The 57,671-nt window shown below is 42.0% G+C and carries 57 protein-coding genes (1 of these 57 cut by a window edge); 25 read left to right on the top strand and 32 right to left on the bottom strand.

Annotation, left to right across the window (positions count from 1 at the left end):
* Positions 1-516: 516 nt before the first annotated feature.
* The 5 genes from GWK08_RS12720 to purN form a co-directional block, all read right to left on the bottom strand.
* The gene (locus tag GWK08_RS12720) at positions 517-2,418 is read right to left on the bottom strand and encodes an amidophosphoribosyltransferase (RefSeq protein WP_163607599.1); all 1,902 of its coding nucleotides are present in this window, start codon (positions 2,416-2,418) and stop codon (positions 517-519) included.
* Between the two features lie 51 nt (positions 2,419-2,469).
* Positions 2,470-3,396, bottom strand: coding sequence for a PfkB family carbohydrate kinase (locus tag GWK08_RS12725; protein WP_163607600.1), 927 nt, complete (start codon positions 3,394-3,396; stop codon positions 2,470-2,472).
* 29 nt (positions 3,397-3,425) lie between these two features.
* On the bottom strand, positions 3,426-4,022 hold the full coding sequence (locus GWK08_RS12730; RefSeq protein ID WP_239524918.1) for an START domain-containing protein: 597 nt from the start codon (positions 4,020-4,022) through the stop codon (positions 3,426-3,428).
* Between the two features lie 70 nt (positions 4,023-4,092).
* Positions 4,093-4,563, bottom strand: coding sequence for a ribonuclease HI (rnhA, locus tag GWK08_RS12735; RefSeq protein ID WP_163607601.1), 471 nt, complete (start codon positions 4,561-4,563; stop codon positions 4,093-4,095).
* Entirely contained in the window at positions 4,556-5,122 is a 567-nt protein-coding gene (gene purN, locus GWK08_RS12740) for a phosphoribosylglycinamide formyltransferase (protein ID WP_163607602.1), read from the bottom strand. Before purN ends, rnhA begins: the two co-directional genes overlap by 8 nt.
* A gap of 183 nt (positions 5,123-5,305) precedes the next feature.
* Between purN and GWK08_RS12745 the strand changes: the two genes are divergently transcribed.
* From GWK08_RS12745 to pyk, 5 genes are all read left to right on the top strand, one after another.
* Entirely contained in the window at positions 5,306-5,539 is a 234-nt protein-coding gene (locus tag GWK08_RS12745; protein WP_163607603.1) for an acyl carrier protein, read from the top strand.
* A 13-nt stretch (positions 5,540-5,552) separates the two neighbouring features.
* Positions 5,553-6,803: a beta-ketoacyl-ACP synthase II gene (fabF, locus tag GWK08_RS12750; protein ID WP_163607604.1), complete on the top strand. Its 1,251-nt coding sequence runs from the start codon at positions 5,553-5,555 to the stop codon at positions 6,801-6,803.
* Between the two features lie 8 nt (positions 6,804-6,811).
* On the top strand, positions 6,812-7,549 hold the full coding sequence (rnc, locus tag GWK08_RS12755) for a ribonuclease III (protein WP_163607605.1): 738 nt from the start codon (positions 6,812-6,814) through the stop codon (positions 7,547-7,549).
* Between the two features lie 114 nt (positions 7,550-7,663).
* The gene (locus tag GWK08_RS12760) at positions 7,664-8,131 is read left to right on the top strand and encodes an IPExxxVDY family protein (RefSeq protein WP_163607606.1); all 468 of its coding nucleotides are present in this window, start codon (positions 7,664-7,666) and stop codon (positions 8,129-8,131) included.
* Between the two features lie 3 nt (positions 8,132-8,134).
* A complete protein-coding gene (gene pyk / locus GWK08_RS12765) occupies positions 8,135-9,577 on the top strand; it encodes a pyruvate kinase (protein WP_163607607.1) in 1,443 nt (480 codons plus the stop codon).
* 55 nt (positions 9,578-9,632) lie between these two features.
* Here the strand turns inward: pyk and GWK08_RS12770 are convergent, their stop codons facing one another.
* The 3 genes from GWK08_RS12770 to dinB all read right to left on the bottom strand — a co-directional run bounded on the left by GWK08_RS12770 (position 9,633) and on the right by dinB (position 13,488).
* On the bottom strand, positions 9,633-11,390 hold the full coding sequence (locus GWK08_RS12770) for a serine hydrolase (protein WP_163607608.1): 1,758 nt from the start codon (positions 11,388-11,390) through the stop codon (positions 9,633-9,635).
* Positions 11,391-11,565: 175 nt separating this feature from the next.
* Positions 11,566-12,078, bottom strand: coding sequence for a PAS domain-containing protein (locus GWK08_RS12775; RefSeq protein WP_163607609.1), 513 nt, complete (start codon positions 12,076-12,078; stop codon positions 11,566-11,568).
* A gap of 300 nt (positions 12,079-12,378) precedes the next feature.
* Positions 12,379-13,488 (bottom strand): DNA polymerase IV, encoded by a 1,110-nt coding sequence (gene dinB, locus GWK08_RS12780; protein WP_163607610.1) that lies wholly within the window; start codon positions 13,486-13,488, stop codon positions 12,379-12,381.
* A gap of 105 nt (positions 13,489-13,593) precedes the next feature.
* On the opposite strand from dinB, the gene GWK08_RS12785 reads away from it, so the two are divergent.
* The 6 genes from GWK08_RS12785 to GWK08_RS12810 all read left to right on the top strand — a co-directional run bounded on the left by GWK08_RS12785 (position 13,594) and on the right by GWK08_RS12810 (position 17,235).
* A complete protein-coding gene (locus tag GWK08_RS12785; protein ID WP_163607611.1) occupies positions 13,594-14,061 on the top strand; it encodes a CYTH domain-containing protein in 468 nt (155 codons plus the stop codon).
* Positions 14,062-14,103: 42 nt separating this feature from the next.
* A complete protein-coding gene (locus tag GWK08_RS12790) occupies positions 14,104-14,922 on the top strand; it encodes a helix-turn-helix domain-containing protein (RefSeq protein WP_163607612.1) in 819 nt (272 codons plus the stop codon).
* A gap of 66 nt (positions 14,923-14,988) precedes the next feature.
* Complete coding sequence (locus GWK08_RS12795) at positions 14,989-15,396, top strand: DUF1761 domain-containing protein (protein ID WP_163607613.1); 408 nt, start codon at positions 14,989-14,991, stop codon at positions 15,394-15,396.
* Positions 15,387-16,322 carry a TolB-like translocation protein gene (locus GWK08_RS12800; RefSeq protein ID WP_163607614.1) on the top strand — a complete coding sequence of 312 codons (936 nt, stop codon included), beginning with the start codon at positions 15,387-15,389 and terminating at the stop codon, positions 16,320-16,322. The genes GWK08_RS12795 and GWK08_RS12800 overlap by 10 nt, the downstream gene beginning before the upstream one ends.
* A gap of 12 nt (positions 16,323-16,334) precedes the next feature.
* Positions 16,335-16,838 (top strand): YciI family protein, encoded by a 504-nt coding sequence (locus GWK08_RS12805; RefSeq protein ID WP_163607615.1) that lies wholly within the window; start codon positions 16,335-16,337, stop codon positions 16,836-16,838.
* Between the two features lie 112 nt (positions 16,839-16,950).
* Positions 16,951-17,235, top strand: coding sequence for a hypothetical protein (locus tag GWK08_RS12810; protein WP_163607616.1), 285 nt, complete (start codon positions 16,951-16,953; stop codon positions 17,233-17,235).
* A 28-nt stretch (positions 17,236-17,263) separates the two neighbouring features.
* Here the strand turns inward: GWK08_RS12810 and GWK08_RS12815 are convergent, their stop codons facing one another.
* The 6 genes from GWK08_RS12815 to GWK08_RS12840 all read right to left on the bottom strand — a co-directional run bounded on the left by GWK08_RS12815 (position 17,264) and on the right by GWK08_RS12840 (position 22,951).
* Complete coding sequence (locus GWK08_RS12815; RefSeq protein ID WP_163607617.1) at positions 17,264-17,716, bottom strand: hypothetical protein; 453 nt, start codon at positions 17,714-17,716, stop codon at positions 17,264-17,266.
* A gap of 43 nt (positions 17,717-17,759) precedes the next feature.
* Positions 17,760-20,105: a penicillin-binding protein 1C gene (pbpC, locus tag GWK08_RS12820; protein ID WP_163607618.1), complete on the bottom strand. Its 2,346-nt coding sequence runs from the start codon at positions 20,103-20,105 to the stop codon at positions 17,760-17,762.
* Positions 20,106-20,383: 278 nt separating this feature from the next.
* Positions 20,384-20,779, bottom strand: coding sequence for a hypothetical protein (locus GWK08_RS12825; protein WP_163607620.1), 396 nt, complete (start codon positions 20,777-20,779; stop codon positions 20,384-20,386).
* A gap of 22 nt (positions 20,780-20,801) precedes the next feature.
* On the bottom strand, positions 20,802-21,821 hold the full coding sequence (gene pheS, locus GWK08_RS12830; protein ID WP_163607621.1) for a phenylalanine--tRNA ligase subunit alpha: 1,020 nt from the start codon (positions 21,819-21,821) through the stop codon (positions 20,802-20,804).
* Between the two features lie 42 nt (positions 21,822-21,863).
* The gene (locus tag GWK08_RS12835; protein WP_204336066.1) at positions 21,864-22,541 is read right to left on the bottom strand and encodes a hypothetical protein; all 678 of its coding nucleotides are present in this window, start codon (positions 22,539-22,541) and stop codon (positions 21,864-21,866) included.
* Positions 22,542-22,594: 53 nt separating this feature from the next.
* Complete coding sequence (locus tag GWK08_RS12840) at positions 22,595-22,951, bottom strand: hypothetical protein (protein ID WP_163607622.1); 357 nt, start codon at positions 22,949-22,951, stop codon at positions 22,595-22,597.
* 74 nt (positions 22,952-23,025) lie between these two features.
* On the opposite strand from GWK08_RS12840, the gene GWK08_RS12845 reads away from it, so the two are divergent.
* Positions 23,026-23,532, top strand: a complete 507-nt coding sequence (locus tag GWK08_RS12845; protein WP_163607623.1) for a CvpA family protein — start codon at positions 23,026-23,028, stop codon at positions 23,530-23,532.
* 3 nt (positions 23,533-23,535) lie between these two features.
* Here GWK08_RS12845 and GWK08_RS12850 read toward each other — a convergent pair whose 3' ends face one another.
* From GWK08_RS12850 to GWK08_RS12910, 13 genes are all read right to left on the bottom strand, one after another.
* Positions 23,536-25,407 carry a SulP family inorganic anion transporter gene (locus GWK08_RS12850; RefSeq protein ID WP_163607625.1) on the bottom strand — a complete coding sequence of 624 codons (1,872 nt, stop codon included), beginning with the start codon at positions 25,405-25,407 and terminating at the stop codon, positions 23,536-23,538.
* A 56-nt stretch (positions 25,408-25,463) separates the two neighbouring features.
* Positions 25,464-26,096: a carbonic anhydrase family protein gene (locus GWK08_RS12855; protein WP_163607626.1), complete on the bottom strand. Its 633-nt coding sequence runs from the start codon at positions 26,094-26,096 to the stop codon at positions 25,464-25,466.
* Between the two features lie 159 nt (positions 26,097-26,255).
* The gene (locus tag GWK08_RS12860) at positions 26,256-26,576 is read right to left on the bottom strand and encodes a hypothetical protein (protein WP_163607627.1); all 321 of its coding nucleotides are present in this window, start codon (positions 26,574-26,576) and stop codon (positions 26,256-26,258) included.
* Between the two features lie 61 nt (positions 26,577-26,637).
* Positions 26,638-27,393 carry an SH3 domain-containing protein gene (locus GWK08_RS12865; RefSeq protein ID WP_163607629.1) on the bottom strand — a complete coding sequence of 252 codons (756 nt, stop codon included), beginning with the start codon at positions 27,391-27,393 and terminating at the stop codon, positions 26,638-26,640.
* Between the two features lies 1 nt (position 27,394).
* On the bottom strand, positions 27,395-29,164 hold the full coding sequence (locus GWK08_RS12870; RefSeq protein WP_163607630.1) for a BatD family protein: 1,770 nt from the start codon (positions 29,162-29,164) through the stop codon (positions 27,395-27,397).
* Positions 29,165-29,222: 58 nt separating this feature from the next.
* On the bottom strand, positions 29,223-30,095 hold the full coding sequence (locus tag GWK08_RS12875; protein WP_163607632.1) for a tetratricopeptide repeat protein: 873 nt from the start codon (positions 30,093-30,095) through the stop codon (positions 29,223-29,225).
* A 2-nt stretch (positions 30,096-30,097) separates the two neighbouring features.
* Positions 30,098-31,138, bottom strand: a complete 1,041-nt coding sequence (locus GWK08_RS12880) for a VWA domain-containing protein (RefSeq protein WP_163607633.1) — start codon at positions 31,136-31,138, stop codon at positions 30,098-30,100.
* A gap of 8 nt (positions 31,139-31,146) precedes the next feature.
* Positions 31,147-31,668, bottom strand: a complete 522-nt coding sequence (locus GWK08_RS12885; RefSeq protein ID WP_163607635.1) for a flavodoxin family protein — start codon at positions 31,666-31,668, stop codon at positions 31,147-31,149.
* A gap of 1 nt (position 31,669) precedes the next feature.
* On the bottom strand, positions 31,670-32,671 hold the full coding sequence (locus tag GWK08_RS12890; RefSeq protein WP_163607636.1) for a vWA domain-containing protein: 1,002 nt from the start codon (positions 32,669-32,671) through the stop codon (positions 31,670-31,672).
* Positions 32,672-32,673: 2 nt separating this feature from the next.
* Positions 32,674-34,347: a hypothetical protein gene (locus tag GWK08_RS12895; RefSeq protein ID WP_239524919.1), complete on the bottom strand. Its 1,674-nt coding sequence runs from the start codon at positions 34,345-34,347 to the stop codon at positions 32,674-32,676.
* Positions 34,348-34,350: 3 nt separating this feature from the next.
* Positions 34,351-35,217, bottom strand: a complete 867-nt coding sequence (locus GWK08_RS12900; RefSeq protein ID WP_163607637.1) for a DUF58 domain-containing protein — start codon at positions 35,215-35,217, stop codon at positions 34,351-34,353.
* A 45-nt stretch (positions 35,218-35,262) separates the two neighbouring features.
* On the bottom strand, positions 35,263-36,264 hold the full coding sequence (locus GWK08_RS12905) for an AAA family ATPase (RefSeq protein WP_163607639.1): 1,002 nt from the start codon (positions 36,262-36,264) through the stop codon (positions 35,263-35,265).
* A gap of 152 nt (positions 36,265-36,416) precedes the next feature.
* Positions 36,417-37,214: a DUF4382 domain-containing protein gene (locus GWK08_RS12910; protein WP_163607641.1), complete on the bottom strand. Its 798-nt coding sequence runs from the start codon at positions 37,212-37,214 to the stop codon at positions 36,417-36,419.
* 73 nt (positions 37,215-37,287) lie between these two features.
* Between GWK08_RS12910 and GWK08_RS12915 the strand changes: the two genes are divergently transcribed.
* From GWK08_RS12915 to GWK08_RS12935, 5 genes are all read left to right on the top strand, one after another.
* Positions 37,288-38,151: an aldo/keto reductase gene (locus GWK08_RS12915; RefSeq protein WP_163607643.1), complete on the top strand. Its 864-nt coding sequence runs from the start codon at positions 37,288-37,290 to the stop codon at positions 38,149-38,151.
* 17 nt (positions 38,152-38,168) lie between these two features.
* Positions 38,169-38,927 carry an SDR family NAD(P)-dependent oxidoreductase gene (locus tag GWK08_RS12920; protein ID WP_163607644.1) on the top strand — a complete coding sequence of 253 codons (759 nt, stop codon included), beginning with the start codon at positions 38,169-38,171 and terminating at the stop codon, positions 38,925-38,927.
* Positions 38,928-38,946: 19 nt separating this feature from the next.
* Positions 38,947-39,444, top strand: a complete 498-nt coding sequence (locus GWK08_RS12925; protein WP_163607645.1) for a ClbS/DfsB family four-helix bundle protein — start codon at positions 38,947-38,949, stop codon at positions 39,442-39,444.
* Between the two features lie 99 nt (positions 39,445-39,543).
* Positions 39,544-40,680: an ATP-binding protein gene (locus GWK08_RS12930; protein WP_163607646.1), complete on the top strand. Its 1,137-nt coding sequence runs from the start codon at positions 39,544-39,546 to the stop codon at positions 40,678-40,680.
* A gap of 90 nt (positions 40,681-40,770) precedes the next feature.
* Positions 40,771-41,808, top strand: coding sequence for an N-acetylmuramoyl-L-alanine amidase family protein (locus GWK08_RS12935; protein ID WP_317168164.1), 1,038 nt, complete (start codon positions 40,771-40,773; stop codon positions 41,806-41,808).
* 30 nt (positions 41,809-41,838) lie between these two features.
* Here the strand turns inward: GWK08_RS12935 and GWK08_RS12940 are convergent, their stop codons facing one another.
* The 4 genes from GWK08_RS12940 to GWK08_RS12955 form a co-directional block, all read right to left on the bottom strand.
* A complete protein-coding gene (locus GWK08_RS12940; RefSeq protein WP_163607647.1) occupies positions 41,839-42,861 on the bottom strand; it encodes a hypothetical protein in 1,023 nt (340 codons plus the stop codon).
* Positions 42,862-43,051: 190 nt separating this feature from the next.
* On the bottom strand, positions 43,052-45,463 hold the full coding sequence (locus GWK08_RS12945; protein ID WP_163607648.1) for an ABC transporter permease: 2,412 nt from the start codon (positions 45,461-45,463) through the stop codon (positions 43,052-43,054).
* A gap of 16 nt (positions 45,464-45,479) precedes the next feature.
* Positions 45,480-46,187: an ABC transporter ATP-binding protein gene (locus GWK08_RS12950; RefSeq protein WP_163607649.1), complete on the bottom strand. Its 708-nt coding sequence runs from the start codon at positions 46,185-46,187 to the stop codon at positions 45,480-45,482.
* A gap of 18 nt (positions 46,188-46,205) precedes the next feature.
* Positions 46,206-47,453: an efflux RND transporter periplasmic adaptor subunit gene (locus GWK08_RS12955; RefSeq protein ID WP_163607650.1), complete on the bottom strand. Its 1,248-nt coding sequence runs from the start codon at positions 47,451-47,453 to the stop codon at positions 46,206-46,208.
* Between the two features lie 193 nt (positions 47,454-47,646).
* Here GWK08_RS12955 and GWK08_RS12960 point away from each other — a divergent pair, with 193 nt between their 5' ends.
* The gene (locus GWK08_RS12960) at positions 47,647-49,023 is read left to right on the top strand and encodes a sigma-54-dependent transcriptional regulator (protein ID WP_163607651.1); all 1,377 of its coding nucleotides are present in this window, start codon (positions 47,647-47,649) and stop codon (positions 49,021-49,023) included.
* A 3-nt stretch (positions 49,024-49,026) separates the two neighbouring features.
* Complete coding sequence (locus tag GWK08_RS19400) at positions 49,027-50,403, top strand: sensor histidine kinase (RefSeq protein WP_163607652.1); 1,377 nt, start codon at positions 49,027-49,029, stop codon at positions 50,401-50,403.
* Positions 50,404-51,096: 693 nt separating this feature from the next.
* On the opposite strand, the gene GWK08_RS12970 is transcribed toward GWK08_RS19400, so the two are convergent.
* Positions 51,097-51,606 (bottom strand): hypothetical protein, encoded by a 510-nt coding sequence (locus tag GWK08_RS12970; protein ID WP_163607653.1) that lies wholly within the window; start codon positions 51,604-51,606, stop codon positions 51,097-51,099.
* Positions 51,607-51,806: 200 nt separating this feature from the next.
* Between GWK08_RS12970 and GWK08_RS12975 the strand changes: the two genes are divergently transcribed.
* The 6 genes from GWK08_RS12975 to GWK08_RS13000 all read left to right on the top strand — a co-directional run.
* A complete protein-coding gene (locus GWK08_RS12975; RefSeq protein ID WP_204336067.1) occupies positions 51,807-53,129 on the top strand; it encodes a hypothetical protein in 1,323 nt (440 codons plus the stop codon).
* A 193-nt stretch (positions 53,130-53,322) separates the two neighbouring features.
* Positions 53,323-53,532 (top strand): hypothetical protein, encoded by a 210-nt coding sequence (locus GWK08_RS12980; RefSeq protein WP_163607654.1) that lies wholly within the window; start codon positions 53,323-53,325, stop codon positions 53,530-53,532.
* 492 nt (positions 53,533-54,024) lie between these two features.
* A complete protein-coding gene (locus GWK08_RS12985; RefSeq protein ID WP_163607655.1) occupies positions 54,025-54,564 on the top strand; it encodes an RNA polymerase sigma factor in 540 nt (179 codons plus the stop codon).
* On the top strand, positions 54,561-55,352 hold the full coding sequence (locus tag GWK08_RS19405; RefSeq protein ID WP_163607656.1) for a zf-HC2 domain-containing protein: 792 nt from the start codon (positions 54,561-54,563) through the stop codon (positions 55,350-55,352). Before GWK08_RS12985 ends, GWK08_RS19405 begins: the two co-directional genes overlap by 4 nt.
* Positions 55,353-55,370: 18 nt before the next feature.
* On the top strand, positions 55,371-56,111 hold the full coding sequence (locus GWK08_RS12995) for a DUF4097 family beta strand repeat-containing protein (protein WP_163607657.1): 741 nt from the start codon (positions 55,371-55,373) through the stop codon (positions 56,109-56,111).
* Positions 56,112-56,197: 86 nt separating this feature from the next.
* Positions 56,198-57,671, top strand: partial view of a serine hydrolase domain-containing protein gene (locus GWK08_RS13000; RefSeq protein WP_163607658.1) — the 5' portion only. 209 nt of this gene lie beyond the right edge of the window; only the first 1,474 of its 1,683 coding nucleotides appear in the window; the start codon lies at positions 56,198-56,200; its stop codon lies off the right edge, out of view.

Here is a 57,671-nt window from a genome sequence, read left to right on the forward strand (position 1 = left end):
GAAGAAGATGATTAAAAATAAAAAAGGTGGAAGAATCCACCTTTTTTTGCCCCAAATCTTACCATGAACTTAACCTACTTATGCTATGGTGACACAAATATAGCGGAATCTTAACCACACAGTGACAATAAATATGTTGTAATACCATTAAATTAGATAAAATGCTCAAAACGTAAAATACTGTATAATATTTGTAAGTAAAGCAGAAATTATGAGCTGGAAAAGTGGTGTTTTAGGATGGTGAATTTTTGGAAAAATACCTGATAATGAGTTGAATAGAAGGTGTTTTTTACGACATAAAAACGGAATAAAATAGGGGTGAAATCAGAAAGGTTTATTCAATAAAAAAAGGTGGAAGAATCCACCTTTTTTTGCCCCAAATCTTACCATGAACTTAACCTACTTATGCTATGGTGGTTTAAAAGTATACCAAAGAAAGTTTCCAATATAAAAAATCGGTTAAACGACCAATTTAAACGATGAAATGCACTATTTAATAATATTTTAACAATATTTTTAGTATGCGCGCTCTTTATTTCCTTCGTAAAAATTGATAAATGCACGGTTCACTACCCGATTCCCTCCCGGGGTTGGATAATTACCCGTAAAATACCAGTCTCCCAGGTTCTTAGGACAGGCTTTATGAAGCCCCTCAACCGATTGGAAAATTATTTTTACACCCGACTCAATATCTTCAGGTGTCAGTAACTCAGCAATTTTGTCGGAAATCTGCTCATCGCTAAACGGATCATAGATCTCTTTTACGAAATTCACGACTTCAGAATCCTGAAGTTCCAGCTGAGATTTACATTTGTTGTATACTTCTTCAACTACATTGTAAGTACCTCTTTCTTTGTGAAGTTCTAATGCTGCTCTGAAAGCAATGAGATCTTCAAGCCTTGCCATATCTATCCCGTAACAATCAGGATATTTTATCTGTGGCGCAGAAGATACTACAATGATGTTCTTGGGGTTTAACCTCCCCAGCATTCTCAGAATACTTTTTCTGAGCGTAGTTCCCCTTACAATACTGTCGTCTATGATAACGAGATTGTCTGTGGGTTTTACAGATTTATAAGTAATATCGTAAACGTGAGCAACAAGATCATCCCTGCTGCTGTCTTCCGTAATAAAGGTCCTGAGTTTGGCATCCTTTATAGCTACCTTTTCTATTCTTGGCCTCAGGGTTAATATCTGATGAAGTTTTTCACGTGTTATTTCGGCTCCTTCTTTCAGGATAAGCTCTTCCTTTTTGTTGATCAGATAGTTCTGAGCCTCCTTTACCATCCCGTAAAAACAGGTCTCTGCCGTATTCGGAATATATGAAAAGACCGTGTTCTGCAGGTCATTGTCCTGCACGGCATCTAATATTTTCGGTAGTAAAAGACTTCCCAGTTTCTTTCGCTCTTCATAGATCTCTGCATCACTTCCTCTGGAGAAATAGATACGTTCAAAAGAACAGGCCTTGCGTTCCAGTGGTGTTAAGATCTCTTTCAGGCTTACCTTTCCGTTCTTTTTGATAATGATGGCATTTCCGGGATCCAGCTCTTCAATATCGTTATAATCTACATTAAAGACTGTTTGTATTACCGGGCGTTCTGAAGCTACCACTACCACCTCGTCATCTTTGTAATAATAGGCCGGGCGAATACCGGAAGGGTCTCTCAGTACAAAAGAATCGCCATGCCCCAGAAGACCGGCCATTGCATAACCTCCATCCCAGTTCTTGGCTGCCTTTCTGAGTATTTTCGCCACATTGAGTCGATCCGCAATAATAGGTGAAGCTTCGTGTTTATTATAACCTTCGTTCTTAATTTGCTTGTAGAGCTTTGCCACCGCATCATCCAGGAAATGACCTATTTTTTCCATAACGGTAATGGTGTCTGCCTTTTCCTTCGGATGCTGCCCGAGCTTTATCAGGTTGTCGAACAACTCGTTAACATTGGTCATATTAAAATTCCCGGCAACGATAAGATTCCGGTGCATCCAGTTGTTCTGTCTCAGGAAGGGATGTACACTTTCAACGCTGTTCTTCCCGAAGGTTCCGTAACGAACATGTCCGAGCATCAATTCTCCCAGGTAAGGGATATTCTTTTTCTGGGCAGCAACATCATCAACATATTCCGGGCTTTCCGTTAATACGGAGTTGATCCTTGAATTTATCTGAGAGAAAATATCCTGTATGGGTTGCGACTGGTTAGAACGCACACGGCTAATATACCGCTCTCCCGGTTGCACATTCATTTTAATACTGGCAAAGCCAGCACCATCCTGCCCACGGTTGTGCTGTTTTTCCATCATGAGGTACATTTTATTGATCCCGTAAAATGCACTTCCGTACTTCTCCTTATAATACTCAAGCGGCTTTAGTAACCTTATCAAGGCAATTCCGCATTCGTGTTTAATTGCGTCGCTCATGCGTTGTAATAATTAATAAAAAACCCTGACATTTTTGGTCAGGGCGTATTTTTATGATAATTCTATTTCAAATTGTGTTAGTTCCTTAAACTGTTTCAATCTCTCCTGGATCTCAGCTTTCGATACATTCTCCAGGCGTTCTGTTCCGAATTTCTCGACGCAGAAGGAGGCCATATTGGAGCCGCAGATAATTGCGTTCTTCATATTCTCAAAAGAGATGTCTCCCGATTTCGTCAGGTAACCTGCAAAGCCACCTGCAAAGGTATCGCCCGCACCTGTAGGATCGAATACTTCCTCCAACGGAAGAGCGGGGGCAAAGAAAATGTTGTGGTCATTGAACAACAAGGCTCCGTGCTCACCCTTTTTTATCACTACATATTTAGGTCCTATCTCGTGAATCTTCTGAGCAGCTTTAACCAGAGAATACTCTTTGGTAAGCTGTCTGGCTTCTTCATCATTAATAGTAATGACATCAACCATAGAGATCACCTCCATCAATTCATCCCAGGTATTGTCCATCCAGAAATTCATCGTATCTAAAATGATGAGTTTTGGTCGTCTTTCCATCTGCTTAATTACATCTATCTGTATAGAAGGATGTAAATTTCCCAGCATCAGGACTTCCGCATCTTTAAAATCTTCGGGAACAACCGGATTAAAATCGGCCAGAACATTCAATTGTGTATCCAGGGTATCTCTGGAATTTAGATCGTTGTGATATTTTCCGCTCCAGAAAAAGGTCTTTCCTCCTTCTACAACCTCTATTCCTGAAATATCTATGTTGTTATTCTCTAACATTTCCAGATAAGATCCCGGAAAATCATCTCCCACAACAGAAACGATTGAAGACCTCACATTAAACTGTGCTGCCGAAAGACCAATGTAAGTCCCTGCACCTCCCAGTATTTTATCTGTCTTACCAAAGGGGGTTTCAATAGCATCGAATGCAACCGTTCCGACAATTAATAATTTACTCATTCACCTTTAAATTTTTTGCAAATATAAGCTTAGTTTTCAAGAAGTCGCTTTAAATCTAAAAAAGTATGGTAAGGAGCGGCCACAAGCATAGAATTTAACAGCCATGAAGGCAGACTCCCTCCCGGGTCTCCGTATAGCTGTTGCGTAACTTTAACAAGCCTGCCTACGGGCTCGATAAGCCAGTAACCTTTAAAGTTCACTATCCTTATAGTATTGTCTTTGGGCGGCAGGATCCCGGACCTGTCGGGGTTGATATCTATCCTGTATCCTCCTCCATTTAACGGAATTACATTAATATGTGAAACATTGTCCCTGTTTTTTAAGGGCCACGGAAGGTCGTTTTTCATCCAGAAGATATATTCTGTATTCGAAATGGTCTTTAATTTTTTACTCTCGGGAGTTTTGTAATTCCATTTCCACAAATTATCTCCGTCGGTAATCGTATTAAGAACATTTTCCACTTTGCTGTCTACCAGCATAACGGCTTTGTATTCGTTAATCTTAGAAGAGTCGAGTTTGCGGGTATAGACCTTTATACCTTTTTTATCTCTTTTAAGGTTCCAGTTCTGAGAATATACCTGAAGTATACCGCAGATCATAAAGAAAAGAAAGAATCCCTTTTTCATAGCATCAGGGGGAAATTTTTTGTGTAAATCTAGCAAAATTAATACCAATCTCTTTCTGAGTGTGTTAAAGTCATTCTGAAAGTTCAAAACCTTTATCGGGGCTTAGTTTATCTTTTTGAGAAGCCATAACGGCCAGACGATCGCATCGTTCGTTCTGCGGATGCTGGTTATGACCCTTTATCCAGTGAAGCGTTACCTTGTGTTTTCTGTACTCTTTGAGGAATAGCTTCCAGAGGTCTTCATTTTTCTTCCCCTTAAAAGCAGTCCGTTCCCAATTAAATACCCAGCCTTTTTCTACCGCATCTACTATATATTTGGAATCCGAAAAGACCTTTACCCTTGTATTGTTCTTTTTAAGTTTTTTGAGCGCCACAATAACGGCCAGTAGTTCCATCCTGTTATTGGTGGTTAAGCGGTAGCCTTTTGAGAATTCCTTCACATAGGGCTGACCCACCCATTCCATTACAATACCATATCCGCCTGGCCCCGGGTTTCCCCTGCAGGCACCATCCGTATATATATGTACATCAAAATTATTCATGAAGCAGGTTTTCAAGGATCACGGGAAAATGCTCGTATTCCAGTTGGTGGACCTTGGCAGCCACTTCTTCGGGGGAATCCGAAGGAAGTACTTCTGTCCTGGCCTGAAAGATAATGGCGCCTTCGTCGTAATTCTCATTTACATAATGTATACTGATCCCGGTTTCTTTTTCTCCGTTTTCCACCACTGCTTTGTGAACGTTCATCCCGTACATGCCTTTGCCTCCGTATTTGGGAAGCAATGCCGGGTGAATATTAACGATCCTGTCCGGGAACTCGGCAATGATCGATTCCGGGAACTTCCACAGAAAACCGGCCAGAACAATAAGATCCGGATTAAGGCTTTTGAGTAGTTCTTTAATATGATCGTTTTTCAGAAAAGCGGTCCTGTTAAAGGAAAGGGAACTGATCTTATGTCTTTCCGCACGGTCGAGTACCTTGGCTTCCCTTTTATTAGAAAGGACCATGGCAACAGAAATATGTTCTTTTTCCTTAAAATATTCAATAATATTTTCGGCATTTGTTCCTGAGCCCGATGCAAAAATGACTATACGTTTCATCTTATCTTTCTAGAATCTGTTGCAAAGAGCAAAAAAAAGAATAATTATTAATAAAGTGAAAGCAAAAACAAATTACTTGCAGTTATTTTTAGTAAATTACAAGCACATTTTGAAACTAAAATGTTGTTTTAATTCAAAGTTTTTTATTTTTGCCAACAATTTTAAATTTAAAAACAAAAAATTATGTCAGACATTGCATCAAGAGTAAAGGCGATTATCGTAGACAAATTAGGTGTTGATGAAAACGAAGTAGTGCCGGAAGCAAGCTTCACAAATGATTTAGGAGCAGATTCGTTAGACACTGTAGAATTAATTATGGAGTTCGAAAAAGAATTCGATATTCAAATTCCAGATGATCAAGCTGAAAATATCGCTACAGTTGGTCAAGCGACTAAATATATTGAAGAAGCAAAATAAGTAAATATACTTTATGGAATTAAAGCGAGTTGTAGTCACTGGTCTTGGTGCCTTAACACCCATCGGTAACAATATTTCAGAATATTGGGACGGATTGGTGAATGGTAAAAGCGGTTGTGCGCCTATTACCTATTTTGACACCGAAAAATTCAAAACCAAATTCGCTTGCGAAGTCAAAAACTATAATCCTACCGATTTTTTTGACAGAAAGGAAGCTCGTAAACTAGACAGATTTGCGCAATATGCTTTAATTTCGGCCGGAGAAGCCATAGAAGATGCTAATATCGACCTTGACAAAGTAGACAAGTTCAGGGTTGGTGTTATTTGGGGAGCTGGAATTGGAGGGTTACAAACCTTCCAGGATGAAGTGGTTAACTTCGCCGAAGGCGATGGGACCCCTAGATTTAATCCGTTCTTTATCCCTAAAATGATTGCCGATATTGCCCCGGGTAATATCTCTATCAAGCACGGTTTTATGGGACCTAATTATACCACGGTGTCGGCTTGTGCCTCCTCTGCAAATGCTATGATAGATGCACTAAACTATATTCGTTTAGGACATTGCGATGTTGTAGTAACAGGAGGAAGTGAAGCAGCAGTGACCCAGGCAGGAATAGGTGGATTTAACGCCATGCATGCGCTCTCTACAAGAAATGACGATCCTGAAACAGCATCCAGACCTTTCGACGCCACAAGAGATGGTTTCGTTCTGGGAGAAGGTGCAGGGGGACTCATTCTGGAAGAGTACGAGCACGCTAAAGCAAGAGGAGCCAAAATATATGCCGAAGTTATCGGTGGAGGTATGTCAAGTGATGCACATCATATGACTGCCCCTCACCCCGACGGTGTTGGTGTTGAGCGCGTAATGCTTAATTGTTTAAGAGATGCTGGTTTGGAACCAAAAGATGTAGACGCTATAAACACACACGGAACATCCACTCCTTTAGGAGATGTTGCCGAATTGAAAGCGATCACTAAAGTTTTTGGAGAGCACACAAAAAATATTAATATCAATTCTACCAAATCTATGACAGGACATTTGCTTGGAGCTGCCGGTGCAGTCGAAGCGATCGCTTCTATCTTAGCTATGGAACACGGTATTGTTCCCCCGACTATAAATCATAGTACGGTTGATGAGAATATTGATAGCTCGTTAAACCTTACCTTAAACAAAGCTCAACGCAGAGAAGTTAAAGTTGCTATGAGCAATACTTTCGGATTTGGAGGACACAACGCTTGTGTTCTATTTAAAAAAATAGATTAATTTATTGAATGAGTCTCATTCACAAAATATTAAATTCCCGTTCAGATGATGACGGGAATTTTTTTTTGTTACTCAAAAAAATACTCGGGTTTCAGCCTAAAGAACTCTACTTTTACAGAAAAGCCTTTACGCATCGGTCCATGAATAAAAAGGATAATGATGGAAATTCCTTAAATTATGAACGATTGGAGTTTCTGGGAGATGCGATGCTGAGTGCAGTGATCTCCAATTATCTTTTTAAACAGGTACCCTCCGGAGATGAAGGATACCTTACAAAAATGAGGTCTAAGGTAGTAAGTAGAGAACATCTGAACGAGCTGGGAAAAGACCTGGGTCTTATTACCTACCTGGAAAGCAAGATCCCCAAGAAGAACTTCGGAGATAATATTCACGGAAATATGTTTGAAGCCCTCGTAGGGGCCATTTTCCTGGACAGAGGATATAACTACTGTGCGAAGTTTATCAGGAAAAGAGTGATCATTCCTTATATAGATATTGAAAAACTGGAAGGTAAGATCATCAGCTATAAGAGCCTGCTGATAGAATGGAGTCAAAAAGAAAAAAGGACCTTTAATTTTGAGGTCTATGAGGATAACGGAAATGACCCCGTTAAACATTTTGCCGTTAAGCTTTCACTGGACGGAAAAGTAATCGCCAAGGCCCGTGCAACTTCAAAGAAAAAGGCGGAAGAAAGAGCTTCCAAAAGGGCATATTATGTACTTCAGGAGCATATAGAGATCAAATAAAAAGCAACGGAAGATTACTAAATCGTTTTCGTATTTAAATTATTATTAAACAAAGAGTTAAAAGTTGTTTAGTGTGCTGTAGTGCCCTATATTTACATTTCCATGTAAAATTATATGGCTATTCACAGAATATTAGATGATTTTTATCAACCCAATTACACCCTGATCGCCATCCATAGTTATTTGGAAGATTACCGCTTGGCCTATTTTTTAAATTTGTATTTAAAAGCTAAGTTCCAGAAAGCCAGATATAGTATAGATTTCGATAACCAGGCATCCTATTCGCTTTTTGAATGGGAAGATATTTACCTGGATACCGAATGGAGCCTGATCTCAAATACTTCTGTTACTGAAGTTGAAACGGATACGGCAATAGGTTTATTTGAGAGCAATACCGCAACGGTTACTAATTATTTGATACCGGAACATAAGAATGTAGATTACTTTTTGAAGATATCTAACGAAGATAATTTCACAAAGACAGGAGATACCCTGGAGAAGATCAAGAAGATCTCCCAGGTAACCACAGCATATATGTTAGACCCAAACCAACTAAAATCTAAGAACAATTTAATTTTTTAAGGAATGCCCAATAGAAAGAAGACGAAAATTGTTGCAACACTCGGACCCTCAACCAGCAAAAAGGAAATCCTGAGGAATATGATCGAGGCCGGGGCGAATGTATTTCGCATTAATTTTTCCCATGCAAATTATGACGATGTAATAGAACGTATAGATATGATCCGCTCCCTGAATGAGGAATTGGGGCAAAATGCAGCTATCCTTGCCGACCTCCAGGGGCCAAAGCTCCGTGTAGGGGTAATGTCTGAGGAGACCGTGGTGAATGTAGGAGACGAGATCACCTTTGTTACAGGTGAGGAATTCAAAGGAAATTCTGAGCGTGTTTATATGAACTACTCTGCTTTCCCCAAAGATGTAAAGGCCGGAGAGAAAATATTGCTGGATGACGGAAAACTTATCTTTGAGGTAGTAACCACCGACGGAGAATCGGAGGTAAAAGCCAAGGTATTACAGGGCGGGCCACTAAGATCGAAAAAGGGAGTAAACCTGCCGAATACGGATATCTCATTACCCGCACTGACCGAAAAAGATGTTAAAGATGCCATTTTTGCCATAGAGCAGAAAGTAGACTGGATTGCCCTGTCTTTTGTAAGGCACAGCCAGGACCTTATGGCGCTTCAGAAACTGGTAAAGGAACATTCGGAGCACAAGATCCCGATCATTGCCAAGATCGAAAAACCCGAAGCGGTAGAAAATATAGATAAGATCGTTGCCTATTGCGACGGACTTATGGTAGCCAGGGGAGACCTTGGAGTGGAAGTTCCTGCACAGGAGGTACCGCTTATTCAGAAACAATTGGTACTAAGAGCCAAAAAAGCACGTATTCCGGTGATCATTGCTACCCAGATGATGGAGAGTATGATTACCAGTCTTACACCTTCCCGTGCTGAGGTGAATGATGTTGCTAATTCCGTAATGGACGGAGCAGACGCAGTGATGCTTTCCGGAGAGACTTCGGTAGGAAGCTACCCGGTTCAGGTTATAGAGCGTATGGCAAGTATTATAGAAAGCGTTGAGCATTCTTCCCTGATAAAAGTTCCGCAGGAACCTCCTCATATCAGGACCAAAAGATATATCACCAAATCGGTGTGTTACCATGCCGCTCTGATGGCCAATGAGATCAAGGCAAAGGCAATTTCAACCCTTACCAATAGTGGATATACCGCTTTTCAGATCTCGGCCTGGAGGCCCAGCGCACACATCTTGGTGTTTACATCCAACAAACGTATTCTTACTCAGCTAAGTCTCTTATGGGGAGTAAAAGCCTTTTATTACGACAAGTTTGTAAGTACTGATGAAACGATAGAAGATGTGAACCGTATTGCCTGCCAGAAAGGTTTTCTGGATGTAGGCGATATGCTGGTAAGTCTTGCAGCCATGCCTATTCAGGCAAAAGGAATGGTAAATACCCTGAGAGTTACCGAAATAGAAAACTGTACCTTTTAAGAAGATAGAACATAAATAAAAGAGAGGTTGTCTGATGGCAACCTCTTTTTTTATTTTATTTTTTATGATAGGGAGTATAATTTTCCCATTCCCATGGGGTAAAAGTGTCGGCGATAGTAACTTCTAGTAATTCTTTAAAAATACCTTCTCCGTTATCGCTATTGGTCATTATTAAAATACCTTTTCCGGCGCGAGGGAAGACAATGGAATAATGCTGAAAGCCATCTCCGTGCCCTTCTTTAAAGGCAGCTGGCCCGTATGGAGTTTCAAGCAAGCCCCAGCCCAGTCCGTAACTCAATTTAACCTTGTCATTTAAGGTAGAGTCCTTCTGCGCCAATGGCCCGAATTGTTTTATAGAACGTATCCTAATTTGAGGCCGGAACACCTCTTCCCAGGATTCTTTGCTGATGATCTTCTGCTGAAAGACAGCTTGCAGAAATTTAGTGTAATCTTCGGAAGTCGTTTCCAAAGTGCTGCCACTCCTGGGTTCATTATCAGTATCCTTGGAGTGCAAATTACCTATAGTCGTATGCCCATAGGCAAAATCCTTTTCAAAGGAGGTATTCCACTGATAGCTTGAACGGGTCATCCCCAAAGGAGCGAATATTTTTTCCTGAGCCAGGTCTTCGAGTGATCTGTTGAGTATTTTCTCAAGAACTACCTGTAAATACACAAAACCTTCTCCCGAATAACTATACCTGCTTCCGGGCTCAAAATGCACCCGTAGTTTATGATCAGGCTCAAACCACCTCCAGTTATTGAAACCGGTGGTATGGTCGAGACACATACGAGCCGTAATTTTATGATATAAAGAATCTTCCTTTAAAGTAGAAAAGTCATCATGCCACCTGGTTTGGGGTTGGTATTCATAGATCTTTTTAGGGAGGTACGATTCCAGAGGAGTGTCCAGATCAATGATGTTTTCTTCTACCAGTTTCATTACAAGTACAGAAAAAACAGCCTTGCTAAGAGAAGCTCCGTACATATTTGTCGAATCGGTCAATGCCAGCTTTTTTTCATAGTTCTTATACCCGAAATTCTTTTGAAACCTTATTTCCTTATCGTCGAAAATGCTAACTGCCATTCCATGCACCTTGCCATCGTGCATAAGCTGTTCAATCTTCGCATTAAGGGAATCAATCGTGATCACAGATCCATCCAAACGGGTAATGTGTGCCTGAGGGTCTGAGGAAACACAGCTGTTGAGACTTAGTGCCAGAAAGATCAGCACCCCTGCTTTGTTTAATATTTTCTTCTTTCTCAGAAACGGGAATGCCAGCGGATAAAAACACTTCTGATGGTTGATCGCATATATTAAATTAAGAATGGTAACTATAGCAGCATACGGAAATACGACAATAAACATAAAAAAGCCAAGCCCGGGAATAGTGACCAGGCCAATAAGAGAAAGAACAAATAGAATGGTCATACTGATCTGAAAATTAACAACAGCTCTTCCATGCCTGTCGTATAAGCTGTTGTCTTCTCTTTTGTGTATCCATAAAAAAAGAGGGAACAGAACATTACAAAAGGGAATAATAAGACCGATAATGGGAGTACCATGTATCAGTAAAAGCCATTTTTTTTGAATGGATTCCTCCTTCGGATCTTCCAGGCCCAACAGATCGTCTATCTCGATTTCAAGGGCCGAAGCGAGTAATTTTACCGTTTGTAAATGCGGATTTACTTCTCCCTTTTCAATACGCTGTATAGTGCGTATGGTAACCTGGGTCTTTTCCGATAATTCTTCCTGGCTATAACCTTTAAGTTTACGTTGATAAACCAGGTTCTTTCCAATTAATTGATTTTCCATTAAACTGATTTTTTGATCGGAATAAAGGTATGATCTATCTTCTGGTTTTTTTACGACATTTAAGTGTCACCTATCTGTCATTTACAGCTATTACAGGGCTGGGCACAGTTTTCTTTCGTCTATAACAAATGTAATCGATTTGATTTTAAAGATACATTGAAAGTTTCGGGATGCTTTAAGCTGCCCTCTCAAAGGCGATAAAATTGATGAGTTTTCCCTTTTTGTTATGAACAGGATAAGCTTCAATATGGCAGGTGTAGGGCGTGCCGTCTTTTTTATAATTAAGCAACTTAACGTCGAATGGCTTTTCTTCCTGTATGGCTTCCTTTATATATGCTATCGTGCCCTTATCGGTTCCTTCTCCCTGAAAGATCTTCGGAGATCTGCCGATGAGTTCTTCGCGTTTATATCCGTTGAGCTCGGAAACATTATAGGAGGTGTACACGATCTCGCGGGATGGATCGGTAAGGATGATGATCCTTTCCCTTTCGTAGAGCTCCTTTTTAAAATCCCATTTTATTTTCCAGCTTTTGGAAAGCCCGTTAAGGTGATTAAGATCACTGGAAAGTTCTGCAAATTTAGTATAGGCTTCGCTGTAAATATCCCAGGAAAGCAGGGGGAGGTATTGATATTTTTTCCTTGTATAGAATTTGCCGGCTGCCTCGTCGTAGGTCTTTAATTCACTCATCAGATAAAAATGTTCAGGCTTAATTTATTCACTAAACTAAGAGTTTATTCTGTAAGATGAATATTATTAACGCTTTTGTTTAACAAAAAGTTTTTAAGAGAGTTTTTGCTGTTAGGAAAGTTAAACACTGATTAAAGAGCTTTTTCAAAAAAGTGGGAATTTTATTTCAATTTTGTACATTTGAGATTATCATCCGATGCCAGTAGGCTGGCTTTGTATTAAAATCCGATTGCCGATAGGTCGGCTTAAACAAGCCATCTCTTTAGGGAGGTGGCTTAATAATTTATGTAATGAGCAGAATTAAAAATCAAACTTTAACTGTACGGAAACCGTTTTTTCCTCATCCGGGCTTTCCTTGTCTTCATCTCCTCCGGTATTGAGATTGGCCAGGGAGATCCCAAGCAATCTAACAGAGTTCTGCATTTTTTCCTGGTATAGAAGTTCCCTTGCGGTTTCCAGGATAAGGCTTTTATCGGAGATAAAATAATTAAGGGTCTTACTTCGTGTTTGCAGGGTAAAATCGCTGTATTTGATCTTCAGGGTAATGGTCTTACCCGATATCTGATGTCGCTCCAGTCGCCTTGCCAATTCGCTTGCGATCTTTTCAAGCTTTTCCATCATAAACACTTCACTGGTCAGATTATCGCTAAAGGTGCGTTCGGCAGCAACCGATTTCGGGGCGCGGTTGGGCTTTACCTCACTTCTGTGAATACCCCTTACCACGTCGTAGTAAAAGACCCCGCTCTTTCCGAATTGCGCTTCCAGGAATTCCAGGCTTTTGGCCTTCAGGTCCTGCCCGGTAAAGATGCCCAGTTTAAACATTTTCTCTGCTGTTACCTTCCCTACCCCATAAAACTTTCGTATTTCGAGGCTCTCAAGGAACTCCGGGACTTCTTCTGGGTTTACAGTTTTCTGTCCGTTGGGTTTATTGTAATCGCTGGCTACCTTGGCGATGAATTTATTAACGGAGATCCCGGCAGAGGCCGTAAGTCCTACCTCCTCTAGGATCCGCTGCCTGATCTCCCGGGCAATAAGTGTTGCCGAAGGATTTCCTTTTTTATTCTCTGTCACATCCAGATAAGCTTCATCCAGGGAAAGGGGTTCTACCAGGTCGGTGTAATCATAGAAAATGGCGCGGACTTTTTTGGAGATCTCCCGGTAGCGGTCAAAACGGGGAGGAACGAATATCAGGTCGGGGCATCGCTTCTTTGCCAGGGCACCGCTCATGGCACTCCTTACCCCGAATTTCCTCGCTTCATAACTCGCAGCAGAAACTACTCCGCGTATTTCTCCTCCACCCACAGCGAGGGGTTTTCCCTTGAGTTCCGGATTATCCATCTGCTCTACGGAAGCGTAGAACGCATCCATATCTACATGAATAATTTTACGTAAAGAAAAACCGGACTCCATCCTGTAAAATTAATTAATGTTTGTGTCTTTTAGGAATACAGTGCCGCAATTGTTATTCCGTTTTAAATTTCAGTATTTTTAAGGGTTGAATTTTTCCAGCTGCTTATGATAGAAATAGAGCGAAAGTTTCTGATAAAATCCGATGCATACAAAAAGGAATGCCCGGCAGGAATACGTATCCAACAGGGCTTTTTAAGCACAGACCCTTTGAGGACGGTCCGGATCAGGCTTAAAGGAGATAAAGGCTTTATCACCGTTAAAGGAAAGTCTAATATCAGTGGGACCAGCAGGTTTGAATGGGAAAGGGAAATCCCGAAAAACGAAGCGGAACAGTTACTGAAACTGTGCCTTCCGGGAATGATCGATAAGATACGTTATGAGGTGAAAACAGGTAATTTTGTTTTTGAGGTTGATGAGTTTTTAGGAGAGAACAAGGGCCTGGTCATTGCCGAGATAGAACTTTCTTCGGAGGAAGAGGATTTTCCCCGGCCCGACTGGCTGGGAGAAGAAGTAACCGGCCAGACCAAATATTACAATTCACAGCTCAGTAAACTTCCGTTCGGTAAATGGTAAGCAACTATTTTAGTTAACTTTAAAAGAGAATAATACCATCAAATGATCTATAAAGTCTGGCAGCCGGATCTTCCGCTTTCCGATTATATAAAGGAAATGGTGTATCACAAAGGGCATCGTCCTTCGCATACCAAAGACCGCTTCCTTCCCGACGGGACCCTCAACCTGGTTGTCGATCTGCAGGATGAGCCGAAATACATCTACGATAATCTTAACCTGGAAGAAAAACAAAAATGCGAAAGAGCCTGGTTTTCCGGAATGCATACCGAATACCTGACCATTAGCTCCGGAATAGATGCCGAAATGATGGTAGTTACCTTTAAGGCAGAAGGGAGCTTTCCTTTTGTCAATACCCCTCTTCATGAATTCAGCAATAAGGTGGTGGATGCCGAACTTGTTTTTGGTGAAGATATCCTCAGTTTAAGAGAAGAGTTAAAAAGTGAAAGCAAACCGGAGGTTAAGTTCAAACGTATGGAAGAATGGCTGTTATCGGCCAGGAAAGAAGTGGTATTTTCCGGAGATGTGATCCCGCAGCTCGTGCAGCAGATCCGGGAAACACCTTCTGAAGTCAATCTTAAGGACATTGCAGAAAGATCGGGCTATTCCCAAAAACAGTTTATCCATTTGTTTAAAAAGTACGTGGGCCTCAGTCCTAAACAATATCACAGGATCGTCCGCTTTAATGAGATACTGGAGATGATCTACGGTGAAAAACAAATAGAATGGGCCATGGTGGCTGCTTCCTGCGGGTATTTTGATCAGGCACATTTTATTCGGGATTTTCAGGCATTCTCCGGACTCAATCCTAAAAAATATATCACAGATCAGGGCGATTACAGGAACTATGTTCCCCTAAAGTAAATTTTTTACAATGGGTTCTGATGGTAAATCAGTTCTTTTGTTGCTATCTAATCAAAAGTCAGAACTATGGAAAATATAACGATCAACCATTTTGCGGTACTGGCCTGTGCTGCAGCAAACCTTCTTGTGGGAGCCGTTTGGTATTCTCCGGTACTTTTCTATAAGGCCTGGAAAAAGGAAAATAACCTCACCGATGACCACTTTAAAGGACTTAATTTTGGAAAAATGTACACCATAAGCTTCCTGCTTTCCCTGATAATCTCGTACAATATGGCTTTTTTCCTTGGCGATGCAACTACCGACTGGAAATGGGGCCTTACAGCTGGATTCCTGACCGGCTTCGGGTGGGCTGCGACCATCTTTGCCGTTATAGCTTTGTTTGAACTCAAGTCCTGGAGGTATATCCTGATTAACGGAGGTTATATTGTTTTTTATTTTTCACTAATTGGATTTATATTAGGGATATGGAGATAAGAACTAAAGCAATCGGATTCATTTTGTTCTTCGCTCTTCTTCTGCTATGCGGATGCGGGCAACAGGAAAATTATAGAATTGCCTATAATGTACTTGAAGACGAAGAGGCAGGCGATTATGAGATCTATATCATGGATACCGATGGTAAAAACCAAAAGAATATCAGTAACAATAAAGCGGTAGACTGGGTGTATTACGCCTATGAAGACAAAATATACTTTCTCTCCGACAGAAACGAATGCCAGCGATGTTTATATCTCTATGAAATGGATGCAGACGGCGGGAACGTAAAGAGAATAACCGATTTTAAACTGGCAGATAGCTGGTTTTCCAGCAGGAAGAGAGGCACAGAGTTTATCGTAAGACCCAAGGAAGCTGAAGATGCTTCTTTTTATATTATCGATCTGAAAGGAAATATCCTTGAGCGAATTAGGATTGAACTTCCCTATGTAAACTCCCCGGCTTTTTCTCCCGATGGAAAGAGCATTGTTTTCCGCGGGGCAAATAAAAGCTCAGCTCTGGAACCGGGTTTTTCCGACGAACTTTATGTGATGAAACTCAGTGATAACAGGCCCAGGCAAATTACCTTTTATCCTGAAAAGGACAGCCTGACTGCATGGTCCGGATATCAGGCGGGGGCACCCCGATGGAGGGCAGACGGGAAGATCACTTTTGCTTCCAGGAGAAACGGGAATTACGATATTTATGAAATAGATGAAGAAGGAAACGGAATGACAGCTGTATCGCCAACAGAGAACAACCAGGTATTTCATGACTGGCTCCCCGACGGAACTCTTATCTTTGAAGCATCGATGAATAACAGGGACGGTTATGAACTCTTTATGCAGCAGGCAAACGGAACTCTTATTCAGTTGAGCAGAGATAGCATTGAGCAGTATGCTCCGGTATTTGTAAAATCGCATTAAAACTATAAACTAATGAAAAGAACAGTATTTTTTCTTTCGGCACTTTTTCTTCTTTCCTGCGGGAATCAGCAAAAACAGGAAGAGGAGTCAAACAAAACCGAGATCGTTGAGATTGAGGAAACAAAACCATCTGTAGAAGCTTTAAAAAAGGAGCTTACCGAAAAAGGATATCAGATCTTTGATTATGTAGATGAAAAAACCAAAGATACCTTCCTGATGCAGCAGTACTTTATCGCTTTCCTTAAACGTGGACCCAATCGTTCTCAAAGTAAGGAGGAAGCCGATAGTTTACAAAGGCTTCACCTGGCACATTTGGGCCGTATGTATGAAGAAGGTTATGCCGATATTTCCGGTCCTTTTGGGGATGACGGAGATATAAGGGGTATTACTATCTACAACACTCCAACTCAGCAAATGGCAGATAGCCTGGCCAATATGGACCCTATGGTAAAAGCCGGAAGACTGGTTATTGAGATCCATCCGTGGTGGGCAGCAAAAGGCTTTCCGTTGCGTTAAGAGATCTCCCGAAAAGGTGTTAAAAAGCTGAGAATTTTAGTTAAAACAGAAGTTACGGGTGTAATTTCCTCAGTGGAGCCGCTACTCAATTAATATAAAAACAAGTAATATTATGAAAAGTAGCAGTGTACAAACTATCGACAAAGAACAAATAAAGTTTCTTAATTTTCCTCATGAGGAGGTACTGGCTTCCAAGAAGGACCAGCATAACAGATGCCTCGATATAAAAAGAGCTATGAGTCTCGGGAACCTGGAGCATCAGAAAGTCAGGATCCTGTTCGTCGATAACGAAGGCTTTAAAAAAGTAGAGACCACTATCTGGGGAGTAACCGACAGGGCCGTGATCCTTAAACAGTCTACCATTATCCCTCTGGAGCGTATTTTATACGTCTATTAACTATTTTTCCCGGCAATACAGTCGGGTTTTATTTTATGACGGTAATTTTCTGCAGCTCGATTACAATTTCTTCAATATTCTGAACCTCTCCGTTATAGGTGGCCGATACGGCAGTAAAAATTGAGACCCCACATATTCCGGGTTCTACTGTGAGGTTTAGATTCAGGATATCGGTTTCGGTATCGCTTAATTCAATTCTGAATTCATTATCTCCGCTCTCACCCATTAGCGTGAGAAATATCAGGTTTTCAAAAGAAGTGTCTTCAGGCCCGGTAGCTCCCCCAACGTTAAAATCGTTAAAGAAAACCTCAATGTCTTCACGGACATAGGTTCCGTTCTCAATAAGGTTATTGCCCTGATCATCTACCAGTTCAATAAAGAATAACTGAGGGGCAAAACTTATCAGAGCGCAGTCTAAATCATCGGAATTATCACATGAAATAAAGAGAAAGAGGCAGAGTAGAAGGCTTATTTTTTTCATCGGATTGCTTTATTACGAGATGCAGGCTCTCCGGAAAGGTTGCTTATTCAATCTCAATATTTCTCGTAAGCTCATTTCCAAGTTCGTCCAGTACGGTAATAAGGTGTTTTCCTTTTTCGGGAAGTACTTCCAGTTCGTGAAAAGTTGTGGTCTGTCCGATAAATTGCTGATCCAGATACCAGAAAACTGCAGTCTCGGGCTTGGAATGGGCAATGCGAAGTACCAGGGGATTTACTTGCCCGTTAAAATCTTTGGAAAGGCTTATTCTCCCGTTTTCCTTGGGATAGATAAAATCCATGCTGATATCACCTTCATTATAGCAATCGCTGCGGAAAGGAGGTAAGCTGCGGTATGCAGCATTTTTATTCCTGAAGTAGTATTCCATCAGAGGAGGCAGAACAAACCAGGATTCTTCCTGTATATTGGAAACCTCCTCACAGGAAGAGTTTACCCTGTACTGTTGCTGACTGTCCAGATGTATAAGCCGGTGATACGGGCAGGCACAGCTTCGGGTTCCTGCTATCGGAATAAGGGTATTGGTTTTAGGGCAGATAGAAGTGGCCAGGAAACCGCTGTTCCGGCAAACTTCAGCTTCGGTTAATTCGTCGTAGGGAACTGCAAACCACTCCGATCTGGGAAGTACGTCAAACACGTCAAACAATACAGGTGCAGCACTACTAAGCCCCGTAAGTTTCGGCCTGCCTTCACCATCTGCATTTCCCACCCATACACCTACCACATAATCTCTGGTAAGACCAATGGCCCAGGCATCCCTGTTCCCGAAACTTGTGCCTGTTTTCCATGCGATCTCCCTGGAAGAATCGAAAAATTCCCAGGCCTCATTTCCCTCCGGCCGGTTTACTTCTTTCATGGCCTCGAAGGTCAGGTAGATACTGCCTGCATCCAGCAGTGTTTTTTCTGTGGTTTTATTCCCGAAATCCGGTTTATGTCCTGCAAGAAAGTTGGGCTCGGTAAACTCATTATTAAAATACTCACTGGAACTTTCGGTATAATGGTTTAGGGTAGAAGCCAGGGAGGCATAGGTCTTACAGAGGTCCCATAAACTAGCTTCGGCTCCGCCCAGGATAAGGCTCAGGCCGTAATGATCTGCCGACTTGTTAAGATCTTCAATCCGAAAAGCCTTAAGCTGATCCCTGAAGCGTTCAAGTCCGTAGGACCTGAGCAAACGCACTGCGGGAACATTTAGCGAGCGGGCTAATGCTCTTTTTGATTTGACAGCCCCGTCGTATTCCTCTTCGAAGTTCTGAGGGCTGTAACCGGCAATCTGAGTTGGTACATCGGCCACCAGCTGATCGGGTAATAGCTCTCCCGCATCCAGCATAGCGGCATACAGAAAAGGCTTCAGAACACTTCCGGTACTTCGGGCTGCATTGATATTATTTACATCTTTCTGATGATCCTTATCAGTTTGGGTGTTCCCGACATACGCCAGGACATTCCTGTTGTGAACATCTATAACGAGCACAGCAGCATTATGGATCTGGTTTTGTTTGAGTTGCTCGTAATGCTGGCTCAGGATATTATTTACATTCTGCTGAAGCTCCGCATCCAATGTGGTACGATGCCGTTTCCCTTTTTCCGTTTTACTAAGCTGCTGCAAAAAATGCGGTGCCATACGGGGTAATGGAAAAGGTTTTTGAGGCAGGGGTTCCTGAATGGAAAGCTGATAGGTAAGCGAATCTATGACCTCTTTTCCCAGGAGTTTTTGAAGGAGCCTATTTCGTTTCTGAAGCAGGCGCTCCTGGTTTTTTCCGGGATAGATAAGGCTGGGAGCATTGGGTAATACCGCCAGGGTAGCACTTTCGGCCCAGGAAAGCTGATCAGGACGGAGTCCGAAATACCGCCAGGCTGCCACGTCCAGGCCTACTACGTTTCCTCCGAAAGGGGCATAGGAAGTATAAAGCCTGAGGATCTCTTCTTTGGAATAACGTAACTCTGCCCGGGTAGCCTGTATGAGTTCTATGACTTTTTCAAAATAGGTTCTCTTTTTTCCTTTTCTGGAAAGCCGGATCATCTGCTGAGTGAGGGTACTTCCCCCGCGAACTGTTTTTCCGGCCCTGACGTTTTCCCTTAAGGCCCTGGCAATGGAAATCGGGTTAAAACCGGGATGTCGATAAAAATACTCGTCTTCAAAATGAATGATGCATTGCCTGAACTTTTCAGGGATACTATCAGATTTGGGAAAGCGCCATTGTCCGTCCTCTGCTATCTGAGCTCCGAGTAATTGTCCGTCCTCTGTTTCAATAACCGTAGAAGTGGGGTCGTTAAACAACTGTTTAGGCAGGCAGAAGTAATAGGCAATAAGCAGGCTCACGATCAATATCGACTTTACTCTATGTTTTTTGATATAGGAAAAAATGTGGTTCACCTGAATATTGGAAGCCTGAAATTATTGCTTTTATCTAAAATACGAGTTAGATATGAGACTTGGGATATCCGGGATAAGATTTTTAAAGGAATATTATGATTTCCGGTTTTGGGGGCTTAGTCCTTTTTATAATAGGATCGCTTCTTCCGATGCTTATCGGAATCGCGATGACACTACAAAAAGTCATTGCGAACAAAGTGAAGCAATCTTACAATCCCAAAACCAGAGATATTAGAAGCTAATAGCTAACAACTAACTGCTAAGAGCTAAAACCAAAATCACTTTACCAACACTCCTTCTACTTCCATAACCGGAATTTCCCGAAGGGCGCGTTCGTTGATAGTGTTTTTTCTGAAGATATATTTCTTTTCATAGAGCTTGTCATCAGCAAAAAAAGTAACATAAAACTCATTGTTTAGTTTTAGTACATCTTCCTGCATCAGCTCTATTTTTTCGAAGGATTTTGCTTCAACCTTCCCGATACCGTGCCTCATGGTCGAGGTCTTTATATCTGAATCATAACCTTTAGAGACGATCAGTACGGTTTCGATAGGTGTATCCCTGTCGTTAATGATATAGGCGTTCCAGTCTTTCGACAGGAATTCCTCATTCCATTCGTGTACCACCGCTACATAAACATCATTAACAACGGGAATTTCAATATCCTTTTTCACTCAATCTGATTTTAAAAGATAATTATAAAGCCGATTTAAATTGCTCCAGGAAGCGGATATCATTTTCACTGAACATCCTGATATCGGAGATCTGATACAGAAGCAGGGCAATCCTGTCTATTCCCATTCCAAATGCAAATCCGGAGTATTCCTTGGAGTCGATCCCGCAATTCTCAAGAACGTTAGGATCTACCATTCCACATCCCATGATCTCCAGCCATCCGGTTCCCTTGGTCATCTTATAATCGGTTTCTGTTTCCAGCCCCCAATATACATCTACTTCGGCACTGGGCTCCGTAAACGGGAAATAAGAAGGGCGAAGTCTGATCTTCGATTTACCGAACATCTCCGTGGTGAAATACTGAAGGGTTTGCTTCAGATCGGCAAAGGAAACATCCTTATCTATATAAAGACCTTCCACCTGGTGGAAAAAGCAGTGTGAGCGGGCGGAAATAGCCTCATTTCTGTACACCCTTCCCGGAGAAATGGTCCTGATAGGCGGTTTGTTCTCTTCCATATATCGTACCTGTACGGAAGAGGTATGTGTTCTTAGCAGTATATCGGGATCGGTCTGAATAAAGAAGGTATCCTGCATATCCCTTGCCGGATGGTATTCCGGTAAATTAAGGGCAGTAAAGTTATGCCAGTCATCTTCTATTTCAGGACCTTCCGAAACATTGAAGCCTATTCTCGAGAAAATATCGATGATCTGGTTCTTTACAATAGAGATCGGATGACGGGCTCCTAATTCTATAGGCTCTCCCGGCCTTGAAAGATCTCCGTAGATTCCCTTTTCATCTGCCTTGTTTTCCAGCGCATCATTAAGGCTGCTAACTTTTTCGTTAGCTGCTGTTTTTAGCTGATTGATAACCTGACCAAACTCCTTCTTCTGCTCATTAGGTACATTCTTGAATTCGGCAAAAAAGTCATTTAGAAGACCTCTTCTCCCCAAATACTTAATCCTGAATGCTTCAATGGCTTCCTTGTTGTCTGCATTAAATTGCTCAACTTCAGCAATATGTTCCTTGATCTTATCAATCATCACAAAAAATTTTTGAAGGGCAAATTTAAGGAATTCTTCAGATTAGTGCTGTTGAAGGGCAACAATTTTGTCCTTAAAAATAAAAGAGATCAGAAAATGAACGGCAATTCCCCCAAATAAATGCCATAACCAGTGTGTTCCCATGTAGAAAACAGAGGTATCTATAAAGAGATCGATACTCCTGAAAGAGAGAGCAATGACAAAGCTACTCAATGCGAGAAAGATCAGATGCTTGTTCTTCCATTTCTGAAGATAGAGATAGCGGAAAAGAGGAAATAAAATAGCCAGCGCTAGGGTTCCGTAACCGATTATATTTTTCAGAAAGGACATGATAGGAAGCTGATCTGCCGAAAAAGATACCAGGAAAGGAAAGGCAATAACCATGGTAATATATTGTGGTCTTATCTTTAGCTTTAGAAAAAAGTAGAATGAAACCGCCAGGCATAAAAGCACGATAGGTACCCAATCCATCAGCAGCCATACTTCATGACTTCTGCTGGCGTGGTAGATGGTGCCTCCTATATAACCAATGAGGAGAACAGGCAGGCTGAAAGCCAGAAAACCGTGATGCCGGACATCTTTATAGATCCTGAAGGACCAATACAGTACAATGGCAAGGAATATAAGATTGCTGGCCGTATTCCAGGGTTCGGCAACTAATCTACCTTCTATAGTTTCTCTGTAAATGGGGCCGCTGTCATTTGGAAATTTAAGAATCATTATCTGTCCGCATTAGCTATCCGCATTATAGTCGGAAATAAGGCGGAAACTTTTCAGTCAATAAGTTCTTTCTCTATAAAATACTGTACAATAGCCTCCTTCATTAATACCGATTGCTCTCCGGCTTTAAGAGTCGGAAGGGCTTCCTTAAGCGTATAGTGTGGCCAGCCTTCTTCATCGAAGTAATCGAATTCATAATAACCGTAAGGCTCCAGGAGGCGACAGATAGCAATATGCATCAGGTTGAGTTTTTCGTCCTTTTTAAAGGCCCTGTGTAATTGCCCGAGTTCCTGAACTCCGATAAGATAGATAATGGCGTCGAGGTCGAGTGTATCACCCTCTGCAAATTGGGCTGACAATTTCTTCACCACCTGTTCCCATTGTTCTTTTAAAATTTCGTCTCTTGCCATTGTTTTTTTGAAAGTCACAAAGGTACAAACTAGATATATTGCAAAAGCTTATATTTGTTAAAACTTGCTCTAGAATGAACTTTATAGATTTAATTTTAGGAGGCCTGATCCTCTTCGGACTGGTTCGCGGATTCATCAAAGGACTCTTTGTAGAGGTGGCTTCTCTTGTAGCCCTGATAGCCGGAATTTACGGGGCCATCCATTTCTCATATTTTGTAGGGGGCTACCTGGCGGAACAGGTAGACTGGGATGAGAAATACATCAATCTTACTGCTTTTGCCATCACCTTTATCATTATTATCATAGCTATTTCATTTGCAGGGAAGATGCTGACCAAAATGGCCGATTTTGCTGCCTTGGGTATGGTCAATAAACTTCTGGGCGGAGCTTTTGGCGCAATAAAAGTAGCTGTCATCCTGGGAGCCGTACTGGTATTTTTTGACCGTACGAACAACACCATCGGATTTATAGATGAGGAAACTACGGATGAGTCCGTTCTTTACCACCCGGTCCGGGACCTGGGTGCATTTGTATTCTCCAAAGTGTTGCAGGAAAAGCGAGAATATGAAGAAAACCAGTAACGCCTAAGGCGCTACCAGTTCTGTTTCTTCGTGTTTAACATTAACTTTTACCCAGTTAACACATTCCTTAAAAGTTTCAAATAAATGATCTTCCGGCACCAGGTCGGGAACAATATCTATACTCCTTAATCGGTACAGAGGTTGTCTTTTTATTCCGACGATCAGTGGTGTTACTCCCTTATCAAGAAGGTCGATCAGAACATCTTCAAGGGTAAATAAACCGGATTGATCTATATAAGGAACTTTGTCCATCCGGATGATTATATGATTTGCCGTCTTCGGGATCTTGGACATAGTCTGCTGGAAATCGTTGGTGTATCCAAAAAAGAGCGGCCCGTTAAGGTGCTTGATGAATACTTCTTCCTTAAACTTTTTAGGGAAGTTCAACTCATCTATCCAGGGTTCTTCTCCGTTACTTTCCTGAAGGCTTTCCACTCTGGACTCATCAGTGGTCACGTCTCCCATCTTCTTCATAAACATAAGGGCAGAAAGTACCAGTCCGATACCTACGGCAATGATCAGATCGAGGAAAACAGTAAGCAGGAGAACGGTAATCATTACCACTGCATCTGTTCTCGGCATTTTGTGAATTACCTTCAAACCTTTATAATCCATTACCCCGATCCCGACAGTTACCAGGATACCTGCAAGGACACTTAAAGGAATATAGGAAGCATAGGGCCCGAGTACAAGAACGATCATTAAAAGAACGATCCCGTGAATTACCCCGGAAACTTTTGTCTTTCCACCGGCATCTATATTTACAATAGTCCTGATGGTAGCTCCTGCTCCCGGAATTCCTCCGAAAAGTCCGGCAATACTGTTACCGATACCCTGACCCACCAGCTCTTTATTACTGTTGTGTTTGGTTTTGGTGACATTATCTGCTACCACAGAGGTAAGGAGGGAGTCAATAGCTCCCAGACCTGCCAGTGCAGCAGCTGTTGCTATATAAGGAATGAAGGCCGTAAGATTGAATTCCGTAAAGACCTCAAAATGGAGGGCTGGGAATCCGCTCGGGATAACACCTTTATCGCTTATGATAAGAACATCCAGGTTAAAAATAAGGGTCACAGCGGTGATGACAATAAGAGCCACCAGGGCACTTGGTATCTTTTTGGTGATCTTCTTAAAACCGTAGATAATGATAATGGTCGATAAGACCAGAATAAATTCCAGCCAGTTGATGTTTTTGGCTGCTCTTCCGAAATATTTCAAAGAGCCTACCACTCCTCCGGTATCATTTTTAGCCAGATTTTCGGCTTCCGTCTGGATCTGGTCCGGAGAGATCTGTTCGGCTCTGGAAATGGTTTCCCTGAAATCTTCCAGCACCAGCACTCCTTCATTTGCCTCTTCTTTTAAAATATTTTCCAGGATCACTTCCTCTGCATCGGCCTTAAAACTTGTTACCAGTTCCTCATCCTGAGTTGGCTGATAACCGAAAACAGAGAATATCTGGGTAATCAGAATGATGACCCCGATCCCGGTCATAAAGCCGGAGACGACCGGATAGGGTACATATTTTATGTACTGCCCCAACCTGAGGACCCCTAACACGATCTGAAACAGACCTGCCAGGATAAAGACCCCGAGGATTAGCGGGAGGGATTTTTCAACATTTCCGTTATTGGCAGCCAGAATAGTGGCAACAAAAGCGGCACTAACTACGGTCATCGGTGCTGTAGGCCCACTTATCTGAGTACAAGTACCTCCGAAAACCGCTGCAAAAATACCGATCAGAAATGCTCCGTAAAGCCCGGCTGCGGCTCCGAGTCCTGATTGAACCCCGAAAGCCAGAGCCAATGGCAATGCCACAATGGCTGCGGTAATACCTCCAAAGGCATCTCCTTTTATATGTTTGAAGAGATTTTTCATCTTTTTAAAGTTTTAGTTATATAGGTTGGTATTTATATAACGAAGGAAGATGAGTATCAGCTTTCAAAGAAACTTACTGCTCCATTGCTGATATCGTACATACCTCCGATGATAATAATTTCCTTATTATCTTCCATCTCTTTGAGGATGGGACTTTCTTTTCGTATTCTATCTATGGTCATATGAACATTTCGGACAGCTACGTCATTTACAAAATCTATGTTTTGGGAATTTCTCTGGGCCGGATCACTTGGCTCTGTAACTGCTGCTACTGCAGGTTTTATTTTACTGATAAGAGCGGTGAGGTTCCCCATTTGGGCATCGTCGCAAGCGCCTTTTACTGCTCCGCAGCTCGTATGACCTAAAACAAGGATAAGACGGGTACCTGCCAGTTTACTGGCAAATTCCATACTTCCGAGGATATCTTCATTTACAAAATTCCCCGCCACTCTGGCGCTGAAGATATCTCCTACTCCCTGGTCGAAGATCAATTCTGCAGATACTCTGGAATCGATACAACTTAAAACAGTAGCAAAAGGGAATTGCCCTCCTTCGGTATCTCTTACCTGCTCAAGGAGATCTCTGTCTGCTTTCTTATTTTCCTGGAACCGCTGGTTCCCTTCTTTTAGTAATTGTAATGCTGTTTCCGGTGTAATTGCTGCTTGAGTTTCTTTTGTGTGTGCTTTCATTTGATCTTTATATAATTATTTCAGGACCAAAAAATTTCTCAGAAATTTTCAGATCACTGCTTTGTATTAAAAGTCTGTTTTACGGTATTCTGCGGTGAGAACCGGCTAAAGAATCGTTTAGCCCTTCTCCCTAAAAGGTAATCATTCAGGAAAGAATAATTAAATAAGATTATGATTCCCGGATTCCGGGGGAGGAAGAAATATATCCTGGAAAATATTTAAATAGCGGAGGGATTGCTCCGATAAATGTTCTTTGTAATTAGGACTGGAATACGAACTCAGCTGAAGGGCTTCGGCGAGAAAGACTTCCTTGATATCGGTATCGACTTTAAGATCGTCTTTGCCTTCTTCTTCTCCGTTAAGATCCCGATAGAAACTAAGCTCTACAGGATTATCACTGATAAGAATAACTACCACAGGAGCAACAACCGAAAAAAGGAAGTTAGCCAGAAATAAAATCGTAAGTAAGCGTTTTCTCATCCTATGGGTCCATTTAAGAGCATAAAAATAACAGTCTGACGGTAAATTAGCGTTAAATTACTTATAAATTCTTTAATTCCCTAATGTCCTCAGAAGATATCCAACCTATTTTACCATCGGCCAGTTTTATTTTCTTCCACCCGTTCAATTCTGCTGTTACATTGACTTTCGTTCCCTCGTGAAGTAGAAATACATTCTCTCCGCGATCGTTAGGCTCTGACTTCACGGCAGATTCAATAGCAAAGACAATTGCGGGTCTGTCATTCCTGACTGCGTTGTATTCGTGAAATGCCATGGAAACAGACAGGACACACAGAAAAATTGCAAGGATACTGGTAATAAAGAAAAGTCTTTTAAGGTTTTGTTTAAAGGAAAAATAATAAAAGAGAAAGGTAGCTACAAAAAGGATCATAAATACGATAGAAAGGACAGCCCAGGTATCATATGAAAGCCTTCCAACGCTATTCTCCACCATTTTGGCAATACCGGTCTGAGGGAGTGTTTCAATGGCGTCTAAGGTCATATTCTGAGCAAAGGCCATGTTGTTCCTGATATCCTCATCATTCGGAGCCAGCAATAATGCTTTTTCGTAATAATAGATCGTGGGAGCTACGTGATTCAGTTTGTAATTGGCATTCCCCAGATTAAAGTAAAGTTCTGCAGAATGCTCTCCGCTTTCCAGTATCTTTTCGTATTTGTTGATGGCACCCTCATAGTCTCCTTCATTATAAAGTTTATTGGCTTCTTCAAAAAGGGCCGTATTCTGTCCCGAAGCAAAAAATGAAATAAACAATATGGCAAAAAATAACTTCTTCATCTTATTGAATTTGCTTGTCAATTTGGGAAATAACTTCTGCAGCTTTGTTGTAATCATGTTGGATAGTCACTTCGGAAGCAGGGGTATACCTTGCCAGTTCACAGCTTTCCAGAAGGGAAATAAAGTTAGTGACCGTTTCTCCGCTTACTTTTCGCGAAAGCAGCAGGTCACTTATCTTTTCCTTACTGAACTCTGAGGTTTCTATATGAAGTTTAGCCTTGAGATAATTGTGCAGGGCCCTTTCCAGGGATTCGTAAAAGAGTTCTTTTTTTCCGATGGCCTTTTTGGCTTCGGATAAGTATTTTTTGGCCAGTTTATTGGCTTTTTTGATCCTGTTCCCGGCAACATCTGCCTCCATAAGTTTTTTCTTTTTCCCTACTACAATAGCTATCGGAATGATAAGTAACGGAAGTAGCAACAGGGAATAAAACAAATTGGACTTAAAGAGATCTTTCTTTTGTACTGGCTGTAAATTAGGATTCAGCTTAAGGAAACGGAACTGATTCCCGGCAGTAACCACGGCCTTTTTATTAAAACCGGGAGAGCTTATGGGAGCTCCCGTAACTCCGGAGCCTACAGGGCCTTCAAAAACGTTGATCAGGATCTCCTGCGATTTGATCGTTTTATATTTTTCTTCTTTAGGATCGAAATAAGAGAAGGAAACACTCGGAATAGGGTATTTACCTCTGAACTGAGGCACGATGGTATAGTTATCGGCTACCTTTCCTTTGGTTCCCGTAAGGTTTGTGCTGACATTGGCATCGAACTTGGGCTCATACACTTCCAGCGAACTGGGCAGATTGATCTCGGGCAGCTCAAATAACTTTAGATTTCCTTTCCCGTTCACCTCTACTTTAAGCTGCAGGGATTCCGTAGCTTTCAGATCGGTTTTGCTGGGAATGACATTAAAATCGAAACTTCCCACTGCTCCCGAAAAGCCTTCCGGTTTTCCGGACGGAAGTTCTTTAACCCTGATGGTTCTGTTCCCGGCAGATACGGTCTTATGGGTTTGTGTATAAATTCGCCCGCCGAAAAAGTCACGTCTGTTGGTAGGTACATCTACCGTAACATCCAGGGAAAGAGGTTCAATACTCAGTTTTCCTGTTTTCTGCGGATAGAGGACCACTCTTTTTAGCACGACATAGCGATAGGATCTTCCTTTATAGGTGCCGTTCTCTATCTTCCACCTCTTGATGGGGAGATCCTGGCTCCAGAAATTATTGTATTTGGGATTGTCCAGTTGCCTGAAGTCGCTTACGTTTATATTAGGACTTACATACAGCTTGTAAACTACACTTACCGCTTCGTTCAGGAAGGGGCTTTGTTTGGAAACTTCAGCCACCAGATGCAGATTGTCATCGGCAATGTCATCTGCTGTTTTTGAGTCGCTTGGTTTTTCAACAGCTGCGGTCACTTCTATTTTTATAGGAAGTGTTTTAAATATTTTACCTTCAATTTCTACGGTGGCCTGCTTAATGGTAAACTTCCCTCTTGCCTTCGGAGTAAGGATATAGGAATAGGTCTTGGAAAGGCTCTTTTTTCCGTTCTGATAAACCTGACTGATAGATTGCTGCGGGCTGTTTACACGGAAGCCTTCAAAACTCGGGGGAGTAAAATTATCGCCATCCTTGTTCATAGTAAACTCGATAAGAAGTCTTTCGTTAATACCGAGTTTTTCCTTGCTAACCTTGGCCTCAAACACAACTCCATCCTGTGCCAGGGTAACAAAAACATTTAAGAATGCTATTATTAGTAAAAGAACTTTTTTCATTGTTTAAGTATTGAAATGACAAAACCTGCCGGCCTTTCATTTCAATGTATTTATTAGTTTACCAATCCTTTTCTCTTTTGGTGGGCTTACCTTTTAACTTTTTGGCATTAAGCTTTTTCTGCACCTTTTTCTCTTCATTATTCATAGCTTCCAGCAAGTTTTTTACCTGTTGAGGTGAAAGTTGATTGGGTCTGGGTTTTCCTTTCTGATCTTTGGGCTGATCTCCTCCCTTGTTTTTATCTTTTTTGTCTTCCTTCTTATCTCCTTCACCATCCTTGTTCTCATCGGGTTTCTTTTCTCCGTCTTTCTTGTCGTCGTTCTCTCCTTCTTTATTCTGATCCTGATCTTTCTTATCGTCTTTCTTGTCCTTCTCTTCGTTATCTCCTTCTTTTTTGTCCTGGTTCTGATCTTTGTTCTGATCCTGGTTCTGGTCTTTATTCTGATCCTTATTGTCCTTGTTCTGGTCCTGCTGCTCTTTCTGCTTTTGTTTGGCCAGGGCCAGGTTATAACGGGTCTGGTCGTCTGTAGGATCGTTGCGAAGGGCTTCCTTATAGGCTTCTACAGCTTTACCGAATTCCTTGTTTTTCATAAAGACATTCCCCATATTATGGAAAGCCTTGTGTTTCTGGGTCTTTGATAAAGCAACATCTCCGGCCTGCTTGAATCTTGAGAAAGCTTCACCCAGACTGTTTTCGCGATAATAAGCATTTCCGAGATTGTATTTTGCAGTGGCATTTTCCCCGTTCTTGGAAATAGCCCTTCTGTAATTAGCCTCGGCATCTATAAATTCTTTATTGGCCAATTCCTTGTTCGCGTCATACACATAATTATTGGCTAGTTTGGCCGCTTTTTGCTTGGCCTTTTCCTCTTTATTCTGGGAAAAAGCAAAAGAAGTCGTCAAAATGAGAACAAGAAGTACTAATTTCTTCATAATCAGGATTCTTTTTCGTTAAACAAATTCAACCGTTGTAACCAGGCTGTTTTCCTGTCGAGCAGGAAAATATCCAAAAATAATAATAATATGGCACCGCCAATAAACCATTGGAACTGATCCTTATAGTCGGCAAACTGTTTGGATTCAAATTCCTTTTTGTCCATTTGCGTGAGAAGCTCCGTTACCTTTTCCACTACCTCTTCGGTATTCGCGCCATCTATATAGGCTCCGTTCCCGTTATCGGCAATATCCTTCAGGATCTTTTCATTCAGTTTGGTAATTACAACTTCTCCGTTCTGATCTTTTTTATAGTTCGATACTATTCCGTTTATCTTTTCGGGGATCACACTTCCTTTAGCGGTTCCCACACCAATGGTATATATCCTTATCCCTTCTTCGACTGCATCCTCAACTGCATCGATCGCCCTCTGAGAGTGATCTTCTCCGTCCGAAATGATAAACAATACCCTGTTGGTCTGTTCTTCATCATTATAATAGGTCTTGGCCAGATCTACAGCTTCATCAATAGCTGTTCCCTGAGAAGACATCATATTGGTGTTCATGCTTTGCAGGAACATCTTTGCCGCGGCATAGTCGGTGGTGATCGGTAATTGAGGGAAGGCCTGTGCGGCATATGCAATGATACCTACACGGTCGCTTCCGAGCTGATTAACGATCTCCGAAACCAGTCTTTTTGCCTTTTCCATTCTGTTGGGAGCAATATCTTCTGCCAACATACTCTTGGAAACATCTACCGCAAATACGATGTCAACACCCTCTCGTTTAACGGTTTCCAGTTTGGTCCCGATCTTCGGATTTACCAAAGCTATTGCCAAACTAGCAAAAGCTAATGAAATAACAATGAGTTTTAAGATAGATTTAAAAGTAGAATAGTTAGGACTCAGCTTTTTTAGAAGTGCCCTGTCGGCAAATTTATGCTGTGTTCTGCGTTTCCATACCTGTAGCGCCAGAAACAGGACTACCAGCACCGGAATGATGAACATTACATAAAAATATATTTTTTCCTCTAGTTGATACATGCTCAATTTTAAATTAAAGTGTCATTTAACTGAAGCTGTTCAGAAAAACCGATCAGTTTCAGTTTTACCTCTTCCGGGATCCCGTTCTCCTCCACCCAGCTGTGTACATCTCCCAGGTAATTCATCCCTAAATAATTTGCACTTTCCGTAAAAGGCCTGTTAAAACTTGCTATGGCCTCTTTATCCGAACCACAGCTAATTAAAGCCATGTTCATTCCTCTCAGTTTCCTTCCTGTTTCCTTTTCCTCGAAAAGAAAATCCGAGATCCGGTCCAGGAATACTTTCAACAAACCACTCATGCTATACCAGTATACCGGAGTAGCAAAGACAATAGTCTGATAATTGTTTACGATCTCCTTGAAAAGCCCATTAAAATCATCTTCGTTCTTAAGCTCATAATCAAAATGGTTGATCTTTTTTTCATTCAGATCAATAATATCAAAAGAGGTATGCTCCTGCAACAGAGACACGATCTTTGCCGTATTTCCATTACTTCTGGAACTTGCCTGTATGATCACTCCTTTTGCCATTCTAAATAAAACTTCTGAAGATCGTATACCTCAAAGCTAATTCCATCATAAGCAGTAAACCTGCCAGGATAGCGAGAGGTCTGAATTTCTCTTCGTAATTAGTATATTTAAATTCTTCTATTTCGGTTTTTTCCAGTTTATTGATCTCTTCGTAGATCTCTTCCAGTTTTTCATTATTGGTTGCCCGGAAGTATTTTCCTCCTGTAACTTCTGCCACTTCGGTAAGGAGTTTTTCATCGATCTCCACATCCCTGTAACCGAACCTGAAACTTCCGTCCAGATTATAAGCTACCGGTGTTAGAGCCATCCCGTTACTTCCCAGTCCGATCGTATAGGTTTTGATCCCGAATTCCACAGCGAGCTCAGAAGCGGTCTGAGGCTCAATAAAACCGGCATTATTAACCCCGTCTGTCAGTAGGATGATCACCTTGCTCAGGGCCTTGCTTTCTTTCAGGCGGTTTACCGAAGTTGCCAGCCCCATTCCGATGGCCGTACCGTCTTCGATGATCCCGTGATTTATTTCATTCAGAGCTCTGAGTACAATAGATTTATCGCTGGTGATCGGGGTTTTGGTAAAGCTTTCTCCCGAATAGACCACCAGGCCGATCCTGTCGTTAGGACGCCCTTTGATAAACTCGGAGGCTACCTCTTTCAAGGCTGAAAGCCGATCGGGTTTAAGGTCTTTGGCCAGCATACTTGAAGAGACGTCTATTGCCATAACAATATCGATCCCCTTTGTGGTTTTGGTCCTGGTAGATACATCTTTGGTCTGCGGTCTTGCCAGGGCCGTTATGAGTGCTGTTAAAGCGAGTAATCTAAGAACATATAAAATAGGCTTTAGTTTGGGAAGAATTGAATTTCCTGCTTTAAAACCTTTTATACTCGATATCTTTAAAGAAGCACTGTCTTTTTTTCTGTTGAAAATATACCATACCATTGCCAGTGGAAGCATTAAAAGCAACCAGAAGAATTGAGGATTGGCAAATTGAATATTTTCCAGCATAATTAGTTCTCCGATTTAAAATCTATTGAATTTGTAATACGATCTACTATAGCTTCTGCATAGTAATCTCCGTCTTCATAGGCGATAATAAGTTGCTGGAAGCCTCCGTTTTCGGTAAAGCTCAGCAATACATAATCGCTCTTTATCTCTTTATTTGTTTTGGGATTGGTAAGGACCATGCTCCCATATGCTTTTACCCCTGTCTTTCCGGTCAGGGTCTCAATATTTTCCTGTTTAACAACAATGTTTTTGGCTCCCTGGGCTTCCAGCGTGCTTATGCTTCCGTCTATGGCCTTCTGCACATCAAATTCAACCCCTTCCTTAAAGGTGGTTGAGGTGGTCAGGATATAGAAATGGTCGATAAGACTCCCGTAAAGAAAAGCCTGATTGGTATCTATAAATTCTGCAGATTCTTCCGGAATAGGCAGTTTTATTCTTTTCAATACTTTAGGGGTTTCCATATAAATAGCCGGGAAACCGTATTCACTGGTTATCCATTCGCTCTCCAGTAACTCCTTGGTCGGATGCCCGATAACCGTATCTTTTACATAATTAAAACCGTAATGTGCAACTGCAAAGGAAGTAGCTATCAGAAGCAGGGCCAGGGTAACGATCCCTCCGAGAACAAGTTTTTTCTTGCGTTTCTTTTTGGCGAGCATTTCCAGGTATTCTTCATTATCCTGCAGTTCTTCTTCTGTAGGTTCCGGTAATGCTTCCTTGGTTTTTATAACGATCTGCTCTATGGAAAGCCTGTCGGTCTCTGCTACCTTGGTATCGGGTTTGGATTTGGCAAACTTAACAAGGTCGGCAGTCTGCAATACATTCTTGAATTGCTTTATCGTTGATTCATCAATATTAAGACTTCCGGAATCTTTCAGCATTTCCAGCTTAAGGATAAGCTCATCCGTGGTACTTTCAAGAGCCGAAATATTTACATCTTCCTCAATATAGGAACGAACGATATCGGTAAGCTCGGAATAATACTGTTTGTATTCGGACTGGATAAGGTATTTGGATTCTTCCAGTTTTTTAAGCTCCAGAAGTGCCCGGTCATAAGGAGGTAACAAGGCTACTTTCTCCTCTTCGGTCAGCGGTTTTTTTCTGAAGACAAACCAGTACAGAAGACCACCGATAATAATAAGACTTATAAGGATCCAGAAAAGATAGGACATCCAGCCTGTAGAGCTTCTGTCTACTTCTACCAGTTCCTTGATGTCGTACATCTTCTGTTTGGTGGTATCTACGGCTACATCGTTCACCCGTATCCGCAGCGAATCGGTATAGTAGCTTTTATCGTTTATGAGTATCTGCTGACTGGGGAGTTTGTAATAACCCGAATCGAATTGGGTAAGTCCGTATTTCTTTATCAGCTGAAAACGATCGTTGTTCCTGAATGTATCTATGGTAGATTCTATCACTTCCAGCGGATTAAAGGTCTGCCCCTCGGGGAAAACTACCACGGAAGTAGAATCGGCTTCCACATTGATCTCAAAGTTGATCCTTTCCCCGATCTTTATGGTAGTGGAATCTATTTTGGAACTTACCGTAGGCTCCGATTGAGAATAGGCCAGTGTACTTATAAGAAATAGGAACATAAAAAAAGATCCCCGCTTTCCCTTTAGATAAAGTAATCCGGGAGATAAATACTCTTTTATTTCTGATCTGAAACTTCTCATTAATTATCCTCGTCTTTTAAAATAGCCCAACAATTTCTTTACATAACTCTCATCCACCCGGCTGCTTAATACTCCGGCACCGCTCCTTGTAAAGGCATTCTGGAAATAATCTACCCGTTCCCTGTAATATTTTGCGTAATTATTCCTTACACTTCTGGACTGGGTATTGACCAATATCAGTTCTCCGGTTTCAGCATCCTGCATATGCACCATTCCGAGGTTAGGGATCTCTTCTTCCTTGCGGTCGTAGATCCTTATTCCTGTTACATCGTGTTTTTTACCGACAATTTTCAGGGTCTGTTCGTAATCGTCGCTTATAAAATCGGAAAGAAGGAAAACAATAGCTTTCTTCTTCATGACGTTGGACAGGAATTTAAGGGCCTCTGCAATATCTGTTTTACTGCTTTTGGGCTTGAATTCCAGTAATTCCCTGATGATCCTGAGTACATGCGACTTTCCTTTTTTAGGCGGGATATAAAGTTCTATCTGATCGGAAAAAAGGATAAGCCCTATCTTGTCGTTATTCTGGGTAGCAGAAAAGGCCAGAGTAGCCGAGACTTCGGTAATGATATCTTTTTTGAATTGCTGATCGGTTCCGAAAAATTCGGATCCACTAATGTCTACCATCAGCATCATGGTCAGTTCGCGTTCTTCCTCGAAAACCTTTACATAAGGTTCGTTATAACGGGCGGTTACGTTCCAGTCTATAGCTCGTACATCATCTCCGAACTGATATTGCCTTACCTCACTAAAAGTCATCCCCCTTCCCTTAAAGGTAGAGTGATATTCCCCGCCAAAAATATGATCGCTCAGGCGACGGGTCTTTATTTCAATTTTTCGAACTTTCTTGAGTAATTCTTTAGTATCCATTGGCTTGGGTAACGGTTATCAAAAATGGGCTAACGTTTCAAGCTGCTATGGTACCTCGATCTCGTTAACGATCTTATTGATAATATCTTCCGTTGTTACATTTTCTGCTTCCGCTTCATAGGTGAGCCCGATCCTGTGGCGAAGAACATCAAGTACTACCGCACGTACATCTTCCGGGATCACATAACCTCTTCTCTTAATAAATGCATAGCATTTTGCAGCATTTGCCAGATTAATACTTCCCCTTGGAGAAGCTCCGAAGTTGATCAAAGGCTTAATATCGCCTAATTTATATTTTTCAGGATAACGGGTGGCAAATATAATATCGAGAATATACTTCTCGATCTTCTCATCCATATACACTTCTCTTACCGTTTCCTGTGCTTTCAGGATCTGTTCTACAGAAACCACAGGATTTACCTGGTCAAAACTTCCTTTCAGATTAGCGCGAATAATAAGCTGCTCCTCATCGAGTTTCGGGTAATCGATAACCGTTTTCAGCATAAAACGGTCTACCTGTGCTTCCGGTAACGGATACGTACCTTCCTGCTCAACCGGGTTTTGCGTTGCCATTACCAGGAAAGGTTTATCCAGTTTAAAGGTCTCATCCCCGATGGTTACCTGCTTCTCCTGCATGGCTTCAAGCAGTGCCGATTGCACTTTGGCCGGAGCACGGTTAATCTCATCCGCAAGGACAAAATTAGCAAAGATGGGTCCTTTTTTAATGTTGAAATCGTTTTGTTTGATGTTATAGATCAATGTTCCTATCACATCTGCAGGAAGCAAATCGGGTGTAAACTGAATTCTGCTAAAACTTCCGTGAACCGCCTTCGAAAGCGTGTTGATGGCAAGTGTCTTAGCAAGACCAGGAACACCTTCTAACAAAATATGACCTTGTCCCAACAATCCGATCAATAACCTTTCTACCATGTGTTTCTGTCCCACAATTACCTTATTGATCTCGCCTGTAAGTAAATCAACAAAGGCACTTTCCTTGGTTATTTTCTCATTAATTACACTAATGTCAATAGTATTGTTTTCTTCCATTCGGATTAAATTTTAAGGCGTGAATTTACTAATCACATTTAAATGATGCAAATTGTAGAAATTATATGCGTATAGCTGTTAACAATTGGTTAAAAAACATAAAAGCAACTCCTTATGAAGTTGCTTTTAGTAAAAATTTATGAATTTTTGATTTATTCCAGTGTGATTGTGCCTATATCGGTTATCTGACCGTTGATCACTTCTACGTTTTCCACGGTTTTAACACTAAGTCCCGATTCCGGATCCGGAGTAAGAGTTACCGTATAAATTCCTGACGGGATCCCGTTTAAGGAAAAAGCACCTTCTTCATTGGTAAAGGTAGATACGATTTCTTCCCCCACCATAACTTCTACCATAACCTGGAAATCCGAAGGATCTACCATACCTCTGATAACTCCTGAAGTGGCTTCTGTGCTCACTCTTAAAACGGGTTTCAGGTTAAAGCGCCCTGAATTTCCTGCTGTTACAACAGATTTATCAACATCAAAATCGATGGTAAAATTATAGGTGACTCCCGAAATAAGCTCCTCATTGATCTGTAGTTTTAGTCCGGACTGCTGTGCGCTCGGAGTTGAAAGTGCAGACTCCTCTCCATTGGAGACCACCGTATTATTATCTCCAAGTAATAAGCGTATCTGATTGACCCTCCCTGCAGGGATCTCGGTATCGATCAATAAAACATTTACACCTCCGGTAAGTTCCAGAAGATTGTATACCCCAGAGTTAATTGCACCAATGGACTCCCAGCCATTTTCATCATCTTCGTCATTTGAACGCTTGATAAGAACATCCTGTACATCAATATTTACAGCCTCAAAATCTCCGGGTCCGTCAACCAACCGGATACTCACTCTTGCAAGTCCGTCGGAATCATCATTATTGCAGCTGAAAAAAAGAAAAGTAAAGCTGATTATCAATAAAGTTGAAAAAATAGTTTTTAAATATTTCATAGATAAAATTTTGATTATAACTATTTATATTTACGCGTATGTTTTTGAGTTTAGACGTAAAATTAAGAATAAAATGAAGTATTCTAGAATAATTGCCGGGACCATGACCTGGGGAAGCTGGGGAAAACAACTGGATAAAAAGGAGATGATCGGCCTGATGAATCACTGTCTGGAGAACGGGATCACTACTTTTGATCATGCCGATATATACGGCGGTTATACCACAGAAGAAGAATTCGGGAATGCTTATGCCGAAAGCGGAATTGAAAGGGAAAAGATACAGCTGATCTCCAAATGCGGGATACAGTATATGTGCGATAAACGACCTAACCGGGTAAAGCACTACAACTATTCCAAAGAGTATATCATCTGGTCTGCAGAAACGTCACTGCAAAACCTGAAAACAGATTATCTGGATCTGCTGCTTTTACACAGACCCAGCCCGCTGATGCAAGCCGATGAGATTGCAGAAGCGATAGATATTCTAAAAGAACAGGGTAAGATCAGGGACTTTGGAGTCTCGAATTTTACACCTTCCCAAACCGATCTGATCAGTTCCCGCGCACCGGTTTCGGTGAATCAGATAGAGTTTTCCATCACTGCTTTCGAGGCTATGCTGAACGGCAGCCTGGATCATATGATGTTAAACAATATTCGTCCCATGGCATGGAGCCCGCTGGGAAAAGTTTTCAGGGAAAATGACGAACAGACCGTCAGGATCAAGAATTTGCTGATGGAGTTGATGCTGAAATACGAGGCAACAGCAGATCAGCTTGTTCTGAACTGGATAATGAAGCATCCGTCAGGAATACATCCGGTAATCGGAACCACGGGAAAGGAAAGGATTACCAATTCGGTTAAAGCAGCCGCCATAGATATGGAACTGGAGGATTGGTTTTTATTACAAGTAGCTAGTCAGGGACATAAAGTTCCTTAGAAATTATAAAATAATAGATGGAAAAGAAAACAGCATTAATTACAGGAGCAACCAGCGGTATCGGAAAAGCTACCGCGATAGAATTTGCAAAAAATAATATCCGCCTGGTCCTTTGCGGAAGAAGAAAGGACCGTCTGGAAGACCTAAAGGCAGAACTCTCCTCGCAAACCGATGTGCATATATTGAGTTTTGATGTAAGGGATAAGGAGGACGTTTTTGAAGCGATAAAAGGCTTACCTCAGGAATTTGCCAGGATAGATATCCTTATTAATAATGCGGGAAATGCCCATGGACTGGACCCTATCCAAAGCGGAAGCACAGACGACTGGGATGCGATGATGGACATTAATGTGAAGGGATTGCTCTATGTCTCCAAGGCAATTATTCCTCAGATGACCGAACGCGCTTCCGGACACATTATCAACATAGGATCTACCGCCGGAAAGGAAGTATATCCCAACGGAAATGTATACTGTGCCAGTAAGCACGCGGTAGATGCGATCAATAAAGGAATGCGTATAGACCTGAATCAGTATGGGATCAGGGTTGGTGCGGTGCATCCCGGACTGGTGGAAACAGAATTCAGCAATGTGCGCTTTAAAGGAGATGATAAAAGAGCGGCAGGAGTTTACAAAGGTTTTGATCCGTTAACACCGGAAGATATCGCAGATATTATCCGTTTTGTGGTGACCAGGCCTTATCATGTAAATATTGCCGACCTTATTGTGCTTCCTACTGCTCAGGCCAGCAGTACAATTGTGAAGAAGGAGCTTTAAAAAAGAAATAAGAACAAAAATGCCAAGACCGGGAAACAAAGAGGAACTGATCGAAGCAAGCAGAGGTAATTTTGAAAAGCTGAATACGCTTATCGATTCGTACTCTTCGGAAGAGTTGGAAAAGGAATTTCCCGAAGGGACACTCAACCGGAATATCAGAGATATGCTGGCGCATCTTCACCATTGGCATTTGATGTTGATGGAATGGTATGAGACTGGGATGAAGGGTGTAAAACCGGAGATGCCTGCAAAGGGATATAGCTGGAAAACACTTCCAGAGCTCAACAAAAAGATTCAGGAGAAATACCGGCATGAACCCATACATAAGGTGAGGGAAATGCTGGGCGATTCGTTTTATCGGACTCAGGAAATCATCACCTCTCATACCAATGAAGAGTTGTTTGAGAAGAAAAGGTATATATGGACAGGCAGCACCTCTCTCGGGGCTTACCTGATCTCCAATACCTCCAGTCATTACAACTGGGCATTTAATCTGATCAGGAAGTCTATGAAATAAAAGAAAAGTGGTTTTGGCACGTTTTTGGAAAAGAATAAAACAGAAGAGTACCGGAAGAGGATGGGGAAGACAGAATAGTTAACAGAGAAGCAGGGAAACATGATCAATAAACGCCTTTTAGTAAAAAATTTACTCGCTCATAATGACGAGAACAGCTTTTACGACAAAAAGCAGTTCCTCAATATCGGGGAGAAGGAAGGGAAGGCAAAATTCCTGAAGCATGTCTGTGCCCTGGCCAATTCCAATCCTAATAATAATTCCTTTATTGTAGTGGGGGTGGAAGATGAGGAGAACCGTATTATGGGGGTCGATTTTTTCGATGACAGTAAGATACAGAACCTGGTGAATGCCTATCTTGAGAATCCTCCGTTAATATCCTATGAGAATATCCCTTTTCCGGACCTCCCGGAAGGAAAAGTGGTTGGCCTGGTTACTATTCGATCTTCGGGGAATATATGTTCCCTGAAAAAAAACATATGGAAATACTGGGGAGGAAGTATCTTTTTCAGAGACGGAAGCATCAGCATGCCCAAGGTTTTCGATATTGAGATCAAAGACACCAACTCCCAGGTGGTAGCCGATATAGAACAACATGCCAGAAACAATATTGAGCTCACCCTGGACGGTGTGATCGACTTTATTAATAACCGTCACGGCGACCTGGAATCCAGCTATAAGGTATTTAAGGAGCAGTTTGTGGTGTGCTGGGCCGGGCTTACCAAAAAGGAAAATGGTAAGATCTATTACTCCAGGGTGGATATAGAGTTGATCAACGAGCAGGTAAGGCTTTTCTATTCGGCTTTAGATGAGGTGGAGATTACCTATAACGACGAAACCTTTACCACTACGGAATATGTTCAGCTGGGCCTGCATGACCGTCAGAAATATTATCCGCTGGAGACCAAAACGATCGTCTTCAGGGATAACGGAACCTATAAAATGGACAGCACCCTTATTTTTGAACCGCCCCAGTTCGATAAGAAGACACTCCATCATATTTACAATTCAAACAATGCCATCCTCGAGAGGATAAAGAAAAAAGTCCCCCTTAAAAAAAATGAACTGACCGACCTGAAGAACCTTCCGGCAACCTACCTGATCTGTGCTTTGAACGGCTTTGATGAAGCCCGGCAGAAACTGGAGGAAAACCGTTGGATCATTAAGGAGTACGACCAGGAGGTCTATGCTTCTTTAAAGGAATCGCTTCGCATTTTGCGAAAGGTAAGATATAATTAAGTTAGTCATAAATTGTTTAGGAACGGGATCTTAAAAAACAACTTTAACAAGAAGAGCTCTTTTCTTCTGAAAAGGAGCTGTTTGCTTTTTGTGTTCTTTTGTTTCGCTTACTCCGTCAACGCTCAAAAACCCCATCCGGAGGTTAAGGCTGAAAAAGGAGATGGCATCTTTTCCATTCTGAGGAAACACGGAATAGACCCTGCTAAATACTACAAGGAATTTATAGATATCAACAAGGAAAAACTGGGACCCGAAAATCGCTTGTTTATCGGGAAGACCTACCTTCTTCCGATGGTTAAGGACTCTGTGCTTCCGGTAAAGTTGAAGGAAGCAGTTCTGGCAGACTCCATTCCTCCTCCCGTAGCCGATGAAGTCCCCGAAGCCAAAAAAGTAGAGTATCCGATCTTTGGTGAAAAATATGCTTCCGTTCCTCTGGAAGACAAACAACTGGAGGGAGCGGTTTACTATCTGGTTTCCGGGCACGGTGGCCCCGATCCGGGGGCGGTGGTAAAACATAAGGGCAAAACCATTTCCGAAGATGAATATGCATATGATGTGACCTTACGCCTGGGGAGAAAACTCATTTCTCACGGAGCCAGGGTCTTCCTGATCATTCAGGACGCAGACGACGGGATCAGGGATGAGCGCCTGCTGGAGCTCGATACCGATGAGGTGAACTATCCCAACAAAAAAATACCGAGGAGCCAGCGGCTTCGCCTTAAGCTGCGAACAGAATCTGTTAACAGGCTTTTCCTGGCCAATGCCGGAACTTATCAGCGGCTTATAGTGACCCATGTGGACAGCAGGAGTAAGGGAAAGAATATAGATGTGTTTTTCTATCATCATGAGCGAAGTAAAAAAGGTAAGGGTCTGGCCGAGAATATTCACAAGACCTTTAAAAAGAAATACGCAAGATATCAGCCAAACAGAACCTATTCCGGAACGGTCAGTTCCAGAAACAGCTTGTATATGGTACAGAATACCCTCCCCGCTACGGTATATATAGAACTCGGAAATATAAGAAACGAAAAGGATCAGAGAAGGATCCTTGATCCCGATAACCGTCAGGCACTGGCAAAATGGATAGGAGAAGGCCTGATGCTCGATTTTACCGAGGACCAAAAATAAAGCCCCTGTTAAACAGAGGCTTTAGGTGATTTAAAAAATATCTTCTATACAGAGGACACCTCCTTCGGTACTTGTACCCGAAATTATTACGAAAGAACCGTCAGGTACTCCCGGGCCTATGACCTGAGAACAATCTGTTATAAAGGTTGCGTTGAGCTGATTCTCTATCATGATCTGTATATTCTCTCCAAAGGAACCGCTGATCTCAAATTCTTCAAAAGGCTGAAGTGTTTGCTGAAAAACAACAGCACCATTGCTTTGCTGAATGATCACTGCTTCTGCAGCTGTCTGTCCCAGATATTGTAACTTCAGGCTATCTACAGAACCCTGGCAGCTGGCACAAACAGGCTCCTCTCCGTCATCCGGAGGAGTATCTCCGCCATTTCCGTCATCGTCCGTATTATCATCTCCCTGGTCGGTGGCTTCGCCTTCGCAGGCAACACCGTGAGCTATAAGATAAATCTCTCCTGAAAGACCTTCAACTGTATAGGAATCCCTGCTCAGATCATTAAGATCGTTATGCTTATAAGGATATTGTCCCGGAGCAACTGTTTCCTTCCCGTTTTTGGAAGTCGGATATGGACTATTACCTATATAAAGATGTGTTTCCTTCAGCACAAAACCATCTTCCATCAGATATTCAACTGTAGCGGTACCACTTGCTTCGTCATAACTCAAGTTGAGAGTTCCGGTAAGTGTGCCTTTTTCAATATCGCACTGTCCGGCACCTCCGTAAATATTGAAGCTGTATTCTCCGCTGCTCAGAGGACCGATAGTCCATCCCCAGCGCCTGAATCCGTCATCAATAAAGCAGGTAGCATTACCATCATCGCCATTGGCAAAAATGGTATTACAACCACCGGAAGTACTTTGGTCATCGTTATTTTCTTCGTTGTTTTCGTTATTCCCTTTCTGGTTCCCGTTCTTAAGATTTGCATTCCCGCCTTTGGCAGTAATGTTTTGAAGGTCAGAAGTTAAAGGGTCGTCAATAGAGTCTGGCTGACATGAAAAAAGGAATGCTGCCAGCACAAGCAGATACATTTTAGGTTTCATAATTTGGGGCGTTTATGATTCTTAATAAAGCACCAAAATAGGGATTTTTATTTAAATGGACGTTTTCCTAAGGAAATCTGTTGGTTTTACTCAACTTTTGAAAACCGTTTATCTCCGAAATCAAAAACCTGCACCCGTTTTAAACAGATGCAGGCTGGCTAATTCAAAATTAGTGATTGTTTAGAAAGCGTTATTCGTATTTCAGTGCCCTTACCGGGTCTGCATTGGCAGCGTTAAATGCCTGATAACTCACAGTACTCAGGGCAATTATAACGGCCAGTAATGTTGCAAAGACAAAAGGGAAGAAGGGCAGATCTATCTGATATGAGAAATTAGATAACCAATTCTTGACCAGCAGGAATGAAACCGGCCATGCAAAAATATTGGCGATCATTACCAGTTTGATAAAGTCTTTGGTCAGCATTTTCATCAGCTGGCTTACCGAAGCTCCCATTACTTTCCTTACCCCTATTTCCTTGGTACGTTGCTGAGCCGTATAAGACGCCAGTCCGTATAACCCCATTGCCGAAATAATGATGGCAAGAATGGTCATAAAGAGGAAGATAGAACCAAAATTCTTTTGCTGCTGATACAGTTCGGCAAAATCTTCATCCAGGAAACTATAGGAGAAGGGGTGAGAAGGCTCAAATTTATTCCACAGTTCCTCAATAGCACTGATGGTCTCATTCATATTCTCCGGTGAAATTTTCATCATGGCTGTCCATCGTGTCTGATCTGAAGGATCGTATTCCAGCATCAGAGGTTTGATCTCCTGGTTAAAGCCCTGATAGTGGAAATCCTTTACGACACCTATCACCGTACCGTAGACAATCGGATCCCCCAGATCGATGGAGATTTTAGCTCCTATAGGATCTTTAAGGTTATAGCTTTTGACCGTGGTCTCATTTAAAAGGAGATGGATGGTAGAATCGGTAACTGCTCTTTTGGTAAAAGCTTTTCCTTTAACAAGCTCAATATCCAGTGTAGCCAGATAATCTGGATCTACTTCCATCCCGTGCATAAACAGAAAATCCTCTCTACCGACCATTTGTTTGGTTCCGTTATTATGAGTTTCTCCCGGGATCCCGTTGGCAGCGGATACACTTAAAATCCCCGGGTTTTTTAAAAACTCCTTTTTATAAGTCTCAAAGTTCTGAGACATTTTCAGGGTTTGAATGGGGGCCAGTAATACCTGATCTCCCTGGAATCCCAGATCCTTGTTCTGCATATAGGAGATCTGCATAAAAATGATGATCATTCCGATGATCAGCACCGTGGCAGCACTGAACTGAGTTACTACCAGCGCCTTCCTGAGCAACACACCTCCTTTGGTTTTGGTAAGGTCGCCCTTTAAAACGGTTATGGGTTGGAAATTAGAAAGGAAAAAGGCCGGATAACTTCCTGCAAAGATCCCATAGGTAAAGGTGATAAGCACCGCAAAAAGAAGGGTGTTTATAAAATGGGAATTAAAGAGGCTCAATTCTGTCTGCATTACATTATTAAAGCCCGGAAGAAAGAGTTCAACAAGGATAAAAGCAATAAAGAGGGCTAAAAAACTCTGTATTACGGATTCTATCAGAAACTGAAGGACCAGCATCTTTTTTGTAGCTCCGAACACCTTTCTCATCCCCACTTCCTTGGCTCTTTTTCCGGCTCTGGCCGTAGAGAGATTCATAAAGTTGATACCCGCAATCAGGATAACCAACAGGGCTATGGCCACAAATACGTAGATATACTGGATATTTCCGTTTTGCTCTATCTCATCCGTATAGTGAGAATGTAAATGGATGCTCTCCAGGGGTTGTATAAAATATTGAAATGAATTCCCGTCCGTAGCCAGAAATTCTTCCAGAGTGATCTTTAAGAACTGTTCTACTTCGGCTGCTACTTTTTTGGTAAAATTAGCTACCATCCCATCGTAAAAATCATCCCGGTCTACGCCTTCCCTGATCTTTACGTAAGTGTAAAAATTGTTACTGGTCCATGCCTGGCTTGAATTGTCATTAAAGCCCAGGAAGTAATCGAAATGAAAATGCGATTTTCCTTTGGGCTCTTTTACGACCCCGCGAACAATATAATCTCTCCGGTCATCCCAGTTAACTATTTTTCCCATAGGATCCTCGTTGCCAAAAAGGCTTTTGGCTGCGTTCTCGCTTAATACGATTGCGTTGTCCTCCGTGGTGGCGGTAGCCGGATTCCCATATACAAAATCATAATTAAATACCTTAAAGAAACTGCTGTCTACCTGTACTCCGTCTTCAAAGTACAACCGGGTTTCGTCATATATCAGAAGGGATTTGGATATATCATTTATTCGGGTGGCAGTTTCTACATTGGCAAATTCTGTTCTGAAAGCATGTGCCATCGGGCTGCAGGAAGCCGGATTATCGATTTCCTGGCCAAAGATACTGGCACTCAAACCTATTCTGTAAATGCGGTCCGATCCCTCAAAATGTTTGTCATAGCTGGTTTCGTGCTTTACGTACAAATACACGATCAGTGCTACCATCAACCCCAGTGAAAGCCCCAGAATATTGATAATTGCATAGGCTTTGTTCTTCATCAGGCTTCGGAAAGCCACTTTTATATAATTCCTGATCATCTTGTTTGAATTTATATTAAAGAGAGGTTGTTTTATTTAAGGTTCCGGATTCCTGTCTGCGTTCAGAAACGATCTGTCCGTCCAGGAGATTGATGATCCTGCTGGAATAACTCGCATCATGTGCAGAGTGGGTTACATTTACGATGGTGGTACCTTCTTCGTTGAGTTCGCAAAGCAGTTCCATTACTTCATTTCCATGAGAACTATCCAGGTTTCCGGTAGGCTCATCCGCCAGGATAATGGAAGGTTTGTTTACCAGGGCACGGGCAACCGCAACCCTTTGTTGCTGTCCTCCCGATAATTGCTGCGGATAGTGTTTCATCCGGTGGGAGATCCCGATACGTTCTGCAATTTCGTTTACACGCTTCTTGCGCTCCGAGGAAGAAATATTGTTGTAAACCATAGGGAGTTCGATGTTCTCGAAAACGGTGAGTTCATCTATCAGGTTAAAATTCTGAAAGATAAAACCGATATTCTTCTTTCGTATCCCGGCACGCTCCTTTTCGTTCATTGAACTTATTTCGGTCTCCTGAAAAGTGTAGCTTCCGCTTTCCGGTTTGTCCAGCATCCCCAGAAGATTGAGTAAGGTTGATTTTCCGCAACCGGACGGTCCCATGATGGAAACGAATTCTCCTTTTTTGATCTCAAGGCTCACTTCGTTAAGAGCGGTGGTCTCTACTTCTTTAGTTCTGAATACTTTGGTTAGATTTTCTACTCTGATCATAATCTTTATCCGTTTTTATTATTGATTGATTTCTATTAATTCGTAATCTTTATATGCTTCATAAGATGAGGAAATAAACTGATCTCCTTCGTCCAGCCCTTCCAGTATTTCGTAATAAACAGGGCTTTGTCTACCGATCTTGATCTGGCGTTTTACGGCTTCGCCTTTATCGTTTAAAACAAAGACAAACTGTCCTCCCGATGCCTGGAAAAACGCTCCTTTCGGAATAAGCAGGGCTTTGGTGGTCTGCGAAAGCTCCAGGCGTACCTGAAGAGATTGCCCGATGGCAATGGAAGCCGGGGTCTCATCAGCAAATACCAGTTCCACTTCAAAACGTCCGTTCTGCACTTCCGGCAATACCTTTTTTACCTTTAAGGGAACAAATCCCCCGTCCAGTGAAAAGCGGGCCAGCTGATTGGGTTTTACCCTTCCCAGATAAAATTCGTCTATGCTTCCCCTTATTTTAAATCCGGACAGCACATCGATCTTTGCTACCGTTGTGTTAGAATTATAGGATTCTCCGATTACCGGATCGAAGGAAGACAAACGTCCGGATACCGGAGCTTTGATCAGCATATTCTCAATACTTTGATTAATAAGCTCCAGATTACGGCTCATTCTCGAGATAGACTGATTGATCTGACTCAGTTGTGTTTTTGAATCCTGAAGACTCTTGTTGACATTAGACTGAAGGAAATTTCGTTTTTCGGTAAGATATTTATAATCCTTTTCGCGATTTACAAAGTCGTTTTTGGCGATCACATTCTTCTGGTAGAGCACAGAATCCGTTTTATAGGCCCTCCTGGAATTGGCAAGGTTGTTCTCGCTGTCTATCAAAGACTCCTCCAGCGCTCTTTGATCTTTTTCAAGGGAAAGTTTTAAGTTTCTCAGATTGTTGATCTGTTCGGCAATGGCTGTTTCCTGGCTGAGGTAATTTAACAATACGGTGGGATTACTGATCCTTAATAAAGGTGTTCCTTTTTCTACAAATACCCCGTCCTCTACAAAGATCTCTTCTACCGTACCCCCTTCTACGGTATTGACCAGGACCAGGTTAACCGGTTCTACATCACCGTCTATTAAAATGGCATCCTGGAAATCACCGGTAAAAGCTTTTTTAACGGTTATTCTGGAGGCATCTAGCCTGTAAACCTTCCTGTTAACTAACTTAGCACCTAATAAGAGAAGTACCAGCAGGAGCAATCCTCCCCCGATAAAGATGAGCCTCTTAACGTCCCATGTTTTTTTCTCTATTTTTCTGTCCATTCCCACTGTGTTCGTGTTTTGATTGATTTTATTCTGCCATAGATTTCCAATTGCTGTGCCATAAAAAAGATTTTTTATAAATAACTGATAATCAGCTAAATAATATTTTTTATAAAAATTGAACCGTTCGTTATCGAACAGTTTGTTGTTCATTTATGCACAATAGTTAATTTTATAGGACAATTCATCAATCATGGCAAAAACAGAAGCTAGTATTCTTATCATTGACGATGACGAAGATGTATTGCTTTCTGCGGCATTACTCCTTAAGCAGGATTATTCGAAGATCATCAACCTTCAGGATCCGCGAAAGATCAATGAAATCTTCTCTCAGCAGAAGATCGATCTTGTGATTCTGGATATGAATTACCGGATCGGGATTAATGATGGCAAGGAAGGAATGTATTGGCTAAAGCACATTCTGAGTATCGATCCGGATGCAGTGGTTATTCTTATGACTGCCTATGGTGAGGTGGAACTTGCAGTAGAAGCTATCAAGAAAGGAGCTTTCGATTTTATTCTGAAACCGTGGAATAATGAAAAATTCCTCGCAACGGTCAATTCGGCTCTCCGTTTAAAAAAATCCAACCAGAAAATTACCGAGCTTACCTCGGCAAATAAAGCGCTTAAGGAACAGACCAGGGAAACTTCGGGTCCGTTTATCGGTGTTTCTCCAGCCATGAAAAAATTAATGGAACAGGTGCGCAAGGTGAGTATTACAGAAGCTAATGTTCTTGTCCTTGGAGAGAATGGAACGGGAAAACAACATATAGCCCGGGAGATCCACAGACTTTCCGATCGGACTAACGGTCCGTTTGTACATGTAGATCTGGGAGCCATTACCGAAAGCCTTTTTGAAAGCGAATTGTTCGGACATGTTAAGGGGGCTTTTACAGATGCTGTTGAAGACAAACCCGGACGTTTTGAACTGGCAGAGAACGGAACCCTCTTTCTGGATGAGATCGGGAATCTTCCTTTAAGCCTTCAGACCAAATTACTAACGGTACTGCAGAACCGCAAAGTAACCCGGATCGGAGATACGGTGGAACGTTCCTTTAATGCCCGGCTCCTGTTTGCAACCAATGCACCTCTGCATCAATGGGTGGAAGAAGGTAAGTTCAGGCAGGACCTGATGTACAGGATCAATACCATTGAGCTGGAGATCCCTCCCCTTCGGGAGCGCCCTGCAGATATTATAGAATTTATCAATTATTATCTGCGCCTGTTCAAGGAAAAATACAGGAAACCCCAACTCCGGATCTCCGAAGAAGCGGTGCGTATCCTCAATAAACACTCATGGCCCGGAAATATACGGGAGTTGCAACATACGATGGAGCGAGGGGTAATTATGTCTGATGGAACCAGTATTAAGGAGACAGATTTTAATCTCAGCAGCGGTCCCGTAGCAAGTAAGAATATTATCGATACCAATCTGAATGTACAGGAACTGGAAAAGCTGCTGGTGCAGAAAGCCCTGGAGAAACACGGCGGGAATATTACCAAGGCGGCCAAAGACCTCGGACTTACCAGGGCGGCATTGTACAGGCGAATGGAAAAATACAATCTATAGACTGTGATCAAAGGATTTACCATACAGGTTATAGTGAGGGTATTACTTATCCTTCTTTGTTGCATCCTCTTTGCATATCTGATCCCGCTGGAGCGCTGGTTTACAGTTACCGGCACAGGAGCCCTGATCCTTATCCAAATCGTATCACTGATAAAATATGTGAATACGACCAATTACTCTCTTGTAAAATTTCTGGATGCCCTGAAAAACGAGGATTATTCGGTTTATTTCGCTCCTGCCAATAAAGGCGATTCCTTTGCAAGGGTTTATGAGGATTTTAATCATATTATACGGAATTTCAAGAAGAATAAGATCGATAAGCAAGCCCAGTTTGAGTATTTTAAACAGATCCTTGAGCAGGTAAACCTCGGAATACTATCTATTAAAAAGGAAATGCTCTTTAGTGAGGATGCCCGTCAGGAGATACTCTTCTTTAACAGGGCAGCAGGCCGTATCCTCGGGCAACCGCAACACAAATACTGGCACCGGCTGTCCAAGCAGGTTCCATGGCTGGAGACCGAAGTAAAGAAACTTTCGGAAGGTGGCAAGGCATTACTTGAAATGGAAAGCGATACCGAAGAGAAGCAACTCTCGCTGGAAGTGATCGATTTTAGCCTCCTTGGAGTGTCTTACCTATTGATCACTTTTCAGGATATACGTTCGGAGATCGAACAAAAAGAAATTGAGGCCTGGCATAATGTGATCAGGATCCTGGCCCACGAGATGCTCAATTCTTTTACTCCCGTAAGCTCCCTGGCATCGACCATTAAGAAAATGACGGAGGACAAAGAGGGCAATATCATTCATGCAAATGATATAGATGATGAAGCGGTGAGAGATATTCACCTGGCTGCCAAGACCATCCAGAAACGTTCGGACGGACTCCTGGTGTTCGTAAAGGATTACAGGACTATCAGCAATGTTCCGCTTCCTATTGTAAATCCGGTACAGATTCTTGTCCTGTTAGAAAATATAAGCCGCCTGATGCAGGCTTCTCTGGATGAACACGGGATAGAACTGAGTATAGAAAATGTTCCGTCCAAAGCAATGATACATGCAGATGAAAAACTCATAGAACAGGTGTTCCTCAATATACTAGGGAATAGTGTTTATGCCCTGGAAGAAGTTGCTGACCCTAAGATCACTATAACCGCAGAAATTAAGAACGACCGGAAACTTATTCATATAACTGACAACGGAAAAGGGATTGATCCTTCTATTATGAACCAGATATTTATTCCCTTTTACACCACCCGGAAAAACGGTTCGGGGATCGGTTTAAGCCTTTCCAAGAACATAATGAAAAAGCATGGCGGAGGAATACGCGTTAGTTCCGAACCTTTTGTAGCCACCACCTTCTCACTGGTATTTGTTTCTTAGAATAGTATTGAGTCCCGATAGCTATCGGGATGAGATATGAGTACTTAGCTAATTACGAATTACGATTTTGGATTTACGATTGAATAACGAATATAGAATGATGAATTTTGAATGCTAAATGCTAAGCACTAACAGCTACCTCTAAGCAACAATTTCACATTTAAAATTTAAAACTCAACATTTCTCACTTTTGGAATTTGGAATTTGAGATTTTGGAGTTTGACCCCTCGGAATACTGAATGCTGAAGTTGTTCTTTGTAGAAAACCATGGACTCTTGGCTAAACTCCAGTATTAAGTACAAAGTATTGAGTCCCGATAGCTATCGGGATGAGAAAAATGTCACCCTGCCTGCCGGCAGGTAGGTTCGAGCATCTCGACTTGCGCCTCCGCTAAAGCTTTTGCGGCACGCGGGCGCTCGATACAGGCTCGTCGAGAAGTATGATTTGAGAATATGAAATGATTGTTTTAGAAACCACTGGCTTTTGCCTACTTACTAATGGCTAAACACTGAATGCTAACAACTAACCAGCTACCTCTAAGCCACAAATCCACATTTAAAATTTAAAACTCAACATTTCTCACTTTTGGAATTTGGAATTTGAGATTTTGGAATTTGACCCCTCGGAATACTGAATGCCAAAAGCTAAACACTTCCTCTCTCTCAATACTCAAATCTCACATCTCAGATCCAATTATCTCACATACCCCAGCTTGCGTTCTGTCTTCTCACCGAGGAACTGCTGCAGACGGTCGTTATAGGATTCGATAATGGTTTCGTGTAAAAAGTCCAGGAAGGGATGAAAACTTTCGGCTTGTCCCTTAAAAACTTCAAACTCTTCTTCGTGATTGGCGTATTTGACAAAAAACTGATTATCAATTTCCTTTCTGACCATAAGGTGAATAAGGATAAGCTCTTCCTGAAGGCTTTCCGGCGATTTGCAAACCGTTAAACCTACTCCGAAATGCCAGTAGGAATCCGGACTTAGTACCAGCGCGTTTACCAGCGAAGGAGGAACTACCTGGAATTCATTATTCTGATTTACCCTGTAAAGGCTGAACTGTTTTTCGGGAACTCCCATGTATGCTTTGAGTTCATCAACCAGTAAAGAGGCAATGGAGTGACAATCTAACCTGAAGTTTTCAAAATTGGTTTGAGCATTGCTGTAAGCCGCACATAGCTGACTGAATTTTGATGCTTGCATATTGTTAATTTAAGTTGTTGACTATTTCTTCAGACGAAAGGGGAAGTTCATCCTGACAGGTGAAAATTACGATAGCCTTTAAAAAAACACAAAATTTTGTAACCTTTTTTAAACTCCCTTATCTAAACCATATCCGAAAGAAAGAGATAAAACAGCTGTTTCGGAAAGCTCAAAAATTCAACTGCAAGAACTTTAAACAAATGAAATCGAAAAAATTAACATTTACACTACTGATGATCGCAGCCATTGCGATCTTTATTCAGTGCAAAAATGATGATGACGGTCCGGAGGTCACGCTAATAATTCCTCCGCCGGTCGAACTGAACCTCAATCCGGCCCTCGTGGAACAAGGGAAAGAAACCTTTCGTTTCGACACCTTTGGAGACGAAGCCTTCTGGAGTGGAGTACTGGAGCTTGATAAAGCCGTACTTGGCGATGCAAACGGAGGCTTCGGCCCGGGGCTTAGCCCTAATACGGCCCTGGCAGTCGGACTCAAGGTAGATGCTGAAGCTTTACCACAGAGTATAGTCGACGCTATAAACGCCGGACAGGTAGACCTGGACGATCCCGCTACCACCCTGGCACTTTTACAACTGAATGCCGTAGTTGGGGTAAAAGGAAATTTTGATCAGGATGACAATCTGGTTTCCATGGGAATTACCTGTGCACTTTGCCATTCTACCGTTGATGATTCTTTTGCTCCCGGAATAGGAAGCAGACTGGACGGATGGCCTAACCGTGATCTGAATGTAGGCGCGATTATCGGAATTACCAAGAACGATCCCATTGCCGATATTCTGGGGGTTGATGTAGCCACTCTTAACAGCGTGCTGAATGCCTGGGGCCCCGGACACTTTTCTGCCGCTCTTTTGCTGGACGGAAAAGCCACCAAACCCGACGGTACACCGGCAACTCTTGTGATCCCTCCCGCTTTTGGCCTGCAAGCAGTAGATCATGCCACAGCTACAGGATGGGGAGATATTACCTATTGGAACCGGCTTGTAGCCGTGCTTGAAATGGGAGGACAGGGAAATTTCTCTGATCCAAGACTTAATAATGCAGATCAATTCCCCATTGCAGTGGCCAGAGGATCTTTCGATGTTATGGTCGATGAAGACCTGGTAGGCCCTAAACTGGAAGCTTTACTGGAATATCAGTTATCCCTTTTACCGCCTACTCCGGATCCGGGTAGTTTTGATGAATCTGATGCCATAAGAGGAAAAGCCCTGTTTGAAGGCCAGGCGCAATGTGCTACCTGCCACCCGGCCCCTGTCTTTGCCGACAATATATTACACGATCCTGAAGAGATCGGTATCGATAGCTTTGAAGCCGACAGATCGCCTACAGGAAAATACAGAACGCCTCCGCTACGCGCACTTTTTGTAAAGGCGAAAGGAGGATATTTTCACGACGGACGTTTTGGAACCCTCGAAGAAGTGGTGGCTCATTATAACGATCATTTCGATCTGAACCTTTCTGCCAGCGAACAGCAGGATCTGGTAGAATACTTAAAAGCTTTATAGATTTTACAGGGAAGTCGCTATGTTCTGTTGAAGAAAGAGATTTTTTTCATTGATTTGTTCATTAGAATTGAACCGGTTATAGCATTTTAGATGGTTAGTGTTGCTACAAAATTAGTACCGTAACGATTCTTTTTTCAGAGCATAGCACTTTTCCCTGTTTTCCTTATTTACAAACATCTTAATTCTTACGATCATGGGAAGAGCTAATATTCCGGTGCAGAACCTTTATTCCGATTGTTCTGCTGTGGAGATCCGCAAGGGACTATCGGAGATCGAGAATATTTCCAATATCTATATCAGCCTGGAAGATGCTTCCGTCATTTTTAACTTTAAGCGTGCTAATGATCTTTCCAAAGTAGAAAACCAACTTAGTTTTTTAGGCTTCCCTCCGCAGGGAGAATGAAGTCACTTCGAGCATCTCGACTTGCGCCTCCGCTAAAGCTTTTGCGGCACGCGGGCGCTCGATACAGGCTCGTCGAGAAGTATTCCTTCCGTCTTTAAGTGTGGTATTAATAAAATTCTCCTCCTTTGAAAGGAGGAGTGGATTCCGTTTCAGGAATCTGTAACGGAAGACGAGGTGGTTCTCCACACCCCTCTTGTTTTCTCCCCTCAAGGGGAGAACAAAATCCTCGAGGTGACAAAGCACCAATGATCAATAACCAATAATCAATGATCAGATTTCAATTGCCAATAGCTAAATGCTAACTGCTAACAACTAAAAACCACCTTCGTGCACCAAAGCGACAGCGTAGGTGTAACAACCACCAACTAACAACCAACTGTAACATCCTAAACGAATCCCCATCCTTTTAAAGAGGGGATTTTTTTATCTCCCTTGTAACCTTTTCCGAAAAGTCCGGTATTAGAAGTAGAAATCAACTGAAAGTGTAGAATCTTGGAAAGTCTGACCGATGAGGAATTAATGATCCTGGTAGCCAATGGAAATATTGATATGGCAAGGCATTTATTTGATCGCTATCATGTAAGGATCTACAATTATTTATTGGGGATGACCAAAAACAGGGAAGTGAGCCGGGATATTACTCAGGAGGTATTTTACAAGCTGATCAAATACCGGGGATCGTACGGAAAGACCCGTTTCTCATCCTGGATCTATACGATCGCGAGGAATTTGTGTAACGATCATTTTCAGAACCTTAAAAACAAGGATTATTCCTGGGATGAAGTTGAGTTCAGGGCCGGAAAACCCGACAGCAATACGATAGAGCAAAAAGAAAATACAGAGCAGCTGAACAGGGCTTTGAATATGTTGAATAAACAGGAGAGAGAACTGATCCTGATGAGTCGGTTCCAGAAAATGAGATATCAGGAAATAGCAGAGATAACCGGCTTAAGTATAGCTGCTGTAAAAACCAGGATCCATAGGGCAATGCATAAATTAAGAACGTATTATTTCCAAAATATAGAACTGTGAAATGTAAAGAAATAGAAAGCAGGCTTATAGATTTTATAGACCGGAATCTGGATGACAGATCTTTTAAGGAAACTGAAGATCATCTGGAACAATGCACGGGTTGCCGGGAGGCACTGGAAGAGTTTAAAACTATCTTCTGCGCCATAGATAATGCGTATCAGGAAGTTTCGGATCCGCAACTGAGAGCCGATTTTGAAAAGATGCTGGAAAGAGAAAAAGAGCTGGTACCAAACCAGGAATTTCCTTCTTTTTACAGCAAGGAAAGAAATTCCCGAAGACCGTTTTTGCAGCTGGCTGCAAGTATTGCTCTTATATTGATGAGCTATTTTTTTGGGAAATATCAGGATCAGGAAGAGCATACCCAGGAAGTAGCCGATCTGGAGAAGGAAAAAACAGAATTGAAAACCGAGATGACCATTTCGATGATAGAAAATGGATCGGCAAGTAAACGATTACAGGCGGTCAGTTATGCAGGGGAATTTCAGGAGCCCGGAGATGAGATCCTGCAAGCCCTTACAGGAAAGATGTTTAATGATGAACACGTTAATGTTCGCCTGGCAGCAGCGGAAGCTTTAATGCGGTTCTCAGATTCGCAGGAGGTGAGAAAAACACTTATAGAAGCCCTGGAAAAAGAACAGGATCCAAGCATGCAGATAGAGCTTATACATATGCTGGTAGAGATAAAGGAAAAAAGGGCCGTTCCTGTTATGAAAGCCCTTTTACAGAAGGAAAGCACCGCCAGTTATGTAAAAGAACAACTGAATATCAGCCTGGAGATGTTGATTTGAGAATATTAAAAAAGAAGGATGAAAAAAATAGCGATCATAGGATGTTTTTTAACGGTAATCGTCGCTTTCGGACAGGGCAATTACAGAGAATCTCTGGAAGGGATCAAGAAGGTAAAGATAAACTCTGCACCGAAGGTTATTATAAAGGCACATTTGGGAAATGAACTTCTTATCCCGGAGGGATCACTTAAAAAACCGGGAAACACAAAAGGATTGAAATCGGTGTTCTCGGGGATCGAAGACAATACAGATCTGGGATTAAGGATAGAAAGAGAAGGAAATGTACTCAGCATATTAAATTTAAGGGATATGCGGGGTCCCGACCTGCTTATTTACCTCCCCGAAACTATGGATATCTCCATACGGGGTCAGGATAATTGTGATGTACAGATCGAGGGTTTTAACGGAGAGATTGAAGCCAGAACAAATCAGGGAACCATAGAAATTGAAGATGTCACCGGTCCGATCGTTGCAAATAGCAATTCGGGAGATATAAGGGTGATATTCGATGAGTTAAATCAGGCTTCTCCCATTTCTATTATCTCATCCGCAGGGAATATAGATGTAAGTCTCCCTTCGCATACTCCGGCCAGATTAAAACTCAGGGCAAATGCAGGAGATATTTATACCGATTTTAACCTCAAATTTTCTTCCGAAACTATATCGCGAAGGCAAACTTTAAGCGCAGAAATAAATAATGGCGGAGTACATATTAATTTACTGGCCTCTTCCGGGAATATCTATCTGAGAAAAAAATAAGCAATTGTAAATATGAATTTTTAAAAGGGAAATAAACTTCCCCGGGTATTCTATTGCCCGAAAACAAACATTAAAACCAAGTAAAAATGAAAAAGTATCTGCTAAAATTAAGCCTGTTCTTAACCGGGGTGATCCTGGGTTTTCAGGAACTTCCTGCTCAGGATGGAAAGAATACAGAAGCACAAATTGATCAGCTTTTTGCCAAATGGGACAAACCTGATAGCCCCGGAGCTTCGGTTGTGGTGGTAAAAGACAACGAGACGGTTTATACAGGAGCCTTTGGAAGTGCCCAGCTGGAATACGATATTCCCATCCGCCCTAATACCGTATTTCACGTAGCTTCCATATCCAAGCAATTCACCGTTTTTTCGATCTTGTTATTAGCTGAAGAAGGAAAATTATCTTTAGATGATGAGGTGAGGAAGTATTTCCCGGAACTCCCGGAATATGGAAAGAAGATCACTTTAAGACATCTGGCCAATCACAGCAGTGGTCTTAGAGATCAATGGGATCTTCTTATGTTGGCGGGATGGCGACTCGATGATGTAATTACCAGAGAGCATATACTAAAGGTAGTAAGCAGGCAAAAGGAACTGAATTTTAATCCGGGAGACAGGAATCTTTATTCCAATACAGGCTTTACCCTGTTGGCAGAAGTGGTTGCCCGTGTCTCCGGGAAGTCTTTTGCCCAATTTACAGAGGAACGTATTTTTAAACCCCTGGGAATGAAAAACACCCTTTTTTATGACGACCACGAAAAGATCGTTAAGAACAGGGCTTATTCTTATCACGAGAAAGGAGATTATTTTAAGAAAAGTGTGCTGAGCTATGCCAATGTAGGGGCAACCAGCCTTTTTACTACAGCTGAGGACTTTGCCCAATGGGCACTGAATTTTGAGAATCCAAGGGTAGGGAATGAAGCCATAATTACACAAATGAATGAGCGCACCCGACTCAATAGCGGAGGAGAAACAGGCTTTGCCCTGGGGCAGTTTGTCGGTACTTACAGAGGGGTGAAGGTAATAGCACATTCAGGTTCGGATGCAGGATACAAAGCTTATTTTATCCGCTTCCCCGATCATCATTTGTCAGTAGCTGTTTTCGGGAATGTCTCTTCCTTTAATGCGACCGGCAAAGCTTTGGAAATCGCCGATGTTTATTTAAAGGATGTTTATCCGAAAGAAGAAAATGCCCGACGAAAAGCCTTTAAGCACAAGCGCAGGATCTTTACTAAACTCAACAGGCAGCAGCTGGAAAAATTTACCGGAAACTACTGGAACCCTGAAGACTGGTACAGGCGTGAGATCTTATTTAAAAATGATAGTCTTATCTATTCCAGACCGGGAGAAAATGATACGCCTCTGGCTCCCATAAGTGAAAACGAATTTAAAATGATTGGCGATTCCGAGAATGTAAGCGTTGTATTTAATGAGAATGATAATGGAGAAGCCCGTATGCAGGTCCTGGTTAACGATAGGGAGCCCATTAATTTCTACGCCTATGCTCCTGTAAACCCTAAAGAATATACCGGTACTTTTTACAGTGAAGAACTGGAAACAT

It is taken from the genome of Leptobacterium flavescens (assembly GCF_010671605.1).
Taxonomy (GTDB): Bacteria; Bacteroidota; Bacteroidia; order Flavobacteriales; family Flavobacteriaceae; genus Leptobacterium; species Leptobacterium flavescens.

Bases quoted from the DNA above. Each gene is read 5' to 3' on its own strand.
- GWK08_RS12720 (WP_163607599.1), bottom strand. From the start codon at position 2,418: ATGAGCGACGCAATTAAACACGAATGCGGAATTGCCTTGATAAGGTTA.
- GWK08_RS12725 (WP_163607600.1), bottom strand. From the start codon at position 3,396: ATGAGTAAATTATTAATTGTCGGAACGGTTGCATTCGATGCTATTGAA.
- GWK08_RS12730 (WP_239524918.1), bottom strand. From the start codon at position 4,022: ATGAAAAAGGGATTCTTTCTTTTCTTTATGATCTGCGGTATACTTCAG.
- rnhA (WP_163607601.1), bottom strand. From the start codon at position 4,563: ATGAATAATTTTGATGTACATATATATACGGATGGTGCCTGCAGGGGA.
- purN (WP_163607602.1), bottom strand. From the start codon at position 5,122: ATGAAACGTATAGTCATTTTTGCATCGGGCTCAGGAACAAATGCCGAA.
- GWK08_RS12745 (WP_163607603.1), top strand. From the start codon at position 5,306: ATGTCAGACATTGCATCAAGAGTAAAGGCGATTATCGTAGACAAATTA.
- fabF (WP_163607604.1), top strand. From the start codon at position 5,553: ATGGAATTAAAGCGAGTTGTAGTCACTGGTCTTGGTGCCTTAACACCC.
- rnc (WP_163607605.1), top strand. From the start codon at position 6,812: ATGAGTCTCATTCACAAAATATTAAATTCCCGTTCAGATGATGACGGG.
- GWK08_RS12760 (WP_163607606.1), top strand. From the start codon at position 7,664: ATGGCTATTCACAGAATATTAGATGATTTTTATCAACCCAATTACACC.
- pyk (WP_163607607.1), top strand. From the start codon at position 8,135: ATGCCCAATAGAAAGAAGACGAAAATTGTTGCAACACTCGGACCCTCA.
- GWK08_RS12770 (WP_163607608.1), bottom strand. From the start codon at position 11,390: ATGGAAAATCAATTAATTGGAAAGAACCTGGTTTATCAACGTAAACTT.
- GWK08_RS12775 (WP_163607609.1), bottom strand. From the start codon at position 12,078: ATGAGTGAATTAAAGACCTACGACGAGGCAGCCGGCAAATTCTATACA.
- dinB (WP_163607610.1), bottom strand. From the start codon at position 13,488: ATGGAGTCCGGTTTTTCTTTACGTAAAATTATTCATGTAGATATGGAT.
- GWK08_RS12785 (WP_163607611.1), top strand. From the start codon at position 13,594: ATGATAGAAATAGAGCGAAAGTTTCTGATAAAATCCGATGCATACAAA.
- GWK08_RS12790 (WP_163607612.1), top strand. From the start codon at position 14,104: ATGATCTATAAAGTCTGGCAGCCGGATCTTCCGCTTTCCGATTATATA.
- GWK08_RS12795 (WP_163607613.1), top strand. From the start codon at position 14,989: ATGGAAAATATAACGATCAACCATTTTGCGGTACTGGCCTGTGCTGCA.
- GWK08_RS12800 (WP_163607614.1), top strand. From the start codon at position 15,387: ATGGAGATAAGAACTAAAGCAATCGGATTCATTTTGTTCTTCGCTCTT.
- GWK08_RS12805 (WP_163607615.1), top strand. From the start codon at position 16,335: ATGAAAAGAACAGTATTTTTTCTTTCGGCACTTTTTCTTCTTTCCTGC.
- GWK08_RS12810 (WP_163607616.1), top strand. From the start codon at position 16,951: ATGAAAAGTAGCAGTGTACAAACTATCGACAAAGAACAAATAAAGTTT.
- GWK08_RS12815 (WP_163607617.1), bottom strand. From the start codon at position 17,716: ATGAAAAAAATAAGCCTTCTACTCTGCCTCTTTCTCTTTATTTCATGT.
- pheS (WP_163607621.1), bottom strand. From the start codon at position 21,821: ATGATTGATAAGATCAAGGAACATATTGCTGAAGTTGAGCAATTTAAT.
- GWK08_RS12835 (WP_204336066.1), bottom strand. From the start codon at position 22,541: ATGATTCTTAAATTTCCAAATGACAGCGGCCCCATTTACAGAGAAACT.
- GWK08_RS12840 (WP_163607622.1), bottom strand. From the start codon at position 22,951: ATGGCAAGAGACGAAATTTTAAAAGAACAATGGGAACAGGTGGTGAAG.
- GWK08_RS12845 (WP_163607623.1), top strand. From the start codon at position 23,026: ATGAACTTTATAGATTTAATTTTAGGAGGCCTGATCCTCTTCGGACTG.
- GWK08_RS12850 (WP_163607625.1), bottom strand. From the start codon at position 25,407: ATGAAAAATCTCTTCAAACATATAAAAGGAGATGCCTTTGGAGGTATT.
- GWK08_RS12855 (WP_163607626.1), bottom strand. From the start codon at position 26,096: ATGAAAGCACACACAAAAGAAACTCAAGCAGCAATTACACCGGAAACA.
- GWK08_RS12860 (WP_163607627.1), bottom strand. From the start codon at position 26,576: ATGAGAAAACGCTTACTTACGATTTTATTTCTGGCTAACTTCCTTTTT.
- GWK08_RS12865 (WP_163607629.1), bottom strand. From the start codon at position 27,393: ATGAAGAAGTTATTTTTTGCCATATTGTTTATTTCATTTTTTGCTTCG.
- GWK08_RS12870 (WP_163607630.1), bottom strand. From the start codon at position 29,164: ATGAAAAAAGTTCTTTTACTAATAATAGCATTCTTAAATGTTTTTGTT.
- GWK08_RS12875 (WP_163607632.1), bottom strand. From the start codon at position 30,095: ATGAAGAAATTAGTACTTCTTGTTCTCATTTTGACGACTTCTTTTGCT.
- GWK08_RS12880 (WP_163607633.1), bottom strand. From the start codon at position 31,138: ATGTATCAACTAGAGGAAAAAATATATTTTTATGTAATGTTCATCATT.
- GWK08_RS12885 (WP_163607635.1), bottom strand. From the start codon at position 31,668: ATGGCAAAAGGAGTGATCATACAGGCAAGTTCCAGAAGTAATGGAAAT.
- GWK08_RS12890 (WP_163607636.1), bottom strand. From the start codon at position 32,671: ATGCTGGAAAATATTCAATTTGCCAATCCTCAATTCTTCTGGTTGCTT.
- GWK08_RS12895 (WP_239524919.1), bottom strand. From the start codon at position 34,347: ATGAGAAGTTTCAGATCAGAAATAAAAGAGTATTTATCTCCCGGATTA.
- GWK08_RS12900 (WP_163607637.1), bottom strand. From the start codon at position 35,217: ATGGATACTAAAGAATTACTCAAGAAAGTTCGAAAAATTGAAATAAAG.
- GWK08_RS12905 (WP_163607639.1), bottom strand. From the start codon at position 36,264: ATGGAAGAAAACAATACTATTGACATTAGTGTAATTAATGAGAAAATA.
- GWK08_RS12910 (WP_163607641.1), bottom strand. From the start codon at position 37,214: ATGAAATATTTAAAAACTATTTTTTCAACTTTATTGATAATCAGCTTT.
- GWK08_RS12915 (WP_163607643.1), top strand. From the start codon at position 37,288: ATGAAGTATTCTAGAATAATTGCCGGGACCATGACCTGGGGAAGCTGG.
- GWK08_RS12920 (WP_163607644.1), top strand. From the start codon at position 38,169: ATGGAAAAGAAAACAGCATTAATTACAGGAGCAACCAGCGGTATCGGA.
- GWK08_RS12925 (WP_163607645.1), top strand. From the start codon at position 38,947: ATGCCAAGACCGGGAAACAAAGAGGAACTGATCGAAGCAAGCAGAGGT.
- GWK08_RS12930 (WP_163607646.1), top strand. From the start codon at position 39,544: ATGATCAATAAACGCCTTTTAGTAAAAAATTTACTCGCTCATAATGAC.
- GWK08_RS12940 (WP_163607647.1), bottom strand. From the start codon at position 42,861: ATGAAACCTAAAATGTATCTGCTTGTGCTGGCAGCATTCCTTTTTTCA.
- GWK08_RS12945 (WP_163607648.1), bottom strand. From the start codon at position 45,463: ATGATCAGGAATTATATAAAAGTGGCTTTCCGAAGCCTGATGAAGAAC.
- GWK08_RS12950 (WP_163607649.1), bottom strand. From the start codon at position 46,187: ATGATCAGAGTAGAAAATCTAACCAAAGTATTCAGAACTAAAGAAGTA.
- GWK08_RS12955 (WP_163607650.1), bottom strand. From the start codon at position 47,453: ATGGACAGAAAAATAGAGAAAAAAACATGGGACGTTAAGAGGCTCATC.
- GWK08_RS12960 (WP_163607651.1), top strand. From the start codon at position 47,647: ATGGCAAAAACAGAAGCTAGTATTCTTATCATTGACGATGACGAAGAT.
- GWK08_RS12970 (WP_163607653.1), bottom strand. From the start codon at position 51,606: ATGCAAGCATCAAAATTCAGTCAGCTATGTGCGGCTTACAGCAATGCT.
- GWK08_RS12975 (WP_204336067.1), top strand. From the start codon at position 51,807: ATGAAATCGAAAAAATTAACATTTACACTACTGATGATCGCAGCCATT.
- GWK08_RS12980 (WP_163607654.1), top strand. From the start codon at position 53,323: ATGGGAAGAGCTAATATTCCGGTGCAGAACCTTTATTCCGATTGTTCT.
- GWK08_RS12995 (WP_163607657.1), top strand. From the start codon at position 55,371: ATGAAAAAAATAGCGATCATAGGATGTTTTTTAACGGTAATCGTCGCT.